This is a genomic window from uncultured Dysosmobacter sp. (genome assembly GCF_947631165.1).
Classification (GTDB): domain Bacteria; phylum Bacillota; class Clostridia; order Oscillospirales; family Oscillospiraceae; genus Oscillibacter.
Map to the genome: position 1 here is coordinate 1 of NZ_CANRKH010000018.1, position 56,520 is coordinate 56,520.

Consider the following 56,520-nt stretch of genomic DNA (forward strand, 5'->3'; position numbering starts at 1 on the left):
GAACTTCCAGCCGTCTGCTACAAGCGTCGCAATTACTATATGGTAGATCACGCCGATTGCCTGCTGGCCGTGTATGATAATGACCGATCCATCCGTAGCGGGACGGGAATGACGGTCAACTACGCCAAGAAAAAAGCCCGACCGATTATCTTGATCCACCTGGATACAGATGGAATTACTTTGGAAGGCGGAGCGAGTAACATCTTGTCACTGAAATAAAAGGACAGAGACATAAGATGCTATTAGGAGTATAAGATTACCTGTGTTTTGAAATATGCTGTGCAAGTTAGACAAAGAAGAGGAGGATATTTTAGAAAAACAAGAAAACCTATATTGAAACCGCACAAAACCCTTGACATTTAAAACGTTCCAAAATACAATACTTGTATCACAAGGAAAGTAGGCTCTAGAGTGGTAACAATCGTTGATGTTGCGCGTTATGCGTCTGTATCTAAAAGTACCGTTTCGCTTGTTATCAATAACAGTCCTCTGGTAAAAGAAGAGACGCGTCAAAAAGTGGAGGATGCCATAAAGACGCTTGGCTATGTTTGTAATAATAATGCTCGTGGCTTGCGCACAAAGGAAACCAAATGTCTTGGTTTAATTATTGCGATTGAGAATAATATCGTTCAGACCTATGATTACAATTATGAAACTGGACTATACTCCTACAACATTACAAATGGGATTCCGGTTGGCCTTGAAGGAACAGATTATGGCTTGATCACAGAGCGATATTGTCCAGCGGAGGCAAAAGGCGTGTTGCCTCAGGCCATTCATAATGGGCGTGTCGACGGCGTTTTCTTGGTCGGCAATCTTTTTGAGCAGTCCTTTATCTCTGAAATAAAAATGCGCGGGCTTCCTGTTGTAGTTCTTGGCACTGATTTTGCACAGGTAGATTCCGTCAATGCAGACGTTATTCAAGGAACATATGTTGAGACAAAGCATCTTCTTGAAACAGGACATAAACGAATTGCATATATTAATTGTCCTCAGATTTATAAATCCAGTGCAGACCGGTTGAAAGGTTTTCGAAAAGCGTGCGACGAATTTGCTGAAAGCGTAGAAAATCATTGGGAAGTATTCTGCCCGCAAAATACAGGGGAGGGCGGCTACGAGGCAGTGAAGCAGCTTTGGGAATCCGGCATTCGGCCTGATGGCATTGCCACAGCGAATGAACCTATTGCACTAGGAGTTATGCGATATCTGTACGGGGAGAATATTCATATCCCAGATGATATTTCGTTGGTAAGTTATGAAGCTTCCATTCTTGGAGGCTATACGTCCCCAGCATTGACCACGGTTAACATTCACAAGGAGCACATGGGCGAGATCGCAGCACAACTCCTGTTGAAACGGATTGAGAATCCAGAACGCCCGTATGAGACTAAGGTAGTTGCACCGGACTTGGTAGTTCGGGATAGTGTAAAGAAGAGATTGCCTTAAATTCCGCTTTTTATGCGGTGTAGAAAGCGGATTAAGGTATATCTTTTATAAATGATTTGGAACGTTCCAGCTCTTGCAGCAACAAATGCTGAAAGGCTGAAAAAATTTTTAAGCAAATTTGGAACGTTCTAAACAAGAAAAGAAAGGAGAATTTAATATGGTTTACACAAAAGCTGTTGAAAAAACTGCACATTATGATGTACTAGTAGTTGGTGGCGGACCTGCTGGAGTATGTGCAGCGGCCTCAGCGGCTAGAGAAAAAGCCAAAACGCTTTTGGTAGAACGGTTTGGAATGCTGGGAGGCATGATGACGAGCGGACACGTCAGTCCTATTCTTGGCTCGGTAGGGGCTGGCACCATGAGTGATGAGATTGTAGCACTTCTTGCCAAAGCCCATCCAGGAAGTGTAGCGCCAGTCACGAGAAATGGGCGAGAAGCACAAGTTGACGTTGAAGAAGCAAAAACTGTTTTGCAAAATTTTGTGCATGAAAGCGGCGCAGAGATTTTTTTCCAGACAACTGTGATAGATGTTCTGAAACAGGGGAATAAGGTGTGTGGCGTGATCCTTACCACACCAACAGGCTTAATGGCAGTAGAGGCCGACTGTGTGATTGACGCTACAGGCGATGGTTATGTTGCGATGATAGCTGGCGCCAAATATGAAGTAGGGCGTGACGGTGATGGTTATTGCCAGCCTACAACATTGGAGTTCGTTATCGACGGTGTGGATGAAACGCAGGCTATTACCTGTTTTGGTGGAAGTGACCCGGTGTGTCTGCCTGATGGTACAAAATATTCAGAATTCTGCAAGCAGGCCAATCAAAGGGGGGAGTTGCCAGAGAATGTTACGATTGTCCGTTTACATAGGACTCATTATAGCGGGGAACGCAGCGTTAACGCTACGCAGTCCAATAGGCACGATACGCTATCCCTCCAAGGCATCTCCGATGCCCTATTAGATTTGCGCAACCAGATTGACCAGGTAACTGCATTTTTACGAAAGAATATTCCAGGCTATGAAAATTGCAGAGTTAAATCTTCAGCAGATGTCCTTGGCCTGCGGGAAACCCGCAGAGTACTGGGATCTTATGTAATGAGTGACGCTGATGTGGAAAACGGCAATCACTTTGAAGATGTGGTTGTCCATAATGCATGGTTTCTCATTGATATTCATAATCCCACTGGCGGCGGCCAGGCAGAAAAGCACTCGAAAATGGCAAAGGCATATGATATCCCCTACGGCTGCTTCGTTCCTAATGGTGTAGAAAATCTTTTGGTGACAGGCCGCTGTATTTCCGGTACACATCGCGCTCATGCGTCCTATCGTGTAATGGCTATCTGTATGGCAATGGGCGAGGCGGTCGGTATTGCTGCCGCGCTATGTTCAAAAAGTGGCACCACGCCACGGCTCCTGCCAGTAAAGGAGATTCAGAAAGTTCTCCAGGATCGAGGCATTCAGTTGTTTGACGACTGAATAACATCGGGATTCTCCCCTATGGGGCAAAATAATAAATTAAGTGAATGAAAGGAAGGCACACACATGAAACGAGCAGTATCATTATTTTTATCCCTTGCAATGATTTTCAGTCTTGTCGCTTGTGGCAACAGCGATAAGGACAGCCAGCCCGTTACCCCTGACGAACAGTCCACCGGAGATCCTGTTCAGGCAGAAACTCCAACTGAACCCCGCTTTATCGAAGATGATACATCCATTTCAGGTACGGTTCGCTTCTGGGTCCCGTTTAAGGGCGAGCAGGGTATGGATGACCTAATTGCAGATTTCAACGATATCTATCCCAATATCACCGTTGAATTGACACCTTATAGCAACAATACAGACGGCAACATGGCGGTCAATACCTCTTTGATGGCAGGTGAGATCGATGTCCTCTGGAGTTTTGAACTGCATAATACCTTCAAGCGTTGGGAAAACGGGCTTTACATGGATCTGACTGACCTGTTGGCAGCGGACGGAATTGATGTAGCTGCCAACTGGGGCAGCGATGCATATAAATATGACGGAAAATACTACACCATTCCTGCCGGTGGCCGTTCCTTCTATGTGGCCATCAACAAAACTATGTGGGATGAGGCTGGTCTGGGTGAAATTCCAACCGCTTGGACTTGGGATGAGTATTTGGCTGCCTGTGAAGCTATGACCAAGAAAGATGCCGCAGGAAATACCGTGGTTTACGGCGGATCTGAGTATCAGGCTATTAACTCTGTTATGAATACCATGTATCAGGTCTATGGCAAAAATGCCATGTATCACGAGGATGGCACATCCAGCTTCGATGATCCCGTTATCCAGAAAGCACTTGCCCGTGAGATTCAGGCTGAGAATGTGGATAAGATCTGGTTCCCCCTGTCTACCTACCGCAGTGATAACCTCCAGGCACAGACCACATATCTAAACGGCCAGACAGCTTCAACCCTGAACACCAATCTTGTCCGTTTTATTCGAGACACGGAGACTTATCCTGTTGATTTTGTAACTACTTTTGCACCTTTCCCCACTGAAGAAGCAGGTCAGGACAATTATATGGAAGGTATTTCTATCTTCTCACATCTGGGTATTGCTACAAATCACGCCGCCGAAAACTTTGATGCAATTTATGCGTTCTTGAAATTTGCTGCCACAGATGGCGCCAAGTACCTTGCTATGGCTGGACATATGCCCACTTGGACCGGCACAGATGTCAACGATATCGTTGCTTTGATGTTTGGCAGCGCTGAAGAGGCGGCCAAGCTAATTGACGTAGACGCCTACAATCGCGTTGTCTGTAATTTTAGCGGTAAGTCCTATATTGATACTGAACTGACTGCTTACAGCGAAGTCAACAGCTTGATGCAGGAATATGTTATGTATGCCCACAATGGCGAAATGAGTGCTGAAGAAGCTCTTGCAGAATTAACCGAGGAAGCAGATGCTGCGATTGCGGCTGCCAAGTAATTGCTGGCACGCTATCCAATGACTTTGACCAGAATGGGATGCCGTCGATACGGAAGATACCGGCGGCATCCCCACGGGGTATCATTATGAAAAGAAAACATAGAGATGATATAACAGCTTATTCTTTCTTGGCTCCGACAATCATTATATTTGTAACACTCATGGTTGTCCCTATTCTCTTCTCTGCATTTCTCTCCTTTACAGAGTGGAATTTTCTTTCTGGAATCAGCGGAATAAAGTGGGTCGGATTTGGAAATTTCAAAAAAATGTTTGGGGACAGCACTTTTCGCTATGCAGTTAAGAACACTTTCATTTACACATTTACAACTGTTCCAGTTTCTATTGGCATTGCGCTGATTCTTGCATATCTCCTTAACGAGAAAGTATATGGTAAAAAAGTTTTGAGACTGTGCTTTTTCATCCCCTATATTTCTAATGCCGTTGCTTTGGCTGCAGTCTTCAAGGTAATTTTCCGCGAAAATGGCCCCATTAACATGTTTTGCCAAAATGTACTAAAGATGGAGGAACTGCCTCGCTGGTTTGCAGATTCAAATTTAAATAAAATTCCAATTATTGTATTTCTGATTTGGACATCTATTGGTTATGAATTGATTATTTACCTAGCGGCTATTCAGAATATTTCTCCATCTTTATATGAGGCTGCGGAGCTCGACGGTGCTACAGGCCTTACAAAGTTTGTAAAAATCACGATTCCACTGATTTCCCCCACTACCTTCTATCTTGTAATTGTTCGCCTGATTACTACCTTTAAGCTGTTTTCTGCTGTCAATGTAATGACATTTGGCACACCTGCAAGAGCAAATACAACCATTGTGACACGAATTTATGAAGAGGCTTTCAACAATTACAAATTTGGCTATGCCAGTGCGCAGGCATGGGTGTTAGTGGTCATCATCCTCATTATTACGCTGATCCAGTTCTGGGGCCAAAAAAAGTGGGTCCATTATTGATCAATGAGGGGAGGGCTATAAAATGAGACAGCGAAGAGCTCAAAAAATACTGACAACCATAATTGTTGCCTGTATTGGTTTTTTGTTTTTACTACCGTTGTTGTGGATGATTTCCGGCTCACTGAAAACACCACTGACAATTTTTGATTATCCTATTGAATGGATTCCGAATCCTATGCACTGGGAAAACTATGTGGAAGTTTGGACCAGTGAACTGCTGCCGTTTTGGCGCTTATATGGCAATTCAACTTTTATTGTGGTGTTCAGCCTTTTGGGACAACTTCTTTTCGCCTCGTTGGCAGCTTATGCGTTTGCCATTTTGGACTTCAAGGGAAAAAATATACTCTTTATGTTCTTTGTCGCGACAATGATGATTCCTACACAGGCTACGATTATTCCGCGCTTTATGTTCTTTAAAACGATTGGGCTTTACAACAATCTCTGGGCTATTATTTTGCCAACATGGTTCAACGCTACTGCGATTTTTATGCTTCGGCAATTCTACTTGGGCCTGCCCGGAAGCCTTGTGGAGTCGGCGCGGATTGACGGTGCGAGCCACTTCCGTATTTGGGCACAGATTACAATGCCACTGACCAAGCCGGCAATGGTATCACTTGCGATTCTCGGATTTATTTCTTCGTGGAATGAATATCTTTCTCCGCTGATTTTCCTGATTGACGAAAAACTCTACACGATCACTCAGGGAATTCGTTTTTACTTTGCTGATGAGGCACAGGAGTTCAATATCACAATGGCTGCGGCTACCAGCGCAGTTATTCCGATTTTGATTATTTTCTTCTTTTGCCAGAAGTATTTTATTCAGGGAATTGCTACGTCAGGAATGAAGGAGTAACTGCCATGTTCCGCTATAATCCCGACAACTTCATTATGGTGTTATTATCCAAGGCCGGATCTATTATGCTCACAGAATTGATGTGGGCTGTCTTATGTATGCCAGTCATTACGATTGGAGCGTCTACTACGGCTATGTGTACGATTATGTGGCGCATTAAGAGAAAGGAAGACGTTTGTATTATAAGGGAGTTTTGGGCTGTATTCCGGCGTGAGTGGCGTGATGCGACCCGGGCTTGGCTCATCTTCTTAGCACTTGGCATTGTTCTTTTGCTGGACATATTTGCATGCTTCCAAATGCATGGTTCTGCCTTTATCGTTACATTTATGAAATGGTCTACGATTCTGTTTGGTCTTTTGTACATCATGGTATTTCATTGGTTATTTGCAGGGATTGCCAAGTACAAGGCCACAACAAAGGAAGCAATATGCAACGCATTTTTTTGGGTGGCTGTAAACTGGAAGCAGACGCTGCTGATGACTTGCCTTACTATATCTAACGTGATCGCAATTGCCCTTTTGGAATGGATTGCTGTCCCACTAATCGGATTTAATTCATATCTACAAAATTCTATGATTGATAAGATTTACTGTGTTTCGAAAAAGGAGAAGGTTGTTGAGGGAATATAAGAGCCAATCTGATATGGAGGTTTGGATATGACAGAGATTATTAAAAGATACGCGAAAAGAATTGCAGGAATCTGTATAGCAGCAATCATGATTATGCAGATTGGAAATGTAGTTGTTATATCTGCAAGTGCAGAAGATAGCTCTGCCATTACATTGATGTCCATAGAGAAAAATGGTGCGAAAACCTATACGATTTCTGATGTAGATGAAACGCCGCTAACTCTGATGGCAAACAGTTCTTCCCACATAATTGGTGGTAAATCATACACGGCGACATCAATGCAGGGAATGAATGTCGGTACATCATATGTTTATGCTGCGAAGATCGAAACGACTACAAAGAGCAGCGGAGCAGGTACGGATGGCGATGAGGTCATGGCCTGTATCTGGCAGACCAATCTGAAAACAAAGGAAAAAAAGAACTGTGTTTTTAAAAACGAGGGAGAAACAACGTATGTTAACTACTCGACGGATATTGGTCATGTAAATGATCTTTTAATCAGAAAGTATACTGTTGGTGGTGATGCAGAAGCTACAAACAACTTGTTTGCTTGCACATTGAATGTTTCAAGAGGAGTAACCCGGCTGAAATATGTTGGAGAAGACAGTTCTGGCAAGGCAAAGTTTGACTTTGGCGGTTGCTACAGAATGGTGGATACGAGTGGACGTGCTTTCGCTCCTGGTGCTATGCGATACATTGGTGCTCAAACTGTAGACAATATTCCTTACAACTACTTTATTTGTAAGGAAAATATGGATTTTTATGTGTGCAGAATTGCCTACTCTGATCTTGGCGGCACAAAACAAGCGGCAAATCAAATTGTTTGTTATCATCTATTCACAATTGACACGATGAATGCCGTGTTCGCGGATACGGATGGTAAAGGCACAGAGGGAACAATAGCTCAATTGCAGAATTGGTCGAACCAAGGCTTTTATTATAATGGCACGGAAAAATCAATATATGTTCCACTATTTAACCCAGATAATGTTAACCAAAGTGTGATTTTAGTATATGATATTTCTCCCTATGTATCGGTAAATAATTTAAGTGCACAGATTGCTGATGGGGCAAATTACACAGCGTTGCTGTTTCCATCCATGCTGACATTCAATGTGATTGGACCGCAAAAGTTTGAGATTGAGTCGGTTGGATTTGCGACGGGATCAGCAGAATCAGAGTCTCCATTGTATTTTAATACCAACAGTGTTACCTCGAAAGAGGGCATTTGGAGCTTCAAATATAAATGTGACAGTGAGAGTGCCTACATTAAAAAATCTGTCCTTGTAAATGATGATCAAAGTACTAAGGTTTATTATTCCGTTCGCTATGAGCCAAATGGGGGGAGACAAGATACAAGTGTTTATTATAAGTGCTTTATGACACCCACAAATCATGTGAGAGGAATTTCTGCACAATTACGTAAAAATACATTCGTTAAAGAGGGATACACCTTTATTGGGTGGTATCTATCCCGGAAGTCTGACGGAAAGTGTCTCTATCAAATTACAGAGAATGGTAAGAGCACAGTGGCTTGGTATGTAAATGGCTCTCAGCCCAATGGAGCGCAGCTCGCTTTGTATAAGGACTGCAAGAAAGTTCAACAGTTGACATCAATGCAGGGAGATATCATTACATGTACAGCACAATGGCAACCGTCTAAATAGAAAATTTGAATATTTTAAACTTGTAGAAGATTTTGAACGAAACTAAATGGAGAAATACATATGGATACATCTTGGCTGAATTTAGAAGGGAAAACAATTGTTGTTACTGGCGGCGCATCCGGTATTGGGCGTGCTGTTGTGGAAGAGTTATTGCGCGATGGTGCAAATGTGGTGGTCTGCGATATAAGTCCCAATCCTCCGGCTTTTAAAGCAGAAGATGGACAATTCATGTACATTGTTACTGACGTTACTTCTGCGGACAGTGTCAATGCTATGGTTGAGCATGCTGCAAATACTTATGGCCGTATTGATGCAATTGTAAACAATGCCGGCATCAATATCCCCCGTTTGTTGGTAGATGAGGGACATCGGTATGAGTTGGATGAAGCGGTATGGGAAAAGGTGATGAATGTAAATCTGAAAGGTGTGTTTTTGTGTGCACAGGCGGCTGGACGTATAATGGTACGGCAGGGCGGCGGTGTAATCATCAACATGTCCTCAGAATCTGGTCTGGAAGGTAGTGAGGGGCAAAGTGTGTATGCCGCCACAAAAAATGCAGTTAACTCCCTGACAAGAAGCTGGGCTAAGGAATTGGGGAAAAAAGGCATACGTGTAATCGGCATAGCGCCGGGCATTTTGGAGGCCACAGGGCTGCGAACTTTAAGCTATGAAACCGCTCTTGCCTATACCAGAGGCATCACTGTTGAAGAACTGCGTGCTGGTTATGCCAAAAATTCCACTATACCGCTGGGGCGCAGCGGAAAATTGAGCGAGGTCGCAAATGTCGTGGCGTTCCTTTGTTCTGATCGTGCAAGTTACATTCACGGTATAACGATCAACGTAGCAGGAGGGAAAACAAGGGGTTAATTTATGAAGATGATTGATACGGTAAAAAGTCATCTCTATATGCGCATTTATCAGGGAGAACATTCTGTTCAGGGCATGGGCATTTGGGGGGATGCGGCCTTTGTGCTCCACGATACAGGGATTTGCTCGGTATACGATTTACTAACAAAGTGTGAAACACCTGTTGATACAATTCGCTTGGGTTCCTACAATGCAGGTACACCGAGTAGGGACTACCTGAATCATGCAAACTCCTGCATGTTTAGCGAGACTCATTATAAGAATAATCCGATTCCGCTGCTCTATGTGACGATAGGCACAGGAATTGGGGCAGATGAGGATGGCTACTTTTACCGCTGCGCTGTGGAGAATATTACCTGCAATATTGACGCGTTGGGCAAAGAGAAATATCGTGCGCAGACACTTCAAATTATTTCTTACAGGCCGGAAGGCATTGAGAAGACACCATTTATACAGCCCTGTTGGGGATGTCCTGCATTTTTGGTTGATCCACAGGAACAGTGCCTGTACATATTCTCTGCAAAGTATCGAACAAAACGTGACTGTATACCAACAGGACAGCATAATCAATATATTATTACAAAATTCGCGCTGCCTCACATCGAAGATGGAGATAAAATCATTTTGACGCCTCAAAAAATCATGGAGCAATTTTGTGTAACATCTGATGTGCAGTTTACACAAGGCGGCACGATATTTAACGGGAAGTTATACTACACCTTTGGTTGTCCGCACGCAGGATACCCGTTGAAAATATTGGTGTTTGATTTGCGCAAGAAGCGTATTTTTGCCGAGGTATCTATACCAGATGACGCTCTTAACTCTGAAGAGATAGAGTGCTGTGCGGCATACCGCGGAAAGCTGATGGTCAACACCAGCGGAATTGGCCATGGAAGCATTTTTGCCTTAAATGATGACGCTTTATTACCTTGAGTTATACCTATTATCAAATCAAGTATGGCTCTTTATGAATTGGGCACGTGAACTCAAATAATTCAAAAGGGCGGATTTCGCTCTCCAGCTTTAAGCGATTTCTGCCCCCAAAAAGGAGGACATATCCGTTTCGGTTTGCGGTGTGGCAGCGTTGGAGACCTGTCACAAAGCGGCACCGCCACTTGGCGAGCCGTGAGGCAGCATTGAGCGGAGGCTGTGCTGCTAAAGCCGGTGGAAAATGGCTGGACTGACTTTAAAAAATATTAAAAAAATTTATCCTCACAATACAGATCAGAAAAAAGAGAAAAAATCCAAGAAGGGCGACACTGCCGAGGAAAAGAAAGCTGCTCTGCAAGTGACGGAGAAAGGCGTGGTGGCCGTCCAGGAATTTAATCTGGAGATTGCCGATAAGGAGTTTATCGTACTGGTAGGCCCCTCTGGCTGTGGTAAGTCTACTACCTTGCGGATGGTAGCTGGACTGGAGGAAATCAGCGATGGAGAATTGTATATCGACGGCAAGTTGGTTAATGACATAGCTCCCAAGGACCGCGATATCGCTATGGTGTTCCAGAACTACGCCTTGTATCCTCATATGACTGTGTATGAAAACATGGCCTTCCCACTGAAGCTGCGCAAGATGCCCAAAGATCAAATCGACAAAGCGGTCAAGGAGGCTGCGGAGATCTTAGATATTACTCAGTACTTAAATCGAAAGCCGAAAGCCCTTTCAGGCGGTCAACGCCAGCGTGTAGCCATTGGCCGCGCCATTGTTCGGGAACCCAAGGTGCTATTGATGGACGAGCCGCTCAGTAATCTGGACGCCAAGCTCCGCAATCAAATGCGCGCAGAGATCATCAAGCTGCGCCAGAAAATTAATACAACTTTTCTCTATGTAACCCATGACCAAACAGAGGCCATGACACTGGGGGACCGGATCGTTATCATGAAGGATGGTTTTATTCAGCAGATCGGTACTCCACAGGAGGTGTTTGATCACCCTGCGAATCTGTTCGTGGCTGGTTTCATCGGTACTCCCCAGATGAACTTCTTTGATGCTAGGCTGGTGAAGGAGGATGGGAAATATTTCGTCACTAATGGCCCTGCCAAAGTAGAACTTAGTGAAGAGAAGAAAAGAAATCTTGCAGCCAAGGACGTGGGGGAGCAGGAAATCATTTTAGGTGTCCGTCCTCAGCACATTTCCCTCGGTGATAACGAGGGCACCATGGCAGCAACAGTAGATGTTATGGAAATGATGGGCAGTGAGGTACACCTCCATGTCAGCGCTGACGGCAAAGACGTGGTCATTATCGTTCCTACTATGAATCTGACTGGCAACCACACTGAGAACTTCAGCTATGGCACACCAGTACACTTTGCGTTTGGGGGCAACGTTTGCCATGTTTTCAGTAAAGACGGAAACAATCTGGAATTTTAATTCAACAATTTATCTCTTATCGCTGTACTTGTGACAAGTTAAGCGGCGTAATGACTTATCAGTTTATGGCAACCCTGTAAGCGTCAAATAGGAATTGCGGCCAGAACAATCTGGCCGCAATTTTTCTTGGACACCTGCGTGGAAAATATGCAATAAAGGAGAGTAGTTGTAAGGCACAATAGAATGATTAGCTCGAATTCTACGCAAACAAAACCATCTAGGGCTATGCTTGAAAAGATTTTGTTATTGGAATTTTCTCCCAAAATGAATATCATCGGCAAGGCGGCAAAAAGCGTATAATATAGCCGCCTGTGTGCTGGCCGCATGAGCGGACGAGGAATCGAGATGTGATTTGGATGATAGCATTGATCGCATTAAGCTGTTCCGCTGTCTGACCCAGCAGCGACACACCGTTTTCAAGACAACGAGAGGAAGGATAGCTCGCCATTCCCATGGCGAGCGGCATACTGTCAGCAAAGAGGACAAGCCTCCGCCTGCTCAACGGCCTCTCCGTGAACTCCTTAATGCAGAAGCCCAGAAAGCGGCCGGTCCTGCGCCTTGGCGCAAGACCGGCCGTTTCTTTTTTTCATTCATATGCTCGGTTGGGTGCCAGGATCCACCAGTTTAGATTTCAAGGCGATCATCATTAAAATTTAACTGGAAAGGATTGTAAGAATGAATACAGGCCTCAAAAAATATGTGACCGATTTGCTGAATGATTACCAGAAGCGTGCCCGAAAGATTGCGCTTCTGCACCATGAGCTTGCAGAGCCTTCCAAAATTACGGATCAAGAAATGATAGATGCAATGAACTTTGCCCACCATGACGGCATGGGCCGCGCAGCGGGGCACGTCTCCAACAAAACGCTTTACATTGCTTTAAACTACCATGAGAAGGCTGAGAAACTGAATGTTGAGGCATTCAGTGAGATTTCGGCCAGGCTTACAAAATTGGAGCGGGAACAGTCTACCTTAGAGTATTATTTTCCCTTCTGGAGTCCCGCCAGCGGCAGGTGATACAGAGAATCTACTTTGAAAGGGCTTCACAGGAACAGGTGGCTAAGGAGCTGAACTTATCTGTACGCAGGATCCAGGATATCAAGGCACAGGCCATTGACGAGTTAGTGGAGATGTATGCTTTCACTGCAAGCATATATTAAACACCTGCGGGATTTTTCCCTCAAAGCTACCTGAAATCTGTGCCGAAGCTGTGGGCATAGGTGTCTTGCAACTGTGGGCGGTCATGTGGTATCATTAAGCTGTCAAAAAGGAAATGCTCTTCGGAATTGCCCGAAGGGCATTTCCTTTTTGACTGACAGGGGGAAATAATCCATTTTAGTCTCAAGGAGGAAAAGCGGGTGGAACGCGATACAGGAACATCAAACTTTCAAAGCAGCTTTGTTGTTTGGGAAGATGGAACGATCGCACTGCGTTTTGATTATGACTATGCGGTGCGGCGTTTGAATGCTTATGAGAACTCCGGCGTGCAGCCGGAGGATGCCAGAACAGGACGCTGCCGAAAAGAGTGGGAGCGGTATACTATGAGGGTGAGCAACGGGGAAATTTTCCCCCGGCGTGGCTGGGAATGTGTACTGGGGCGGTTACGAAGCTACGAACGATTCAGGCTAACTCCCGAACAATGGATGGAGAAGTATGGAACAGGTGACTAAAATATAAATTAGACTTCCGATTGCCCGAAAGCATAAATCGCTTCTTATAGAACGGACAAGTTAAAATGCCAGAATGTGTAGTTTGTTTGAAAAGGGGGATGTGAAATGGTGGCTCGACAAAAGAAAGGCATGTTTGCAAATTATCCGGATGTAGTTGGAGTCGAGCAGATGTGTACAATGCTTGGCGGGATCGGAAAGAAAACCGCCTATGATCTCCTTAAAAACGGTGACATTCGCTATGTCAAAATTGGGAAATCTTATAAAATTCCTAAGCTATGCGTCATTGAATATTTGATTGGTGGTGACGAAAAAGTTTCGCCGTAGGGAATTCAAAATAAACATCCGAACCGCATTGGAGGAGAGAACTGGTCATGGTATAATTGTCTTGCCATTGGCAGGAATACCGTGCCGCTACGACAAGGAGGTATAGTATGGTAGCGGGACATCTGCAAACCAAGAAGGGTTATTACTACATGGTACTCAATCTAAAGGATGAAAAGGGCAAGCGGACGCCCAAATGGCTTCCCACTGGGATTCAAACTGGCGGAAAGCGCAATTTGAAGCAAGCAGAGGACATGCTCTTAGAGACCAGGATCCATTACAAACCAACAACTATCCATAAAACCGGTACGAGGTTATCCGTATGACCAGCGATATGCTTTTTACAGACTATATGGAGGGATGGTTAGGTATTATCCGCAATTCTGTGGAGGAGGCAACGTATGCGGCCCGCCACGATTTGATCCAATCAAATCCAATGGATAAGGTGGATCGTCCCAAAGCAGAGGACTTTGTAGGGGCGTTTTATTCCATGGAGGAGGTCGAACAGCTCTTTGAGGCGGCAAAGGGAGATCCTGCTGAATTTCCCATTTTGATGGCTGCCTTCTACGGCCTGCGCCGCAGTGAGGTCATGGGCCTGCGCTGGCAATCCATCGATTTTGAAAGCAACACCATCCGGATCGATCACAAGACCGTTCAGTTCAGCTGTGAGGGCAAGGAGCAGATCATCTCCAAGGACAGCATGAAAAACAAATCAAGCCGCCGCTCCTTACCGTTGGTCCCGCAGTTTCGCGATTTGCTGCTTCGCATGAAGGCGCGGCAGGCGAACAGCCGGGAATTGTGTGGGAACTGTTATGTTGAAAGCGACTACATCTACGTGAATGACCTGGGCCAGCGGTACAAGCCCAACTATGTCACACAACACTTTAAAATATTGCTGCGGAAGCATGGCTTGCGGAATATTCGTTACCATGACCTCCGGCATACCTGTGCGTCGCTGCTCCTGAAAAACGGTGTGCCCATGAAGGATATTCAGGCGTGGCTGGGACATAGCGACTACTCGACGACTGCTAATACCTATACACATTTGGAGACGTCTTCCAAGCAGAATTCGGCAGCAAGAATGGCCAGCGTGATGCCCATTGATCCGGGGATCCAGGCAGCAATTTGATGGTGTAGGAGAGAACGCAGGGAAGAACTGGCACGAAAACAAAGAAATACCCGGTTTCCTGAAAACCAGAAAACTGAGTATTTGCATGTGTGCCAAAAAGAGAAAGATATTTTTTCATACGCCGCCTCTCCTCGGCTGCGAGCCCAGCGTAGCGGGTCGCAGCCGAAAGCGAAGAAATTCCCTGTCCGGCTAAGAAGCCTCGCCGTAGGCGGGGATTCGTGCCAAACAGGGAATTTCAGAGCTGGTGCCGGTGGTGGGACTCGAACCCACACGGTGTCGCCACCGGCGGATTTTGAATCCGCTACGTCTACCAATTCCATCACACCGGCATTTTTGCGTTCAGGTCCGGCCCCCGCAGGGTCTCCGAAGAGCAGGGGAGAAGCGGCCTGTTCCGTTGTTAAACTACCTTGCGCGCCAGAAGCGGAGCTGGGGAAATGGCGGGGCCGCACAGGGGACGGTCGTACTTGCTGAACCTGCCGCACTGGTGAATTCCCGCTTATTATACAGGATGCGAACGGAAATTTCAAGTGTAGATTTTTCATTATGGGAACAAATCGTGAACAGACTGAAAAAACAGCGGAAAATCGGAAGAAAGTCTACACAAACCACAAAAAAGATGGTATGATAATATCTATTGAATTCTGCGCCGGGAAAGAGCGGGAAAGAGGGAGCGTGAGACTATGAGACGGGACCGACTGGGGCTGCTGGCGGTGCTGCTACTGGCAATGCTGACGCTTTCCGGCTGTAACGGGGTTCCAAAGCTGATCTTCGACCCGCAGGACCTGTACAGCCTGCCCACGCTGCCTGCCCAATACACCGAGCTGAACAAGCAGCTCACCGCCGTTCTGGACAGCGGTGCGGAGTTTTCCGCGCCCACCTCCGGTACGAATATCCAAACAGTGCAGCTGGTGGATCTGGATGGCGACGGCCAATCCGAGGCGGTGGCATTTTTTCGGGATCCCACAGCGGAAAAACCGCTGAAGATCTATGTTTTCACTGCCCGAGACGGCAGCTATGAGCAGACGGATCTGATCGAAGGCAGCGGGTCCTCCATATACAGCATCCACTATGAGGACCTGGACGGCGACGGCCGCAAAGAGCTGGCGGTGGGCTGGAAGGCTACCGAGGGCCAGCAGGTGCTGGAGGTCTACACCCTGCGGCCAACCGGGGCGGAGGTGCTGGTGCGGACCAACTATGTGAAATACATTACCGCCGACCTGGATCAGGACCAGCGGCAGGAGCTGGTGGTCCTCCGGGCGGACGACGAGGGCGAAGGCATCGCCGACTATTACAGCTGGCAGGAGGACGGCAGCTTCACCAGCCAGTCCTCTGCCCGGATCTCCGTCACTATGGCGGAGGTGAGCCAGCAGGGGCGGGTCACCGAGGGGACACTGCGGGAGAATGCTCCGGCGATCTTTGTCACCGGCGTTACCGACGTGCCTCGGACCGTGACCGATATCCTGGCGGTGCGGAATGGAAAGCTGAGCAATATCGTGCTGTCCGAGCTTACCGGCGTGTCCAGTGAGATCGCGCTGTACTGCCCCCTGTATCCTGCCGATATCAACGGAGACGGCCTGACGGAGGTGCCCTGGCCCACACAGCTGTTCTCGCCCTTTGACGATGGGACCGTGTACCAGCAGATCGACTGGCGGACCTATGACAGCAGCGGTGCCGCCGAGACTGCGGACCGGACCTACCACGCGCTGGAGGACGGCTGGTATTTCCGGCTGCCGGAGGCCTGGAACGGCCAGCTCTACGTGGGGCGCACCGTGCTGGGAGACGAGGCCACCGTGACCTTCTACATCCGGCGGGAGGAACGGGAGCCGGAGGCATTTTTGAAAATCACCGCCATCACCGGCGCCAGCCGGGAGGTGAAGGCCGCCCGGGGCGGACGCTTTGTTCTTGGCCGCCGCCAGCCGGGGACCATCTACACGGCGGAGCTGCTGGAGACCGGCAGCGGCTGGGACTGCGGCCTGACGGCGGACCAGGTCCGGGCGGCCTTCAGCCTCATCCCCACGGAGTGGATCGCCGGAGATACCTGAGGGGCCGGCGGGATAGGTCTTTGAAAGTTTTTTGAAAGAGGATACACATCATGAGAAAAGTACTGGTTTTGGAGGACGAATCCAGTATCCGCAGCTTTATCGTTATCAATCTGCGCCAGGGCGGCTATGACGTGATCGAGGCCGAGACCGGCGAGGAGGCTCTGGAGCGGCTGAAGGAGCACCCAGACACCAAGGTGGCGCTGCTGGATATCATGCTGCCCGGCATCGACGGCTTCGAGGTTTGCCGCCGCATTCGGGCCACCAACACCCGCATCGGCATCATCATGCTCACCGCCCGCTCTCAGGAGATGGACAAGGTGACGGGCCTGATGACCGGCGCGGACGACTATGTGACCAAGCCCTTCTCTCCGGCAGAGCTGACCGCCAGGGTCGACGCCCTGTTTCGCCGGGCCGGCGGAGAAGAGCCGGTGCTGAGCGGCGAGATCCGCCGCCCGCCCTTCCTGCTGAACACCCGGAACCGGACCCTGGAGAAAAACGGCCAGCGGATCAAGCTGACCCAGGTGGAGTACTCCATCATGCGGGTATTCATGGAGAATCCCGGCAAGGCGCTGGCCCGGGAGGAGATCCTGGACCGGGTGTGGGGCCGGGACTATTTCGGCGAGCTGAAGATCGTGGATGTAAATGTCCGCCGTCTGCGGCTGAAGATCGAGGATAATGTGCAGAACCCGGCCTATATCACCACCGTGTGGGGATTTGGCTACAAGTGGGGGAAATAACGATGAAGCGCTTGACGCCGTGGCAGCGGGCATATCGGACCCTGTGGCTCCAGGAACAGTGGTTCCTGCGGCAGTACGCCGTGGACAAGGAGTCCCTGTTGGACCGAAGGCTGCAGGAGCTGGCGCCGGACAAGGCGCTGGAGGCTCTCCACGCCGCTTTTGAAAAAGCCTTCGTGACGGTGTTTGAAAAAGGCGAGGGACTGATCGGCCGCACGACCCGGCGGGAGGAGCGGCAGGCGGCCTTCCAGGTGCGGCAGTACGCTTTGGACCTGCGGGAGGACCGCAAAAATCTGGGAGCCGTGGCTAAAGCTGCCCGGGCCGCCGGACGGGGCAGCGCTGCCATCTCCGCCGCGGCGGGGGTCGGCATGGGACTGCTGGGCATGGGACTGCCGGATGTGCCGCTGTTCACTGCCCTGCTGCTGCGAAGCGTCTATGAGATCGGGGAGAGCTGCGGCTTTTCCCATGAGAGTGACCCGGAGCGGCGGTTCATCCTGTGCCTGATCGAGGCGGCCCTCTCCTCCGGGCAGGCGCTGGAGGAGAGAAATCAGGCGTTGGACCAGTGGATTCAGACTGGCCAGTGGACAGACCCGCTGCCCATGAGGGGCCAGATGCAGGCTGCCGCCCGGCGGCTTTCGGAGACGGTGCTGTGCGGCAAGCTCCTTCAGGGCGTCCCCCTGGTGGGCGCCGTAGGCGGCGCGGAGGACATGGTGTGCCTGAACCGGGTGCGGCGGTATGCCGCCCTAAAGTACCGCCGCCGCTTTTTGCTGGAGCGGGCGGCCCGCTGACCGCTGAGACTTGACAGAGAGGAGGCCCCGCTGTGTTGGGAGGGAAAAACACAAGATGGGAAGCTCTGCGGCTGCGGGGCCTGCGGCAGCGGTGGATCTTCAACACCGTGATGCCGGTGTTCGTGGTGCTGGCGCTGATCGTGGTGCTGTTTTCAGCGGGCGTGTCCAACTACTATTACGGCTCCATGGAAAAGGGACTGGAGAGCCGGGCGCAGGCCCTGGCCAACTCCTTCAACGAGTATTTCATGGACAACGGCTACAACAGCTATTACCAGCGGGCGGTCCGGTCAGCCGAGGGCTTTGAGGACAAAAACACCATTGAACTGCAATTTATCAATGGCCAGGGGAATATCGAGGTTTCCACCTCCGGCCTGACTGCAGGCACATCCCCTGGCACACCGGATATCCGCACCGCCATCGACCAGAACCAGATGGAGCCATTCCACGGCCGGGACCCGGAGACAGGGGAGTCCATCATGGCGGTATCTCATCCCCTGGTGTTCAACGGCCGGGTCGTGGGGGTCATGCGGTTCGTTTCCTCCATGCGGCTGGTGGACCGTCAGGTGCTGCTGGCGGTGCTGGCCATCTGCGCGGTGGCGCTGGTGTGCATGCTGCTGGTCATTATTTCCAACCTGCTGTTCATCAACAATGTGGTAGAGCCGGTGGCGGTGGTGACAGAGGCCGCCAAGCGCATCTCTGCGGGCGGCTACGGCTTTCGCATCGAGAAGCGCTATCCCGATGAATTAGGGGAACTGGTGGACAACATCAATGATATGTCCATGAAGATCGGACAGAATGAAAAGCTGAAGAGCGAGTTCATTTCCTCCGTTTCCCACGAGCTGCGTACGCCCCTCACCGCCATCAACGGATGGGGCGAGACGATCTTGGAAGATCCTACCGGCGATCCGGTTCAGGTGCGGCGGGGGATCCGGATCATCCTCAACGAGACCCGCCGTCTCTCCACCATGGTGGAGGAGCTGCTGGAATTCTCCAAAATGGAGGACGGCCATTTCACCCTCCGCATTGAGCAGGTGGACCTGCAGGCGGAGTTCGAGGACGCTATTTTCACCTACCAGGAGCTGTTCCGTCAGGAGGATATCCTGCTGGAATATGAGATGGGCGACGAACTGCTGCCGCCGGTGTCCGGCGATCCGGAGAGGCTGAAGCAGGTGTTCTGCAACGTGCTGGACAACGCTGCCAAGCACGGCGGTGCGGGAAAGCGCATCACCGCCTCCATAACCCGAGAGGACGGCCAGCAGGTGATCCGGGTCCGGGACTACGGTCCCGGCATCCCAGAGGAGGAACTGCCCTTCGTGAAGCAGAAATTCTATAAAGGATCCTCCAAGGCTCGAGGCAGCGGCATCGGTCTGGCGGTGTGCGACGAGATCGTCCGCCTCCACGGCGGCGTCTTTGAGATCGGCAACGCCGAGGGCGGCGGCGCCGTGGTGACCATCCGCCTGCCGGAAGCTTAGAACTCGTATTCACAAGCGTTAAACGCCGTCTGTGGGGGCCTTTTCCCACCATACTGCGTTGCTTTTCCTTGAAATACACAAACTACCTGCGTCAAAGCGCCTTGCCTGCCGGGAAGATCCTTGCCCATCCGGCATTTCTCGCTTATGAATACAGGTCCATAGTAGAACAAATGTTTGCTTTTCGCAAATCGATGTGATATAATATACAGAAAGGAAATCCCATGGCAGAGAATAGATCCTGCGCCTTCCGCACCAGCATCGGCGGACAGGCGCTCATTGAAGGCATTTTGATGCGCGGCCCGGAGAAGCAGGCCATCGTGGTCCGGGACCAGGGGGGAAACCTGGTGGAAAAGGTGGAGGACCTGAAGTTCATCAAGGACCGCTATCCCATCCTGGGCGTGCCTCTGATCCGGGGGACAGTGAACTTTCTGGACTCCATGGTCAACGGCGTGAAGGCGCTGATGTACTCCGCCGACTTTTACCCGGAGGAGGAAGCGGCCCAGCCCTCCAAATTTGAGATGTGGCTGGAAAAGCATCTTTCCAGCAAAAAGCTGGAGAGCGCCGTCGTGGCCCTGGCGGTGGTGCTGGGTGTGGGAATGAGCGTGTTTTTGTTCATGGTGCTGCCCACGCTGGTCACCGGCGGGATTCTCCACTTTTTCCCGGGCTTTCCCATGTGGGGGCGGAACCTGGTGGAGGGAATCTTGAAGATATTGATCTTCCTGCTGTACCTGATCTTCTGCTCAAGGCAGAAGGACATCTACCGGGTGTTCCAGTACCACGGGGCGGAGCACAAGACCATCTTCTGCTATGAGGCGGGCCTGCCGCTGACGGTGGAGAACGTCCGTGTCCAGCCCCGGCACCATCCCCGGTGCGGCACCAGCTTTTTGTTCGTGGTGATTTTCGTGTCCATCCTGTTCTCCAGCGTGGTGTTCGGCATCTGGCCCATTACAAACGCTTGGCTGCGGACGCTGATCCATCTGCTCCTGCTGCCCCTGGTGGTGGGCGTCACCTATGAGTTCAACCGCTGGGTGGGCCGCCATGTTCAAGACAGCGGTCTGGCCAAGGTCCTGACGGCTCCCGGCATGTGGATGCAGAACTTCACCACCAACGAGCCGGACGACAGCATGATCGAATGTGCCATCCGGTCCTTGGAGCTGGTACTGCCCTCGGAAAAGGGAAAAGACGAGTGGTAATGGACCGTTGTTCGTGCAAGATTCCTAAATTTTCTATACGGAGCGACATATGGCGACAACATATAACAATCTGTATTTGGATATCCGCCAGCAATTGAAGCGGTCCGGCATTGACGCCGCGACCCTGGAGGCCCGGGAGCTGGTGTGTTTCGGCACCGGCAAGAGCCGGGAAGAGCTGAGCCGGGATGGCGGGCTGTACGCCTCGCCAGAGCTGGAGCAGAAGGTCCGGGAGCTGGTGGCCCGCCATCTGGCGGGGGAGCCGGTGGCCTATCTCATCGGCGAGTGGGAGTTTTACGGCCTGCCCCTGGACATCTCTCCGGATGTGCTGATCCCCCGGCCGGACACGGAGGTCCTGGCGGAGCAGGCCATCGGCTATGTCAAGACCCTGGGGGACTGCCGGGTCCTGGACCTCTGCGCCGGCAGCGGCTGCATCGGTCTGGCGGTAGCTGCTCAGGCGCCGCAGGCCCGAGCTGTGCTGGGGGAGTGGTCCGACGCGGCGCTGAAGATCTGCCGTCAGAACATCCGCCGCAACGGCCTCACCGGCCGGGTAGTGCCCATGCAGGCGGATGCCCGGGAGCGGCCGGAGCGGTCCCTGGGGGAATTTGACTGCATCGTCTCCAATCCCCCCTACATTCCCCGGGCGGATATCGAGGCGCTGGACCCCTCTGTGCGGGATTATGAGCCCCGTCTGGCCCTGGACGGCGGCGAGGACGGTCTGGACTTCTACCGTTCCATTTCCGAAAAGTGGAAGGCGGCCCTGGTCCCCGGCGGACGGCTGTACTTTGAAGTGGGCATCGGCCAGGCCGACAGCGTGCTCCGCATCATGCGCTCCCAGGGCTTTGGCGATATCCAGATCGTGAAGGACCTCCGCGGCATCCCCCGGGTGGTGTTCGGCACGCTGTGCACGGAGATCTGACGGACAATGAATGATGGACACATTGTCAATTATCAATTGTCCATTACAGTTACAGTTTAGGAGGAAACACATATGGCAAAAGATAAAGGGCCGCTGCCCACCGCGGCGCCGGCTTCCGACAAGAAGCGGGCTATCGATACCGCTATGGCCCAGATCGAGAAGATGTATGGCAAGGGTTCCATCATGCGCTTCGGCGACAAAGCGGACCTGAATGTGGACTTCATCCCCACTGGCTCCCTGGCCCTGGACGTGGCCCTGGGCATCGGCGGCCTGCCCAAGGGCCGCATCGTGGAGATCTACGGACCGGAGTCCTCCGGCAAGACGACCCTGGCCCTTCATGTGGTGGCCGAGGCCCAGAAGCGGGGAGGCGAGGTGGCCTTCGTGGACGCGGAGCACGCTCTGGACCCCACCTACGCCCGTGCCCTGGGGGTCAACGTGGAGGAGATGCTCATCTCCCAGCCAGACACCGGCGAGCAGGCCCTGGAGATCACCGAGGCCCTGGTCCGCTCCGGCGCCATCGACGTGATCGTGGTGGACTCTGTGGCGGCGCTGGTGCCCCGGGCGGAGATCGAGGGCGAGATGGGCGACAGCTATGTGGGCCTCCAGGCCCGGCTGATGAGCCAGGCCCTGCGGAAGCTAACCGGCGCCATCGGCAAGACCAACACCATCGTCATTTTTATCAACCAGCTCCGTGAGAAGGTGGGCGTCATGTACGGCAACCCGGAGGTCACCACCGGCGGCCGGGCGCTGAAGTTCTATTCCTCCGTCCGCATCGAGGTGCGCCGCATCGAGGCGCTGAAAAACGGCAGCGAGATCGTGGGCAACCGCACCCGGGCCAAGGTGGTGAAGAACAAGATGGCGCCCCCCTTCCGGGAGGCGGAGTTCGACATCATGTACGGCGAAGGCATCGCCCGCATCGGCGAGCTGGTGGACCTGGGCGTGAAGCTGGACCTGGTGCAGAAATCCGGCTCCTGGTTCTCCATGGGGGAGACCCGCATTGGCCAGGGCCGGGATGCCGCCAAGAAGTACTTGGAGGATAACCCGGAGATCGCCGCCCAGCTGGAAGCGGATATCCGCAAGAACTTCGATAAGCTGATGAGCAATCAGGCCCGGATCGCCGCCAAGGCGGCGGGCCGCGCCGTGGACGTGAGCGCCGACGATTTCAAGGATGAGGATTGACCGGATCGAATCGTCCAGGCATAAGCGGGGACGGGTCCTGGTCTTTCTGGAGGACGGCGCCTGCCTGAAGATCACAGAGCAGGAGCTGCTGGATTTCGGCCTCCGGACCGGAGATGAGCTGGACGGCGGAACGCTGGCCCGTCTGAAGGAGGCCGCCGGAGTTTCCAACGTGAAGGCCGCGGCGGCGGACCTCATCGGCAAGCGGGCCATGAGCCGCGCCAGTCTGGAAAAGAAGCTGCGGGAAAAAGGGGCCTCCCAGGCGGAGGCCCGGTACGCCGCCGAGTGGCTGGAGGCCATCGGCGCCATCGACGACGCGGACTACGCTGCCCTGCTGGCCCGGCACTGCGCTGACCTGGGCTACGGCCCTGCCCGCATCCGGGACAAGCTCTATGAAAAGGGCGTTCCCCGGGAGCTGTGGGACGACGCCTTGGACCGGCTTCCGGACCCGGCGGAGCAGATCGACCGGTTTCTGGAGAGCAAGCTCCGGGGGCAGCTGCCGGACCAGCGGGAGAAGAAGCGGCTCAGCGACGCGCTGATCCGCCGGGGCTATTCCTGGGGTGATGTGAAGGCGGCCTGGAACCGGCTGGGGTCTGAGACCTGGGAGGACTGACCCCACTCAGTCGTCGCCTGCGGGAATGTCCTCTGCCAGCTCCGCCGCCAGACGGACGCCGAAGAGGATGCCGGAGCGGAAGGCCTCGGCATGGCGTTCCTGCGTCAGGATCTGGATGGCGTCCTGCAAACACCAGGCGGTCTGCCGGTCCAGTGTGTTCAGGATATCCAGGATCCGGTTTTCCTCGTGGGAGCAGGGCGGCTCCAGAGCCGCTTTTCCCAAAAGGCGCATGTTTTCACCGTAGATCATGGCGGTCAATATATTAGACATAAAAGTGTCCCTCCCCATTGAAAATGTTCCTTTAAGTGGAGTATACTCCACTTAAAGGAACAAGTCAAGAGGTAATCATGAAAACAACCGTTTTATTAAAGGATAGAGTGCGTAAACTGCGGAAGCAGGCAGGATTGAGCCAGCAGCAGCTTGGAGAAGTCCTTGGATTAACTCATAAATCCATCAGTATGTTGGAAAGCGGAGACCGCAGCACGACTATCGAAAAGCTGGTCGTTTTGGCGGAGTATTTCCATGTCTCCACAGACTATCTGCTGGGCATCACCGACGACCCCGCTTGGCGGGGCGGACCACTTGAGTAAACCGGAGGAAACCATTTTGGGTTACAACATATCATTTATCTCCCTGGGCTGCGCCAAGAACCAGGTGAACTGCGAACAGATGATGGCCGCCGTCCAGGCGGCGGGCCACGCCATCCAGGCCGCCCCGGAGGGGGCCGACGTGGTGGTGGTGAACACCTGCGGTTTTCTGGCCTCTGCCTGCGAGGAGGCTATCGACAACATCCTGGAGATGGCGGAGCTGAAAAAGGCGGGCCGGGTTAAGAAGATCCTGGTCACCGGCTGCATGGCCCAGCGATACAAGCAGGACGTGCTCAGCGAGCTGCCGGAGGTGGACGGCGTCCTGGGCACCGGCAGCTACGGCGACATCGCCCAGGCCATCGACGAGGTGATGGCAAAGGGCCTGCGGCCCTGCCACCTGGGCAACATCCACACCGCCAACCAGAGCGGGGAGCGCATTTTGTCCACGCCTCCCTGGTACGCCTATCTCCGCATCGCCGAGGGCTGCGACAACCACTGCGCCTACTGTGTGATTCCGTCCCTCCGGGGCAAGTACCGCAGCCGCCCCATGGGGGAGCTGCTGGACGAGGCGGCGGAGCTGGCCTCCGCCGGGGTGAAGGAGCTGCTGGTGATTGCCCAGGATATAACCCGCTACGGCACGGACCTGAATGGGGAGCATCAGCTGGCACAGCTCCTGCGGGAGCTGTGCAAATTGGACTTCCACTGGATCCGCTTGCATTACCTTTATCCCGACGAAATCACCGGCGAGCTGATCGACACCATCGCGGAGGAATCGAAGATCGTCAAATATCTGGACATTCCCATCCAGCACTGCAATGACGGCATTTTGAAGGCCATGAACCGCCGGGACACCAAGGTGTCCCTGACGGAGATGCTGGGCAGGCTCCGGGACCGCATTCCCGGCCTGGTGCTGCGCACCAGCCTCATCACCGGCCTCCCCGGTGAGGGGGAGGCGGAGTTCGAGGAGCTGTGTGCTTTCCTGCGGGACGTGAAGATCGAGCGGGCCGGGGTGTTCCCCTTCTCCCCGGAGGAGGGCACCAAAGCCGCCCTGATGGATCATGTGGACACCGAGGAGGCCCAGCGCCGGGCAGAGCTGGCGGTGGACGTCCAGTCCGATGTCATCGACGCATACAACGAATCCCTTTTGGGTGAGGAGCGGGAGGTCCTGTGCGAGGGCTTTGACGGCCAGATGTTCTTCGGCCGCAGCTACGCCGAGTCCCCGGACATCGACGGCCGCATCTGGTTCGCCGCTGACGAAGAAATTCAACCCGGTACTTTTGTGACTGTCCGCCTCACCGGCACTATGGACGGCGAGCTGACAGGGGAACTGGCATGAGCTCGCCGCTGGAGGTCATCCCCGGCGTGGGGCCCCGCATCGCCAAGGTCATGGAGGCCATGGGCATCCGGCAGGTGTTCGACCTGGCGGGCCGGGACCCGGAAGAGCTGTATCGTCGGGAGTGTTTGATGAAGGGCTATCGGGAGGACCGCTGCGCCCTGTATGTCTGGCGGACGGCAGTATACTACGCCGAACACCCGCAGCCGGACCCGGAAAAATTGAAGTGGTGGTACTGGAAGGACAAGCCGTACCCAGAGGAGGAAAAGCCATGAATTTGCCCAATAAGCTGACGATGCTGCGCATCCTGCTGATCCCTGTGTTTATGGTAGTATTGTACTGGGACTTTCCCGGCGCGGCTTATGTGGCGCTGGTCATCTTCATCGCGGCCAGCCTGACGGACCTGCTGGACGGCAAGATCGCCCGGGCCAGGAACCTGGTGACGGACTTCGGCAAGTTCGCCGACCCTCTGGCGGACAAGATGCTGGTCACCGCCGCCATGCTGTGGTTCGTGGAGTGCGGGCGGATGCCCGCCTGGATGCTGCTGATCGTCATCTGCCGGGAATTTGCTGTCAGCGGCCTGCGGATGATCGCCAGCGACAAGGGCCGGGTCATCGCCGCCGGGTGGTCCGGCAAGGTCAAGACCGCCTCCACCATGGTCTGCATCGTGGTGATGCTGCTGCTTGGCCCCGAGATCGCCTGGGCCGCTTCCGATCCCCTTACCGCCATGCCCATCGGGTGGCTCTCCTGGATCGACCCCGTATGCGGCTGGATCATCACCCTGACCACCCTGTACTCCGGCGTGGAGTATTTCATGAAAAACAAGGACATCATCGCGTCCTTTTGAAAAAACCGCCGCCCCGGCCGGGCGGCGGTTTTTCTATGCTTGGAAACGGCGGAGCCAGAGCAGCATCGCCATGCCGCCCAGCCATACCGACAGGATATCCCAGGGGTCCGACACGGACCTGGCCAGATACAGAGGTGTCACAACCTCCCAGAAAGCCCCACATCCCAGCAGAAACAGGGAGGCGGGCAGGACCCGCCGCACCGGCGGACGGCGAGCCGCCGCCAGCAGGGCGTTCAGAATGCACAGCATCAGCCCGCCCGCCAGAAAATCTGCCCCATACCAGGCCAGCAGGCGGCTGCCGGTGAGGGGAACCAGCAGAAAGCGGTTCAGGGCGTAAGCGGCGGCGGGGGCCGCCATAGGCGGCAGATATCGCTTCACCATCTTCAGAAGATAGAGAGGATCAGCAGCGCCAGAATGACGGCCCCTACCACGCCCCAGAAGCCGATGCCGCCCTCCTTGGGCAGCTCCGGCAGGTCCATGGCCTGGGGCTTTTGGAGCAGCGCGTCCTCCTCCTCACCGCAGTCCTCCACGATCCGCAGGTCGAAAATGCCCCGGTCCAGATGGGAAGTGATGTACTGGGCGGCACTGTCCGTCAGGCCCCGCCGCAGCACGGCGCGGTAATAGCCGCTGCCGTTGGCTTCGGGAATGAGGGCCAGCGATTCCTCCGGGGAGAGGCCGCAGTATTTGTTTAGCTCCTGGGTGTATTGTTCCTTGCGGCTGACGGACCAGAGGGAAGTGGTGACGGCGTACCGCGGTCCCCGGGGCGGGGTGTCCGGCAGATGGTAGCCGCAGACAGGACAGATGGTGCCCTTCACCTCTCGCCCGCAGCAGGAGCAGGTATCCGGCATCTGGTAGGCGGGAGCGCCGCCCTCCTTGGGCTCCTTGCCCAGCAGCACATAATCGGCGGAGACGTGGAGCGCCTCGCACAGCCTGGCGACGGTCACGGCGTCGGGGATGGTCTGTCCGCTCTCCCATTTGCTGACGGCCTGGCGGGTGACGCCCGCCAGCTCGCCCAGCTGCTCCTGGGTCAGCCCGGCGGCCTTCCGCACGGCGGCGATCCGGTCTTGTAATTCCATGGGCCTCTTCTCCTTTGTCCATTGAGGATATTAAAGATATTATATGACATTGGCCTCCCGGTTGACAAGCGACAGGACATGGAAATCTGTCAACTCCCTGTTGACAGGCCCATGAAAGCTCCTGTATCATACAGGATTTGCCCAGTTTTGGGCTTTTTTTGCGGCTTTCGCTCTTCCAAAGCTATTGACAAGGCGAAAGGACGGTGATAAGATACCACTTGATATGAAAAGGCATGGAAAAGGACGCTGTCCGGGAATGACCGCAGAGAGGGGCCGCCGCTGGCTGTAAGCGGCTCTGGCCGGAACCGGAACCAGTCACCGCCTTGGAGCCGCCCACCGATATGTAGGCTGGGACGGGACCTCCCGTTACAGAGGACACGAGCGGCGCCGCGAGGCGCAAGCAGGGTGGAACCGTGGAGTATGATGCTTCACCCCTGAACGGCAGGGGTGGAGCATTTTTTGCTGATACGCCCCAATAGGATCGAAAGGAGCACTTTACAAATGTCTGAAGAAAATCTGTATACCTTTGAAAACGAGCAGTACCGCCGGACTTACTGGCATACCTGCTCTCACGTCCTGGCCCAGGCCGTCAAGCGCCTGTACCCGGAGGTGAAGCTGGCCATCGGCCCCTCCATCGACGAGGGCTTCTATTACGACATGGACTCTCCCTTCCCCTTCACCCCCGAGATCATGGAGAATATCGAGGCGGAGATGCGGAAGATCTGCAAGGAGAAGCTGAAGCTGGAGCGGTTCGAGCTGCCCCGGGAAGAGGCCATCAAGTTCATGGAGGAAAAGGGCGAGCCTTACAAGGTGGAACTCATCAACGACCTGCCGGAGGACGCCGTTATCAGCTTCTACAAGCAGGGCGAGTTCACCGACCTGTGCGCAGGCCCCCACGTGGACTCTACCGGCCGCATCAAGGGCAACGCCATCAAGCTGACCGCCTGCAATGCCGCCTACTGGCGGGGGGATTCCAGCCGCAAGCAGCTCCAGCGCATTTATGGCGTGGCCTTCCCCAAGAAGGAGGAGCTGGACGCGTATCTGAAAAACCAGGAGGAGGCCCTGAAGCGGGACCACAACAAGCTGGGCCGCGAGCTGGAGTATTTCACTACCGTGGACTGCATCGGTCAGGGCCTGCCGGTCCTGCTGCCCAAGGGCGCCCGGGTCATCCAGCTTCTGCAGCGCTGGGTGGAGGACACCGAGCAGAAGCGGGGCTATCTGCTGACGAAGACTCCTCTGATGGCCAAGAGCGACCTCTATAAGATCTCCGGCCACTGGGATCACTATCTGGACGGCATGTTCGTCCTGGGCGACCCCCACGACGAGACCAAGGAGTGCTTTGCCCTCCGGCCCATGACCTGTCCCTTCCAGTATCAGGTGTTTTTGAACCGGGGCCGCAGCTACCGGGATTTGCCCATGCGCCTGGGCGAGACCAGCACTCTGTTCCGCAATGAGGACTCCGGCGAGATGCACGGCCTCATCCGCGTCCGCCAGTTCACCATTTCCGAAGGTCATCTGATCCTCCGCCCCGAGCAGCTGGAGGAGGAGTTCAAGGACTGCCTGGATCTTGCCAAGTACTGCCTGGGCACCGTGGGTCTGCTGGATAAGTGTACCTTCCGGTTCTCCCAGTGGGACCCCGCCAATCCCAACAACAAGTACGAGGGCACCGCGGAGCAGTGGGAAGAGGCCCAGCGGGTCATGGCCCAGATCCTGGACGATCTGGATGTGCAGTACACCGTGGGCGTTGACGAGGCTGCCTTCTACGGCCCCAAGCTGGACATTCAGTATAAGAACGTCTACGGCAAGGAGGACACCCTGGTTACCATCCAGATCGACATGCTGCTGGCCGAGCGGTTCGGCATGTACTATATCGACGAGAGCGGCGAAAAGAAGCTGCCCTATATCATTCACCGCACCTCCCTGGGCTGCTATGAGCGGACCCTCGCCTATCTGATCGAGGAGTACGCCGGTGCCCTGCCCACCTGGATGGCGCCGGAGCAGGTCCGTTTCCTGCCCGTCACCGACCGGGCTGTCGATTACTGCGCTGATCAGGCCAAGAAGCTGGAGGCCATGGGCTACCGCGTCACGGTGGACTACCGCAACGAGAAGATCGGCAGGAAGATCCGGGACGCCCAGATGGAGAAGATCCCCTATATGCTGGTGGTGGGCGACCGGGATATGGAAGCCGGCACCGTCTCTCCCCGCCACCGCGCTGACGGCGATCTGGGCGCTATGAGCTTTGACGAGTTCGCAGCGCTGCTGAAAGAAGTTGTGGACACCAAGGCGAAAAAGTGAGAATCTTTCCAGGCCCCTGCCGAAATATCCGGCGGGGGCCTTTCCTTATTATTAGGAGCCTGGAAATCCCTTTTGTGTTGTGGACCTGGGCACTGGCAATTTCACTGATTACGGCTTGCAACGAAAAAGCGGCCGTGGTAGAATCAACTCGTCAAACCGGAAAATCGAATCTGCAGAGGGGGCAGTATGGAAATCAAAATACTTGAGTATGATTTTTCAATATGTAAAGTGGCCAACTATTCATTCGTTGATTTTGAAAGCAAATATTGTTTTACTGGCAAAACGGATGAAGAAAATTCACTGGTATGCATGACTGATGATGTTCCAGTGAATACAACGGAACGCGATGATGGCTGGAAAGCTTTTAGAATACAAGGGATCCTTGATTTTTCGCTGATAGGGATATTGTCTGAAATATCAACTTTGTTAGCAGAAAATGAAATTGGAATTTTTGCTGTTTCAACTTACAATACGGACTATATTTTAACAAAAAAAGAGAACTATGATAAAGCGATAGAGGTATTACTTGAAGCGGGATATCATATCGTTTAACATGACTTCCAATTTGCCGGGCAGTTACCTATTATGTTATGGGTTACTGCCCGTCTGGTCACTTCCATGAAAATTTTGAAGGCCGACTTCCATCAACAAAGGTAGAGGAAGTCCTGACGTTGATGGCAATTTAGCCAATGGGACGACGGCGGCGAGCAGGGGACTTGTGCACAATGACGTCCTGTGCAGAGTAGACCTCTCAAAAATGCAAAAGAATTGCCAAAATGCAGGATGGAGACCGTCAAATTGCAAAAAATTAGAACAAAAATGAAAACAGGGCTTGAAAAATGAAAGAGATTGCGATATGATATGCAAGTACCTGCAAGACCCCTGGATCAAACATGAAAAGAGGATTTTAAGATGAAAAAGTTTCTGTCTTTGCTGATGGCCGTTATGATGATGGCCACCGTGCTGGCCGGCTGCGGCGGTGAGAAGAAGACCGACGCCCCTGCCGCCGCTCCTGTGGACACGGATACCGTGGCCGTGGGCGCTGTGGTCATCGCCCGGGACGACGTGCCTGAGGAGGATGTCTACACCTTCGTCTCCACCATTTTTGAGAACCTTGACAGCATCACCGAGCAGCACGCCAAGGGCGGTGAGCTGAGCTTGGAGTTCGCCTCCTCTGTGACTTCCGTGCCTTATCACCCCGGCGCGGCCAAGTATTTTGAGGAGAAGGGCATCACTGTGGCCTCCGTCAAGGAAGGCGCGGGCACCGGCGAATCCAAGGCCCTGACCTTCGGCACCGGCGGCGAGTCCGGTACTTACTACGCTTTCGGCGGCGTGCTGTCCAGCTATGTCTCCAACAACAGCGGCGTCTCCGTCACCGCCGTTACCTCCGACGGCTCCAAGGCCAATATCGAGGACATTGCCTCCGGCAACGTGCAGCTGGCCTTCGTCCAGTCTGACGTGATGAGCTACGCCTACAACGGCGAGCGCCTGTTCGACACCGCCGTGGAGGGCTTTTCTGTGGTGGCCAACCTGTACATGGAGCAGGTCCAGATCGTTACCACCAATCCTGACATCAAGTCCGTGGCCGACCTGGCCGGTAAGAAGGTCTCCATCGGCGCTGCCGGTTCCGGTGTGTACTTCAACGCCATCGACGTGCTGGGCGCCTATGACCTGACCGAGGATGACATCAAGCCCGTGTTCCAGAGCTTCGGCGACAGCGCCGACAGCCTGAAGGACGGCAAGATCGACGCCGCCTTCATCGTGGCCGGCGCGCCCACCACCGCCATCGTGGACCTGGCCACCGCCGGTGACGTCTATCTGGTGAGCCTGGACAAGGAGCACAGCGACAGCCTGATCGACTCCTCCCCCTATTACAGCGCCTATACCATCCCTGCCGGGACCTATTGATTTCCCCGGCGGCAAGCGGAATGTAACCGGCAAGGGTCACACCTGATCGATGTGGCCCTTGCCGCTTTGAAAGGGCCGCGGCCCGCGGCCTTTTCAAAACGGCAGGACGCCGGTGTGTGTCTGGCTTCAGCACGGGCAATGCCCGTCCGGCGGGTCTATGGTCCGCCGCTCCGCAAACTGCGGATATTCAAGTGTATTGTCTATAACAATCATCCTGAACGGAGGTCACTGATATGAATGAGAAAGACAAGACCGGTCTGCCCCCGGAGGGGACGGAGACCGGCACCGCCGCGGAGATGGAAGCGGTCATGCGGAAGTATGATCGGGAATCCGCGACCCGCATCTGGGAGGGGAAGCCCAAGCTGATCGTGCGCTGCGTGATGGCGCTGTTTTCCATCTACTGCATCTGGTCGACCCTGTACAGCACGGCGGACCTGCCGGTCCGGCTGACGGCTTTCTTGGGCCTCATTACCGTGATGGGCTACCTGACCTATCCCGCCAAGACCCATCATGTCAAGCCCAACTCCATGCCTTGGTATGACGTGGTGCTGATGGTGCTGGGCGCGGGGTCCTTCTTCTATTACTGCTTCAACTATATGACCATCGTCAAGACGGTCACCAGCGCCTCCAAGATGACGGCGTTTTACGCCATCATCGGCATCGTGGGCATCGCGGTGCTGGCGGAGCTGTGCCGCCGGTGTGTGGGCATCCCCATCCTCTGCGTGGTGGGCGTGCTGCTGGTGTATACCTTCGTCAACGGCTTCCAGGCCCAGGGCATCGCCAACTGGCAGCAGGTGCTGTACCGCATCGTGTACACGCTGTTCTACGGCACCTCCGGCGTGTTGGCCACGCCGGTGCAGGTGTGCGCCAAGTTCATCGCGGTGTTCATCATCTTCGGCGCATTCCTGGAGCGCACCGGTATCTCCAACTTCTTCATCGACCTGGCTAACTCCGTGGCGGGCAGCTCCTCCGGCGGTCCCGCGAAGGTGGCGGTCATCTCCTCCGCCCTGTGCGGCATGGTGTCCGGCTCCTCCGTGGGCAACACCGTCACCACCGGCTCCGTTACCATCCCCATGATGAAAAAGACCGGCTACAAGGGCGAGTTCGCCGGCGCGGTGGAGGCCGCCGCTTCCACCGGCGGACAGATCATGCCGCCCATCATGGGCGCTGCCGCCTTTTTGATGGCAGAATATATGGATGTGACCTACGGCGAGGTGGCCCTGCGGGCCATCCTGCCAGCCGTGCTGTATTTCACCGGTATTTTCATCTCCGTCCATCTGGAGGCTAAGCGCCTGGGCCTGAAGGGCATTCCCCGCGACCAGCTGCCTAAGATGAAGATATTGATCCGCAGCATCTATCTGCTGGCGCCCTTGGTGCTGCTGGTGTGGATGGTCTCCACCAATATCCGTTCTCTGCAGTTCTCCGCCTCCGTGGCCATCGTGGTGGCCATCCTGGTGAGCCTGCCCGGCACCATTCTGGAGAGCCGGGACCAGTCCGGCGCTGCCAAGCGGGCCGTGGCCAAGACCTTTTCCACCATCGTCAGCGCCCTGGAGGCCGGTGGCCGTGGCTGCATCACCGTGGCCGTGGCCTGCTCCATGGCGGGCATGGTGGCTGGCTGCATTACGGTCACCGGTCTGGCCTCCCGTCTGGTCAGCGCGGTGGTGAACATCAGCAACCTGATCCCCATCCCCTGGCTGTCCCTGTTCATTGCGCTGTTCCTCACCATGCTGTGCTGTATCGTGCTGGGCATGGGAGTGCCGACCACCGCCAATTACTGCATCATGGCCTCCACCTGCGCGCCTATCCTCATTGAACTGGGCATCAGCCGCATGGCCGCCCATTTCTTTGTGTTCTACTTTGGCATCGTGGCGGACATCACGCCTCCCGTGGCCCTGGCGGCTTACGCCGGCAGTGCCATTGCCAAATCCGACCCCATGAAGACCGGCATCAACGCCACCAAGCTGGCTATCGCCGCCTTCATCGTGCCCTATATCTTTGCCATGAACCCCGCCATGCTGTTCATCGATACCAACGCCCTTCAGGTGGTGCAGATCGTGGTCACCTCCCTGGGCGGCCTGTTCGGCATCGCGGCGGCGCTGAACGGCTACCTGTATCAGAAGATCAACGGCCTGTTCCGCTTCCTGCTGGTGGCAGGCGGCCTGTCCATGATGATCCCTGGGACCCTGACCGATGTGGCGGGCTTGGTGGTCGTCATCGCCATCGTCCTCTATCAGCGGGCGGCGGCCAAGCGGGCCAAGGCATAACGACCTAACGAATCACCGCTCCGGCCAACCGCCGGAGCGGTTCCGCGTATCAGGCGTTTCTGTGGGGCAGGAGGGGGAGGCGTGGCTGGCGCGGAAAATTTTTCAGGATCGGGAACCCACGGCCCATCTTTTCCGTCTAAAAAAAGGAGACTGTTTAGGACTCGTATTCACAATCGTTGGACACCGCCTGGGCGGATCTTTTTCCGCCGGGACTGCGTCGATTTTCCATCCATACGACAGTATGTCTGCAGAAATCTCCTTGTCTGACGAAAAAATCCCTCGCTCATCCGGCATTCCCCGGGCATGAATACGGGTTCTTACAAAACTGTTACCGTTTTGTTGTTGTTTTCTCAAGAAAACTGTACTAGCATAAGTGATACAGTTGTATCGAAAAAGGAGTAGAGCCTATGTCGGAAATCATGGAGAGAGACCAGGCGGAGCTGGCGGAGAACGCCGCTCCTGAGACCTCCGCGCCCCCGGAGACCGCCGGGACGGAAAAGAAACCGTCTCTCAAGGAAAAATGGAAGGGCATCCCCAAGAAAAAACGGCGGCGGATCGTCCGCTGGATCGTGGTGCTGCTGGTGCTGGCGGCAGTGGGCCTGGCAGCTTGGAAGCTGCTGGGCGGCAAGGGGGAAGAGGAATCCCAGGTCATCACTGACATGGTGCGGTATGGTTCGATCACCTCCATGGTGGAGGGCAGCGGCCTGACCCGCGCCAAGAGCAGCGAGACCATCAATCTCTCCACTGCCGGTACGGTGGTGGATGTGATGGTAAGCGAGGGCCAGCAGGTGACCGCCGGCACGCCGCTGTTCACCATCGATTCTCCCGCGGCTCAGACCGCCGTGGAGAAGGCCCGCAGCAATGTGGAGGGCTTTGAAAAACAGCTCTCCCAGGCCCAGAAGGACATTGCGGGACTGAACCTGTCGGCGGGCTATCCCGGCAAGCTGATGGAGACCGTGACCCTGAACCCCGGCGACACCATTTCCAAGGGCGAGAAGGTGGCCGTCCTGGCGGACGACACCCGGATGCGCCTGACCCAGTATTACAGCTATGCCTACGCCGGAGACCTGAAGGCCGGACAGACGGTGGACGTGTCCATTCCGGCCCTGATGAGCACCATCCCCGGCACGGTGGAGGCGGTACATATGGTCAGCCGCATCACGCCGGAAGGCTCCAAGCTCTTCTCCGCCGAGATCATTTTGCAGAACGAGGGCGCCCTCTCCGCCGAGATGACGGCCTCCGCCACCGCCGTGGTGAACGGCGAGACGGTCTATCCCTATGAGCCGGGCAAGCTGGAGTATTACCGCGTGGGCGACCTGTGCTCCACCGTCAGCGGCACCGTGATCTCCAGCGGCCTAGTGGATTACCTCCAGGTCTCCGCTGGTCAGGTGCTGGTCCGCATCGACGGCGAGGAGAGCGAGAGCGAGATTTTCACCATCCAGCAGAGCCTGGAGAGCGCCCAGGAGGAGTTAAAAACCGCCGAGGAGAACCTGGCCAACTGCAATGCCGTGGCTCCCATCGACGGCACGGTCATCGGCCTGACCATCCAACCCGGCGACGAGGTGGCGGCCAATACCGCTATCGTCACCATCTCCGATACCTCCACTATCACTGTCAGCGCTGATGTGGACGAGCGCCATATCAGCTATATCAAGCCCGGCATGAGCGTGGATCTGGATCAGTGGGGCACTATGGGCTTCGGCATGGTGGAGACCGTCAGCCTTTCCTCCACCGTCAACAACGGCGTGGCCAAGTATCCCATTACCATTTCCGCTGACAACACGGAGGGCACCATCCAGGTCAACAGCTACATCAACTACTCGCTGGTGGCCAGCGAGAACGACAACTGCCTGGTAGTTCCCATCCAGGCGGTGAAAATGGTCTCTCTGGAGGACGGCTCCACCGCCAACGTAGTGTATGTAGGCGGCGAGCGGCCGGAGAACGCCGTGGAGGTCCCCATGATCGACGAGGAGATCCCGGAGGGCTACTGGCCGGTGCCGGTGGAGATCGGCATCCAGGACAACTATAACGTGGAGATCAAGTCCGGCGTGGAAGCGGACACGGAGATCTTTGTGCAGATCCAGCGGATGGGCATGTACTACTGAGGGCGGCGCCATGGCACATTTGATTGAATTGCGCGGCGTTTTCAAGATCTACGGCGAGGGCCTGGAGAGCGAGGTACGGGCGCTGGACGGCGTGTCCCTGACCGTAGATCCCGGCGAGTTCGTGGCCATCGTGGGCCAGTCCGGCTCCGGCAAGTCCACCATGATGAACGTGCTGGGCTGCCTGGACATCCCGACCCGGGGCGACTATTTTCTGGACGGCACCGACGTGCGGGAGCTGACGGACAAGGAGCTGAGCCACATCCGCAACAAGCAGATCGGCTTCATCTTTCAGCAGTACAATCTAATCCAGAGCCTGACGGTGCTGGAAAATGTGGAGCTGCCTCTGATCTATCAGGGTATCAACGCCGACGACCGTTACGACCTGGCCATGGAGGCGCTGGAGCGAGTTGGGCTGGCGGGCCGGGTGAAGCATAAGCCCACGGAGATGTCCGGCGGACAGCAGCAGCGGGTCGCTATTGCCCGGGCCATCGCCACCAAGCCTCCCATCATCATGGCCGACGAGCCTACCGGTGCTTTGGATTCCCGCACCGGCCACGAGGTGCTGCAATTTTTGCAGCAATTGAATAAAGAGGGCAGCACCGTCATCCTGATAACCCACGACAACGGCATTGCCGCCACCGCCCGCCGCTGCGTGCGGCTCCAGGACGGAAAGATCGTGGAGGACAGACAACAGGAGGTGGATTGGCTTTGAATATCCGGCAGGCCATCAAAATGGCGTGGAAATCCATCCTGGGCAAAAAAGGCCGGTCCATGCTGACCATGCTGGGCATCATCATTGGCATCGGCGCGGTGATGACCATCGTCTCCGCTATGAACGGCTACAAGGAAAAGACCATGGAGCAGTACAAGGCCATGGGCAGTGACCAGCTGCAGGTGTCGATCTATTCCTGGATGTACGACGAGGATGGCAACAGTCTGGCTCCGGACTACTTCCCGGATCTGTACGACTACTGCGTGGGTCTGGAGGGCGTGGTAGGCGTGACACCCAACAGCCGCTCCTGGGATCTGACGGTAAGCTACGGCACCAAGAACAGCTCCAATATGCAGGATTATCAGGTCGATGAAAAGGGTAACGTTGTGGGCGACATGCCGCCCAACGTCTATCTGGTCAGCGACCAATACAGCATGTGCAGAAATCTGACCATTGCCAGGGGCCGGGACCTGTCGGTGCTGGATACCCGGAACTATAATCAGGTCTGTGTACTGGGCGCCAGGGCGGCCAAGACCTTCTTCGGCTCCGCGGACCCGGTGGGCAAAACCATGCAGGTCAATGGCTGCAAGTTCGATGTAGTGGGCGTTTACGCTTCCCGCATCGAGGGCGAGGACTACCAGAGCGTGCGGGTCGATAATTTCATCATCCTGCCCTATACCGCCCGACGGGTCCTGGGCGGGGAGCAGCCCACGGACTTTATCGTCAAGTGCAGCAACAGCGATGTGATGATGGAAGTCAAGAGCAAGATCGAGGGCTTCCTCAAGGGCCTGGTGGACCGCAATACCGGCGACGCCTATGTGGACATGGAGAACTCCTGGCAGCAGTACGAGGCGGAGCAGATGGGCATGATCTCCCTGGTGCTGGGCGGCATCGCCGCCATCAGCTTGCTGGTGGGCGGCATCGGCATTATGAACATCATGCTGGTCACGGTGACGGAGCGGACCCGGGAGATCGGCATCCGCCGGGCCATCGGTGCCCAGCGCAGCAGCATCGTGACCCAGTTCCTGATGGAGGCCGCCATGCTCTGCGGCATCGGCGGCATCCTGGGCATCGGCCTGGGAACGGCGGGCAGTGTGATCGCCGGCAGGCTGATGTTCCAAATGACCATCTACCCGGCGGTCTGGATCACCGTCTGCGCGTTCTCGCTGTCGGTGGCTCTGGGCATCATCTTCGGCATTTATCCGGCGGTCAAGGCCGCCAATCTCCAGCCTGTGGAAGCGCTGCGGGCGGAATAAGGGAGAGAGGAACTATGAAAAAACGTATTTTGAGCTTTCTTCTGGCGGTGTGTGCTGCCGCGTCGCTGCTGGTCCTTCCGGCTCAGGGAGCGGCGGTCACCAGATTTTCCGATGTATCGGACCAGACCACCAGTACCGCCGTGGAGGTGCTGCGGCTGATGGGCGTGCTGGACGGCTACAAGGACGGCACATTCCGTCCCGACACCCAGCTGACCCGGGCGCAGTTCTGCAAAATGGCGGTCTACGCCATGAACGGCAGCAGCGAGCTGGGGATGCACCGCACCGTTACCGTGTTCCCGGACGTGAAGCCCTCCCACTGGGCGGCGGGCTATATCAACATGGCGGCCAAGGGGAAGAACATCATCGCCGGATATCCTGACGGCAAATTCTATCCCGAGCGCAAGGTCACGGTGGGCCAGGCGGTGACCATCCTGCTGCGCATGCTGGCCTATAAAGACGAGAACGTGGGCGGCGTGTGGCCGGACAGCTATATGGCCATGGCCCAGACCATCGGCCTCACCGAGGGCATCCGGGCCGGCGGCAACGATGTGCTGACCCGCGCTCAAGCGGCCCGCCTGTTCGTGAACCTGCTGTCCGTGGACAAGCAGGAGGGCGGCAAGCTGTATACCCTCAGCGAGGAGACGGACCTGATCTCCCTGGATGGCGGCAGCGGCACCATGAAGACCTCCACCGAGAGCTACACCATGGTCCATCCCACCGATTCCAGCAGTCTGACGGGCAGCCGGGGCAGAGTGGTCCTGGCCGACGGCAAGGCCCTGACCTTCCTGCCCAATTCCACCGGCACCGGCATCGGCAGCGCCAGTGCGGCGGTCATCATCTATGCCGACGGCTCCGGCGCGGGTCTGGAGGCTCTGGCTGGCACCACCGGCTATACCATCTACAAAAACGGGACACCCGCCACAGTGAAGGACCTGCGGAAGAACGACGTGGCGACCTACTATCCAGCCACCAACTCCATTCTGGTGTGCGACGCCCGCCTCAGCGTCTACTATGAGGACTGCACACCCAATCCTACCAATCCCACCAAGATCACCGCGCTGGGGCATGAGTTTCAGGTGCTGCCCACTGCCCAGGACAGCCTGGCCCAGTTCAAGCCCGGCCAACAGATGACGCTGCTGCTGACGGCGGACGGGCAGGTAGCTGGCGCGGCCAAGCCGGAAGGCACCGTCCGCAGCAATGTGGTGGGCGTTGTAGAGGATGGCGTGGTGCAGCTGTTGTGCGGCACCACCATGATCCCCATCCAGACGGAAGCCGCCAAGGATTTCGAGAGCCAGGTGGTCCGGGTCTCCTCTATCCAGAAGGACCGGGTGAATCTGAGCCGCGCCACCGGCAACGCCACCGGCGACCTGAAGGTGGCAGAGCGGAAGCTGGGCGGCAAGAAGCTGACGGACAACGTGACCATCTATCGGGACGGCAAGCTGATCACGCTGAATCAGCTGTCGGCCAGCGTGGTGCCCAATGGGCAGATCCTCTACGCCCGTACCAACTGGGCCGGCCAGGTGGACTTGATCGTGCTGCGGGGCGCTCTGGACGACACCACCATCTATGGCCGGGCCTTCTGGACCTCCAGCCGTGAGGAGATCTACGTCAAGGATGAGAACGGAAAGGGTCCCAACGACGAGGGCTATATCGAAACCACGGAAACGCTGTACACTGAGGCGCTGGGCGTGGAGACGCCCACGCGGAAGGTGGGCCCCTTCAAGATGAAGTACAATGTCCAGACCGGCGACTATGTGGCGGCGAAGCTCAACCGGAATGAGAGCGGCTTCTCCAGTATGGTGAAGCTGACGGAGCTGAAGGACGTCTCCAACAACGCTTGGATCGGCGACACGGCGGTGACCTTCGGCAGCCGGACCTACATCGTAGACCCGGACACCGTGCTGTGCTACAACCGGGATACCAAAGATTGGGTGTCTTTGGAGAAGGCCCGGGACTACGCAGATCAGGCAAACCTCTACGTCCAGGACGGCGTGGTACGTGTGATCGAGGTAAAGGCCGCTTCCAAGTAAGAGTCAGGCAAGAACTTTTTGGGAAGGCAGAACTTGATTTTTGTAAGACGGCCGGAAGCACCGCTTCCGGCCGTCTTCTTAAATATCCAGGAATATAACGCTGGCAATTTTATCGACTGCAAATTGAAATTCAAAATTGGCTGTGATATGGTGTAAATGAAAAATTTTGATTTGCGCCAGCGGAGAAATAAGATAGGATGCTGCATATGGATAAAACGGAACTTCTGGAGCTGATCACAAAATTCAATACAAAAGATGAACAGTTTACCGTAAGCACTGAAACGACCAGCTGGAAAGCACATCGGGAGGCAGAAACCCTGACTGACCCAGCCCTTTTCCCGCTTCTCCAGGAAATTATTGAAGAACATGGCGGCAAGAAAAAAGACCAGCGCGAGATACGAGATGCTGCTTATTTCATCTTTGGGCGTCTGATGCAGGCGGCTTTTGATGAGCGTTCATGCGCCTTTTTTCTGCAGCGGCTGGGTGTGGAAACCGATCAATATGTGCTCTGCTCCATGTTAGACCGCGTGTATGATTGGTGGAGACCAGCAGGAAAAACAATTCCTGTCAGTCTGGATATTTCGAACATTCTCACATTGGCAAAAGATGATCGCAATACAGTACGATACAGTGCTATCCGTGCTTTAGGAGCCTGTCCAAGGGAAGAAAGCAGAAATCTGTTGCTTTATTATCTCCGCCAAGAGGATGAGAAAGCGTATCAATATGAGATTTACTATGCGAGTATTGCTATGCAGGGTATCGGTGAGCCAGCGGACATTCCTTTCCTGAAACGATTTCTCAAAAGCCGCCGTCCGGACATAAAAATGACAGCCCAATATGCCATCCAGTTTATTCAAGAGCGAAATTGCCGCTAAAAAGCAGGTTCCAGTTTTAAGCCTGCTCTCCATAAAGGGTGCCCGCTCGGTCGTTTCGGCAAAAAATCTGAAAAGTGGAGAAGTAACAAAACCAAGGGAAAAAGGGAGATATCATCTCCCTCCTTGACAAAATTCGACAAACCGTTTACTATAAAAAGGCAAACAAACAGTATAGTAAACTTTCTGCCGAAGGAGACCCACCTTATGGAGTTGAATCGCGCGGTAGCTGACAATATCAAACGCATCCGCAAAAGCAAAAAGCTCAGCATGGAGCGGCTGGCGGAGCAGTCCGGCGTGTCCCGCAGCATGCTGGGCCAGATCGAACGGGGAGAGGCCAACCCCTCGGTGGCCATTCTTGGCAAGCTGGCGGCGGCGCTGAAGGTCCCGGCTCAGGTGCTGATGGAAAACGACGATTTTGAGGCTCTGACCCTTTACCGGGAGGTAGACACCAAGCCCCAGCAGCTGGACGCTGGAAAAGTGGTCCTGCGGCCCAATTTCTTCTACGACGATGTGACCCGGCTGGAGAGTTTTTTCTTAGACCTGTACATCAGCGCCCACTACGCGCCGGAGCCAAGCGTACCTGGCTGTGTGTGCTATGCCACTGTGCTCTCCGGTTCCGTCAGCCTGCAGACGGAGGGAAAGACCTTCCGTCTCATTGAGCGGGACGCTCTGCGGCTGGCGGCGGACCTGCCCTACCAGTTTGAGAACATGACCAACTCTACGGCACGGCTGCTGCTGGTCTACCAATACCTGAAGTGAGGAAGCGTTGATATGATAGTGATCCGTACCGCCTCGCTGTCTGATCTGGCTGCCGTTGCGGCTGTGGAAGCCGCCTGCTTCCCTGCCGCAGAGGCCGCCTCGGAGAGAGATTTTGCCCGGCGGCTGGCAGTCTATCCCAACCACTTCTGGCTGCTGGAGAAGGACGGTGTGCTGGTCAGCTTCATCAACGGCTTGGTCACTGACGAGCCGCTGCTGCGGGATGAGATGTACAGTGACGCAGACCTGCACGACGAGAACGGCGCATGGCAGATGATCTTCGGCGTCAATACCTTGCCCCAGTACCGCCGCCGGGGCTATGCCGCCCAGGTGATGCGGCGAGTCCTTGCCGACGCCTGGGCACAGGGTCGGAAGGGCTGTGTCCTCACCTGCAAGGACAAGCTGATCCACTATTACGAGACCTTTGGATTTCACAGCGAGGGCGTATCCCAGTCGGTCCACGGCGGCGTAGTCTGGTATGATATGCGGCTGACATTTTAAATCCGCCTGAAGGTGGGGAGAGGTGCGATCATGGCGAAAAATGGAGATCGAAAAGATCTGGCGGGAGGCTTGGGGATTTTGGCTGCGGCCATGTACCTGTGTCTCAAGGGACTGAAAAAGGTAGACGAACATCTCCGTCAAAAGAAAAAATGACTGAAAAGAAGCGTCCGGCATTTGCCGGACGCTTCTTTTCAGTCATTTCAAAAACCGCTTGACCCGCCGGGACAGTACCGCCGCCAACGCCAGCTTGCACAGGTCCGGGAGGATGAAGGGCGTCACACATAGGCCCAGGGCCTTGGACAGGTCCATTGGGCCGGAGGTGTACACCTTCAAAAACCAGACGGTGCCAAAGGCGTAGCACACCGCCAGCCCCAGCACACAGGCGGCGATGGCCACCGGCAGGGAGCTGCCCAGCTTGGCCGTCAGCAGCCAGAAGAGCAGGGCGGTGCCTATGAAGCCGAGGATGTAGCCGCCGGAGGCTGCCAGCAGCGCGGCGGGGCCGCCCCTGAAACCGGAAAAGACCGGCAGCCCCACCATGCCCAGCAGCAGATATACGATGACCGCATAGGTGCCGCGCCGTCCGCCCAAAGTCAGCAGGGCGGTGAAGATGGCGAAGGTTTGTAGCGTGAAGGCAACCGGTGTGATCGGCGTGACGGGAATGGAGATCCAGGCGCACACTGCCATCAAAACGGCGAACAGCGCGATATAGGCCATGTCCAGTGTCCGGAACCGGGACGCGGTTTTGGATTCAGCGGTCATAAAACATTCCTCCTATGTGGTACTTTTCAAAGCTTACCACATAAGGATATAATTGTCAACCTTTAAAAAATATTTAGTTAACAACTATTTCAGCGCGCTGAGACCTGAAAAAGAAGGAGGGATTTTACCCCTCCTTCCATATGCACATGTCAGCTTTGTTTCCGCAGCTCCCGGATCTTAGCCTGGATGGACTTCAGGTCCTCAAAGGTCTCCGGCCGCTTGTTCACGTCCCGCAGCAGGGCGGCGGGATGGTAGATGGCGGTTATCTGCACGCCGCCCCGCTCAAACCACTGTCCGTGCTCGGCGGTGATCTTGAAGTCTTCCTTAATGATGACCTTGGCGGCGATGCGGCCCAGGCATACGATGATCTTGGGCCGCAGCAGGGCCGTCTGCCGCCGGAGCCAGCCGATGCAGGCCTCCTGCTCCGTGTTCAGGGGGTCCCGGTTCTGGGGCGGGCGGCATTTCACGATGTTGGCGATATAGACCTGTGTGCGGTCCAGGCCGATCATCTCCAGCATGTCGTCCAGCAATTGCCCGGCCCTGCCCACGAAGGGGATGCCCTGCTCGTCCTCGTGCTGCCCAGGGCCTTCGCCGATCATCAGAATGTCTGCCGTTTCCGCACCGTCGCCGAATACCACATGCGTCCTGGTCTCCGCCAGCCCGCAGCCCCGGCAGGACAAGCATTCCCGCTTTAACGCTTCCCAAGTATCGCTCATAGCGCGCCTCCTCTGTTTATGAATGGCCGCTGGCAAAAGGTCACGCCTCTGGCGCTGCTTCTGCCCTGAAAAGCCGTATTGCTCCTTGTGTAGTATACCATGAAAAAACTTCCTGCGCAATGGAGGGATAGATGCCCAGGCCCTGGAACATACTGCCGTATGGAAGGAAGGTGGGGACCATGGCCGGCTGGCTCTGGTATTTCTGGATATACAGCTTTCTGGGCTGCGGCCTGGAGAAGGCCTTCGCCTTGGCGACTCATGCGGAGCATCAGGTGCGGAGATGCTTTCTGATGCTGCCCCTGTGTCCAGTGTACGGCCTGGGGATGGTGGCGGTGCTGGCTCTGCCGGAGGCGGTCCAGCGGAGCGGCTGGCTGCTCCTGTGGGGCGGTCTGGCGGCAACAGCGGTGGAATACGCCGTCCACTGGGCCTATGAAGCCGTTCTGGGCGTGCGGTTTTGGGATTATTCCCATGTCCCCGGCAACCTGCGGGGGCGGGTGTGTCTGCCCTTTACCCTGGTCTGGGGTCTGCTGACGGCCCTGGCGGTATGGCTGGTGCAGCCGCCGCTGGCTGCGCTGGCGGCCCGCATCCCGCCGGGCGTCACCTATGCCGCGCTGCTGGTGTTTACGGCGGACGCACTATGCTCCGCGAAAGCGTTAGCGGCGCTAGGGACCATAGACAAGAGACAGACGATATAGCCGGCGGCTATATCGCCTGTTTTCCTGTTAAACCACTTGAAAGAGATAAAATTTCAAATAATTGGTCTCATCCACGCCCCAGAGGATGGATAACCAAGGGGTGCGCCTTGCGGCGCAGGTTCCTACAGGAAGGCCCGTGTCGCCCTCCTTTTCATTATCTGCAGAGGATACCACGGCAGTCAAGGACAGCGCCCAGGCGGCAACGGGATAGCCGCCAGGGCTTGCCACCTGCAGGTGGCGCTTCGCGTCCTTGACAAGCCGTAGTGCGCAGGAAGCATCTTTGAAAAGGAGGACAACACGATGCTAAGCGCAAACGTCAGCAAAGAGACCAGAAAGGCCGTATACAAGCGGGACCATTACCGGTGCGCCCTGTGCGATTCCCCCCGGGCAATCCAGATACACCACGTCATAAAGCGGTCCCAGGGGGGGAACAACGAGCCGGAAAACCTCATCACGCTATGCATGTACTGCCACGGGGTCATACACGGAACCAGGTGGCCGGATATGCCGGAATGGATGGACCAAGAAGAGCTGAACCAGGCGGCGGTGGAGTACGTCGCGGACTATTACGCGGGGTCCTGGTGGCCCTGGACAAAGGACTTTATGGAAATGAAAGCCAGGGCCGCGGGGGAAGAAAGGGAAGAGGGGCACTAAGCCCCTCACCCTGGCAAAAATGGAGAAAGTGGAAAAACGATAGTAAAATGACACAAAATATGGTAGATAGATAGTATGGGCACCACCAAATGTAGGGCGGAAGTAGAACAAACGTTCTATAAGTAGATACCCCCCGGGGGTATCGGGAAGGAGAAGAAGATGGACACGAGATGGTCAGATGCAGCGTACAAAGTAGCCGTAGAGGCGGGGCAGGATGAATACCTCAAGCGGCGGCGGTGGGCAAGCGGGCATGAGTGGGACGCGGAGAACATGCGCACGGAATCCACACGCTTTACAAAAAGACAGGACGAAGAACTTCGACAGTGCTGCAAAGAGGCACGCGTCACCAGATACACCCTCATCAACTACATGCTGCGTACGTGGATGGCCGCGTGGAAAAACCACCAGGGCGGCGGCGGTCACTGATACGGGCGGCCGCTCGGGGGGCCGCGGCTGTGGGCCCGCCGCCCGAAAGGCGGCGGCTCCCTCCGCCCTGGCCCCCGTCGCTGGGCCGCTTGCCCTGTGCTCGCCCCCACTGCGGGGGCTCCGCCAGGGCTAAAAAGGTATGGCCCTAATCAATTTTGGGCCCATCCGCCGCCCCTAGCGTCCGCCACTGCCTTGCGGGGGACGGCGCGGCGGCCGCGTTTCGGCGGCGGTCCCAAAATGGATTGTCGGGCCACCCCAAACCGGTTAGGGGCACCCCCCCCGCCATGTACCACACCGGCAGGGGCCGCGGCAAGGCTGAAATGCACGGCCGCAAGCGGCCGGCCTTGCCCCGTCCACGCCGGTGCGGCCATAACACCCCGCGGGCCGTGGTCGGCCCGCTGTGGTGGCGGGGCCCCCCCGCCCCATAAGAGCCGGTTTGGGGCCCCCTTTTGGGGGGGCCGCGGCCCTTTGGCCGCGGAGGGACCAAAGCCCCCCAAAAGATACCGCTGCGGCGGGCTTTCCCCCCTTCCCCCTGGCCCCCTCCCCCTCCGGGGGCGGGGGAAAAACGACGGAGTTAAACCACCTGAAAGAGATAAAATTTCAAATAATTGGTCTCATCCACGCCCCAGAGGATGGGGTGGTCGCAGCTCTGCTGGCGGGCTTCGATCTGGCGGAGCTGAACGCCGGCGTCTCTGGCGGCGTCGTGGAGCATGGCTGTGAATTTCTCCTCCGTGGCGAAGTGGGAGCAGGAGCAGGTGGCCAGGTATCCGCCCCGGGGCAGCAGGCGCATGGCCCGGTAGTTGATCTCCTTGTAGCCAGTGATGGCGTTGGCCACCGTTTTTCGGGATTTTGTGAAAGCAGGTGGGTCCAGGATGATGAAGTCATATATTTGGGGTTGCCTTTCCAGTTCCGGCAGAAGGTCGAACACATTGGCCGCCACGCACTCCACCACGTCTTCCAGGCCGTTCCGGGCGGCGTTGGCCCGGGCCATCTCCACAGCGGATTCCGAAATGTCCACGGCGGTGACGTGTTTGGCCCCGCCCATGGCCGCGTTCAGGGCGAAGGAGCCGGTATGGGTAAAGCAGTCCAGCACCGTTTTGCCCCGGGCCAGCCGGGCCACCGCCTGACGGTTGTACTTCTGATCCAGGAAAAAGCCGGTCTTTTGCCCATTCTCCACATCCACCAGATAGCGCACGCCGTTCTCCACGATCTCCGTGATGGGGCTGTCCGGCGTCTCCTCGCCGGGCAGGGGGAACCAGCTCCTGTACTGGGACAGGCCCTCCTTTTCCCGCAGGGCCGCGTCGTTCCGCTCAAACACGCCCCGGATGGTTTGGCCGTCCTCCCGCAGAAGGCGGACCAGAGCGGGCAGCAGCCGGCCCTTGATACGCTCCATGCCCACGGACAGCACCTGGACGCTGAGCAGGTCGTGGAACTTGTCCACCGTCAGGCCGGGGAAGGCGTCTGCCTCTCCGAAGATGATCCGGCAGCAGTCCAGATCAGCGGGGGACATCACGCTCTTCCGGTACTCCCAGGCCCATCGCAGCTTCCGCTCCCAAAAGACGTCGTCAAACCGGTCGTTGGCGTTTCGGGAGATAAGCCGCACTCGGATCTTGGAGTGCTCTGACAGAAATCCGGTGCCAAGATATCGTTCCTTTTTACTTATGATATCTACCAATTCACCGTTTTCCGCCGTGCCCTCCACGGCCAGGATCTCTGCGTCATAGACCCAGGGATGGCCCCGCAGGATGGCGGCCTCCGCCTTTGGAGTCACGGTGAACCGGGGATAGCCACGCTCCGCTTTCATATCATGCTTCCTCCTGTGAGCTCCGGACGGCTGAGACGCGGCCATCCGGGGCCTCCTGTATTTTTCCAGAGTCTATGAAAAGGATCAGTCGGATCCTTTTCGATTTCAACTGCGATGACTATATCACACTTTCACGGGAAATGCCATAGGATAAACAAAAGGAGGGATTGCGTATGCCTATCATTTATCTCAGCCCCAGCACTCAAGACTGGAACCAATATGTCACTGGAAGCGGGTCGGAAGAATACAATATGAATCTGCTGGCGGACGCTTTGATACCCTATCTGGTGTCCAACGGCATCCGATATAAGCGCAACCGGCCGGATATGACCGCCGCTTCCTCCATTCGGGAGGCCAACGCCGGCGACTATGACTTTTACCTGGCCCTGCATTCCAACGCCGCCCCGGAGGGCCGGTATGGTGAAGAGCGGGGCATCATTGCCTTTTACTATCCCGGCAGCGCCCAGGGTCAGCGGGCGGCGGAGCTGATCGCGGAGGAGCTGCGAAAGATATACCCCCTGCCGGATAAGGTCACCACCCGCTCCACTACTACGCTGGGGGAGGTACGCCGCTCTCGGGCGCCGGCGGTGCTGGTGGAGATCGGCTATCACGACAACTATGCCGACGCCGTCTGGCTGGAGGGCCACTGGGATGCCATCGCCCAGCAGCTGGCCCGCGCCCTGACCAGCCTTTTCGGCCTGCCCTTCATCTATCCTATGGACCCAGTCCCCGGTGTCGTGCGCCTCAATTACGGCACGCTGAACCTCCGGGCCGCCCCGTCTTCCGCCGGTGTGGTGCTGGCTCACATGCCCAACGGCGCCGCCGTGACCATCCTGGGCGAGTGGCAGGGCTGGTATGTGATCCGATACGGAGAGGAAGTGGGCTACGCGGCGGCGGCGTATGTGGACGAGGCGTGAAAAGCGGCGGCTGGGGCGGGGAACGGATAGGCAGTCTTCCCGCTCTGGTGTTTTTTCATAAAAGCGCCGGTATTTTTTACGCACTTTGACTTGACACCCGTCCAGTAAACGATTAAACTAAATAAGGATTACTATCGGCTCGCAGCAGGGGTGCCGGCCGGTCGTCCGATATCAAGCTACTTTGATATAACAGCGAACCAATACCGAAATGTTTAGGAGGAAAAATCGTGATACAGGCTGTCATCACCGGCGTCGTGGCGCTGGTCGTGGGCTTGGCGGTTGGCTTCCCACTCGGTATTCGCTATCGGAAAAATGTCTCCGAGAAGGAAATCTCAAGCGCTGAGGAAGAAGGAAAGCGCATTGTCAACGAGGCCATCAAGAGTGCCGAGAGCAAGAAAAAAGAAGCCCTTTTGGAAGCCAAAGAAGAGATTTTGAAAAACCGCAGCGAATACGAGAGGGAGGAAAAATCCCGCAGAGCCGACCTGCAGCGGCAGGAAAACCGCTTGCAGCAAAAAGAGGAAAATCTGGACCGCAAGACCGAGGCCATCGAGAAAAAAGAAGAATCTCTGGCCCAGAAACACGCGGCTATCGACAAGGAAACGGAAGAGATCAAGGTCATCAAGCGCAGCCAGACCGAGATGCTGGAGCGCATTTCCGGATTTACCGCCGAGGAGGCGAAGCAGTACCTCATCGACCAGGTGGAGTCCGAGGTGACCCACGAGACCGCCCTCAAGATCAAAGAGGTCGAGTCCCGCATGAAAGAGGAGTGCGAAGCCCGGGCGCGGGAAGTGGTGGCGCAGGCCATCCAGCGCTGTGCAGCCGACTCCGTGGCCGAACTGACCGTCAGTGTGGTTCCCCTGCCCAATGACGAGATGAAGGGCCGCATCATTGGCCGTGAGGGCCGTAACATCCGCACCATCGAGACGCTGACCGGTGTGGACCTGATCATCGACGATACGCCGGAGGCCATCACCGTCTCCTGCTTTGAGCCGGTGCGGCGGGAGATCGCCCGGCTGGCTCTGGAAAAGCTGATCGCCGATGGCCGCATCCATCCGACCCACATCGAAGAAATGGTGGAAAAGGCCCGCCGGGAGGTGGAGGCCACCATCAAGGCCGAGGGAGAGCGGGTGGTGTTCGAGTGCGGCATCCGCAACCTGCACCCCGAGCTGGTGAAGATGCTGGGACGCCTGCACTACCGCACCAGTTACGGCCAGAATGTTTTGCAGCACTCCGTGGAGGTGTCCCACATCGCCGGCATGATGGCCGCTGAGCTGGGAGCCGACGTCATGGCCGCAAAGCGGGCCGGCCTGCTCCACGATCTGGGCAAATCCATCGACCATGAGATGGAGGGGACCCATGTGGCGCTGGGCGTGGAATTCGCCCGGAAGTACAAGGAGCGGGAGGACATCATCCACGCCATCGAGGCCCACCACAATGATGTGGAGCCCCGTACCATCGTCGCCTGCCTGGTCCAGGCCGCGGACGCTATTTCCGCTGCCCGTCCCGGTGCTCGCCGTGAGAATCTGGAGAACTACATCAAACGTCTGGAGCAGCTGGAGACCATCACCGGCACCTATCCCGGCGTGGATAAGGCCTATGCCATCCAGGCCGGCCGCGAGGTCCGGGTCATGGTGAGGCCCGAGCAGGTCAGCGAGGACCAGATGGTCATTCTGGCCCGGGACCTGGCCAAGAAGATCGAGGAAGAGATGGAGTATCCCGGCCAGATCAAGGTCCATGTCCTGCGCGAGACCAAGGTCGTGGAATACGCAAAATAAGCGAGCATCCCCCGGAGGAATCCGGGGGACGTTTTTCTTGCTGTGATTTTGTTACCCGCAGTGGACAGCGAACTCAAAAACAGTATAGCAGATCTTAATTGATCGGACAGTTTCATTTGGGGCGGTCGTGTCCCGCTGCCAGAGGGACAAAAAGCCCCGCAGGCTGTGCCTACGGGGCTTTTATGTATCCCTTTTAGATTAGTCCTCGGGGACGATGGCGCCATTGGGGCAGGTGTCGCTGCAGGAACCGCAGTCCAGGCAGGCGGCAGCATCGATGACGTACTGGTCATCACCCTGGCTGATAGCACCGGCGGGGCAAGCGTCCGCGCAGGAGCCGCAGCTCACGCAGGCAGAAGTGATCTTGTAGGCCATGGGAAGCACCTCCATAAGATTTGTGATTCCTATTTTAGCATACAATTCCGAAAATGCAAGAGGAAGCTGGTTAAAAACCTAACATATTTTTGGGGAAAACTCGTAAAAACCGTGTGGAAAAGTGGTTTGCAGCAACTAACTCCATGCGATTTGTTCTGTTCATAATTTGTTTTCAAATTGGTCAAAGAAAGTCAAAAATAACCTATTGACATTTGCGTGGAGAGTGGTATACTAACGCCAGAAAGTCAAAGAAAGTCAAAGTCAAACAAAAAACTTTGCGGGAAAGGAATGATCGCCAAGTGGGTATTTCTGATCTGATCGCAAGCTTCCTGCAGGACAGCCTGGAGACGGCGGAAAACGGTGTGTTGGAGGTCCAGCGCAGCGATCTGGCCCAGCGCTTCAACTGCGTGCCCAGCCAGATTAACTATGTGATGAGCACCCGGTTTTCTCCAGAACATGGATACATCGTGGAGAGCCGTCGGGGCGGCAACGGATACATCCGCATCACCCGAGTCCATATGGACCGGCAGACGCTGATGATGCACGTCATCAACTCCTTGGGCGGCGAGGTGGACCTGCCGTCGGCCAGGGCTATCCTCAGCAATCTGGTGCAGTCCGGGGCGCTGGAGGAGGCCGTGGGCCAGGCGCTGCTGACTGCCGTGGGCGACAAGGCTCTGGGGGCCGTGCCGCGGGAGCTGCGGGACAGCGTCCGGGCGGATATCATGAAGCAGGTTTTGATCCTTCGGGCTTGAGGGATACCTGTGCGAGATTTGTCAACAAATAAAATATACAGTCATATAGGAGGAATCAATTATGAAGTGCGAACATTGTGGTAAGAATGAAGTGACCTTTGTTTATCAAAGCAATATCAACGGCAAGGTGGAGGAAAAGCATCTTTGCAGCGAGTGTGCCGAAAAGCTGGGCTACACCCAGCGCCTCGCGGCCCAGAACCAGCGGATGATGCAGAACTTCTTCGGCGGCAGCCTCTTCGGCAGCAGCTTTTTCGACGATTTCTTCACGCCCATGCCCAGTTTGATGGGCCGGATGCTGGAGGACCCCTTTGATGATTTCTTCGCCGATATGCCCGCCCTGAGCGCGGCGCCTGCCCAGAAGGAGGAACAGGAGCCCCAGAAGCAGGACACGCTGGTGGGGCAGGAGGAGCAGAGCTGGTTCGCCTATCAGCGGCAGATGAACGCGCTGAAGCTGGAGATGAAGAAGGCCGTCCACCAGGAGAATTTCGAGCGGGCCGCTGAGCTGCGGGATCAGATCAGGTCCCTGGAGGCCCAGCACAAGGAAAGCAAGTAAATCAGGGATTTCCCAAGAAAGGGAGGCAAAAGAATATGAATGAAAACAAATTTACCCCCAGGGCGGAAGAGGCCCTGCGGCTGAGCCAGGAGGCGGCGGGAGATCTGGGCCACGGCTACGTGGGCACCGAGCACCTGCTGCTGGGCCTGGTCCGGGAGGAAGAGGGGCTGGCCCATGAGGTCCTCACCGAGGCGGGCCTTACCGACGAGCTGATCGTGTCTATCATCAAAAAGAGTGTGGGCGTGGGTCTGCCCGGCAGCAACCCCGCCCAGGGCCTGACCCCACGAGCCAAGCGGGTCGTGGAGATCGCCATGGAGGACTCCATCCGGGGCGGCTATAACTATGTAGGCACCGAGCACCTGCTGGCGGGATTATTGCGAGAGGGCAACAATATGGCGGTCCGCATCCTGCGGACCGCCGGCGTGGACGCCCGGCACCTGTATACCGCCCTGATGCAGAAGCTGAGTGATACGCCTCGGGGCAAGGCCAGCCAGGCCAGGACCGCGGCGGCAGCCGCCCGGGAGGACAGCGGCAAGAACAAGACTCTGAAGGAATTCACCCGGGACCTGACCGCCGACGCCCGGGCAGGCAAGCTGGACCCGGTCATCGGCCGGGACGGGGAGATCCAGCGGGTCATCCAGATCCTGTCCCGCCGCACCAAGAACAATCCCTGCCTCATCGGCGAGCCGGGCGTGGGCAAAACCGCCATCGCCGAGGGCCTGGCCCGAAAGATCGTCATGGGCGATGTGCCGGACGAGCTGCTGGACAAGAAGATCCTGTCTTTGGACCTCAGCGGCATGGTGGCCGGAACCAAGTACCGGGGCGAGTTTGAAGAGCGCATCAAGAAAGCCCTGGAAGAGGTCAAGAAGTCCGGCGACGTCATCCTTTTCATCGACGAGCTGCATACCATCGTAGGCGCCGGCTCCGCCGAGGGCGCTGTGGACGCCGCCAATATCATCAAGCCTGCCCTGGGCCGGGGTGAGATCCGTGTTGTGGGCGCCACCACGCTGAACGAGTACCGGAAATATATCGAAAAGGACGCCGCCTTGGAGCGCCGGTTCCAGCCGGTGCAGGTAGGCGAGCCCAGCCAGGAGGCCAGCCTGGAGATCCTGCGGGGGCTGCGGGAGAAGTATGAGCAGCACCATAAGCTGCAGATCACCGACGAGGCGCTGGAGGCCGCCGTCAGCCTGTCCGCCCGGTATATCAACGACCGCTTCCTGCCGGACAAGGCCATCGACCTGATGGATGAGGCGGCCTCCCGTGTCCGCATGGAGACGGAGGAGCTGTCCCCGGAGCTGAAGAGCTTGGAGGAGAAGATCGCCGCCCTGACTCATGACAAGGAGGCGGCCATTGCCAAGCAGGACTATGAGACCGCGGCCCAGCTGCGGGACATTGAGAAGAATTACCAGGATCAGGTGGAGATCGAGCGTGACAAGCGCCGGAAGAACAATGCCCAGCACCGGCCGGTGAACGCCGAGGACATCGCCGCCGTGGTGTCCGGTTGGACAGGCATCCCCGTGACCCGCCTGACGGAGGACGAAGGCCAGCGGCTGCTGCACATGGAGGACAGCCTGCACGAGCGGGTCGTGGGCCAGGATGAGGCTGTGAAGGCTGTGGCCCGGGCCATCCGCCGGGGCCGTGTGGGACTGAAGGACCCCAAGCGGCCCATTGGCTCCTTCCTGTTCCTGGGTCCCACTGGCGTGGGCAAGACCGAGCTTTGCAAATCCCTGGCGGAGGCCATGTTCGGCGATGAGAATGCTATGGTCCGCATCGACATGTCTGAATACATGGAGCGGCACACGGTATCCCGTCTCATTGGTTCCCCTCCGGGCTATGTGGGCCACGACGAGGGCGGACAGCTGACGGAGAAAGTCCGCCGCAAGCCCTATTCCGTGGTGCTGTTCGACGAGATCGAGAAGGCCCACGAGGACGTGTGGAACGTGCTGCTGCAGATCCTGGACGACGGCCGCATCACCGATTCCCAAGGCCGTACCGTGGACTTCAAGAACACGGTCATCGTCATGACCAGCAACATCGGCGCCAAGAGCCTGACTGCCGCTGGGGCCAAGCTGGGCTTCTCTGCCCAGGCGCGGGACGCGGACCCCGACGCGGAGCAGAAGTTCCAGCAGGCCAAGGAGACCGTGATGGCGGAGCTGCGCCAGACTTTCCGTCCCGAGTTCCTGAACCGCATCGACGATATCATCGTTTTCCGCGCCCTGACGGAGGCGGATATCCAGGAAGTGGCCCGCCGGATGCTGAAGACCGTTTCCGCCCGGATGGAGACCATGGGCATCCACCTGGACGCCAGCGACGAGGCTGTGGCGGAGCTGGCCAAGGAGGGCTTCGACCCCAAATACGGCGCCCGTCCCCTGCGCCGGGCCATCCAGAGCAAGGTGGAGGACGCCGTGGCGGAGAAGATGCTGGACGGCACTCTGACCGCGGGAGACACCGCCAGGCTGACGGTGGAGGATCACAGACTCTGCGTGACGAAATAAACGAAACGCCCCTGCCGGAACTTCCGGCAGGGGCGCTTGCTGTCATGAGGACTGTAGTTCGCTGCCAAGGCGCACATAGACCCAATATTCCGCCTCTCCGCCGTTGGCATACCAGCGGACCAGCAGGAGGTCCGGCTGGTCCGGGTCGGCCAGCACCAGCTCCCTGCATTGGCGGGTATTGCTGCCAAGCTCGGAGGTGGGGACCGCATCATGACCGTCGAACACGGCGTTTCCCACCGGGACGAAGCCTGACGGGAGCCGGTCGGTGACGGCGCTGTATGGAACGCTGTCATACCGGGCCTGGTCCTCCGGCGCGACCTCCGCGGTGTAGTGGAGATAGGCGGCGTCGTTCAAGAAAATGTAGAGCCGGTCCTGATACCGCAGCAGATCGGTTCCCCGGAGCGGCTCCGTCACATAGCGAACATAGGCTTGATAGTATTCCCGGGTCCGTTGGTCATAGCACCATTGGTAGACATAGACCCATTCCGGATGGTCCGGACTGGTGTAGTAGGGGCAGGGATCGGAATAGCCCTCCAGCTTCACATCCCCGGCCAGGGTGAAGCCCTCCGGGCATTCCAGGGAGTGCTCAAAATAGCCGGACTCAAGATAGGTCACGCCGTCCACCACCACGCTGGGGGCACCATCGCAGCCGGGAGCGGCGCTGCCGGGACCCTTAGGCCAGACCGCGATCAGCGCCAGTGCCAGGCAGGCCGCCAGTCCCGCTGCCCAGCGGCGGATATGGCGGTGTTTCACCGGGGCGGCGGGAGACGCTTCACGGATGAAGTCATCCCGGATGCCGCTTACCGCATATAAAAGCTGTTCTCCGTTCATATGGCGAAGCCCTCCTTTTCCAGGCGGTCCCGGAGCTGCCGGCGCAGGCGGAACAGCACTGAGGCCACGGCGCTCTCTCCCATGCTGTGCCGGGCGGCGATGTCTTTGACGGAGCAGAGATACCAGTACCGCTGGACGAAGAGGACCCGCTTTTGCCGGGGAAGCTCCGCCAGAAAGCGGTCCAGGCACTCCGTCAGGGCCTTGGCGTCCAGTGTTCCCTCTACGGTGGACGATGACGGGACGCAGCCCTCCAGCTCCGCCAGGGCCAGCGCTGTCTGGCCCTGGCCCCGCTTTTGGGCGTTGGAGCGCTTCCAGCGGTCCAGGGACAGGTTGCGGGCGATCTTGCCCAAAAAGGTATCCAGCCGTTCAGGGCGGTGGGGCGGCATGGCGTCCCACGCCCGGAGCCAGGTGTCGTTGACGCACTCCTCCGCGTCCTCCCGGGCGGCGAGGATGCGGAGGGCGATCTCCAAACAGTAGCCGCCGTATTTGGCGGCGCTTTCCGTGATGGCCAGTTCCTCCCTGGCCCAGTAGAGAGCGACGATCTGATGGTCCTCCATGGCGCTCACCTCCTTCTGCCTGTATACACGAAAAAAATCACGGGATATTGCAGATATGATATCACACTTCCCGAAAATTGGGAAAGCTTGATTTGTTCATATTTTTGCGGTATCATAAAATAGACAGGAAATAGACAGAAAGGAGCATTTTGATATGCCGTTTGAATTTCACTTCGGCAACGGCGCTGGCTTTGGCGGCTTCGGTCCCGGAGGAGGCGCCGAGGGGGGAAACTTTACGCCGCCCCAGAGGCCAAAGCGGGCCAGAAAACCCCGCAAGGCCATCGGCAACGCCTTCACCCGCACTCTCATCAACCTGGCAGTGACGCTGGCGGTGGGCCTGGTGTATTTTTACCTGGAGCTGCCGGCACTGAACTTCCATGCCGAGGAATTCTATGTGTTCGCTTTCTTATTGTGCGTGGTGTACTGCATATGCGCTATGGTGACCTCCGGTTTCCAGGGAGAGGGCGTCAGGGGCTATGTAGGCTTTGTGAAAAAGCAGTGCGCCATTCCCGGACTGGTGCTGGTGGGGCTGCTGGCTGCCATCGCTCTTGGCTCCATCAGTTCCTGGGTCGTGCTGCGGGCGGGGGCGTACAGCAAGCTGCTGACCATCCAGAGCGGGGATTTCACGGCGGAGATCCAGGAGGTCAACTATGGCCAGATCCCCATGCTGGATGCCGACTCCGCCGCCCAGCTGGGCAGCCGGAAACTGGGTGAGCTCAGCGATATGGTATCCCAGTTTGAGATCCTGCCCAGCTATACCCAGATCAATTACCAGGGGCGCCCTGTCCGGGTGACCTCCCTGGCCTACGGCGACATCATCAAGTGGTTCACCAACCGTTCCAAGGGCCTGCCGGCTTACC

57 protein-coding genes, 1 tRNA gene and 1 pseudogene (1 of these 59 only partly in view) are annotated in these 56,520 nt (G+C 56.2%); 49 read left to right on the plus strand and 10 right to left on the minus strand.

The annotated features are described in order from the left end of the window. The 17 genes and pseudogenes from Q0Z69_RS09880 to Q0Z69_RS09955 form a co-directional block, all read left to right on the plus strand. Window positions 1-219: pseudogene (locus tag Q0Z69_RS09880) on the plus strand (hypothetical protein); the annotation flags it as partial. A 192-nt stretch (window positions 220-411) separates the two neighbouring features. Further along, a complete protein-coding gene (locus Q0Z69_RS09885) occupies window positions 412-1,446 on the plus strand; it encodes a LacI family DNA-binding transcriptional regulator (protein WP_298032792.1) in 1,035 nt (344 codons plus the stop codon). 157 nt (window positions 1,447-1,603) lie between these two features. Further along, window positions 1,604-2,920: an FAD-dependent oxidoreductase gene (locus Q0Z69_RS09890; RefSeq protein ID WP_298032794.1), complete on the plus strand. Its 1,317-nt coding sequence runs from the start codon at window positions 1,604-1,606 to the stop codon at window positions 2,918-2,920. Window positions 2,921-2,986: 66 nt separating this feature from the next. Next, a complete protein-coding gene (locus tag Q0Z69_RS09895) occupies window positions 2,987-4,399 on the plus strand; it encodes an ABC transporter substrate-binding protein (RefSeq protein ID WP_298032796.1) in 1,413 nt (470 codons plus the stop codon). 86 nt (window positions 4,400-4,485) lie between these two features. Then, window positions 4,486-5,370, plus strand: a complete 885-nt coding sequence (locus Q0Z69_RS09900) for a carbohydrate ABC transporter permease (protein WP_298032798.1) — start codon at window positions 4,486-4,488, stop codon at window positions 5,368-5,370. A gap of 22 nt (window positions 5,371-5,392) precedes the next feature. Then, the gene (locus tag Q0Z69_RS09905) at window positions 5,393-6,223 is read left to right on the plus strand and encodes a carbohydrate ABC transporter permease (RefSeq protein ID WP_298032800.1); all 831 of its coding nucleotides are present in this window, start codon (window positions 5,393-5,395) and stop codon (window positions 6,221-6,223) included. A 5-nt stretch (window positions 6,224-6,228) separates the two neighbouring features. Next, on the plus strand, window positions 6,229-6,852 hold the full coding sequence (locus Q0Z69_RS09910) for a YesL family protein (RefSeq protein ID WP_298032802.1): 624 nt from the start codon (window positions 6,229-6,231) through the stop codon (window positions 6,850-6,852). Between the two features lie 27 nt (window positions 6,853-6,879). Continuing rightward, complete coding sequence (locus Q0Z69_RS09915; protein ID WP_298032804.1) at window positions 6,880-8,520, plus strand: InlB B-repeat-containing protein; 1,641 nt, start codon at window positions 6,880-6,882, stop codon at window positions 8,518-8,520. 60 nt (window positions 8,521-8,580) lie between these two features. Beyond that, window positions 8,581-9,387 (plus strand): SDR family oxidoreductase, encoded by an 807-nt coding sequence (locus tag Q0Z69_RS09920; protein ID WP_298032806.1) that lies wholly within the window; start codon window positions 8,581-8,583, stop codon window positions 9,385-9,387. A gap of 3 nt (window positions 9,388-9,390) precedes the next feature. Beyond that, on the plus strand, window positions 9,391-10,320 hold the full coding sequence (locus Q0Z69_RS09925) for a hypothetical protein (protein WP_298032808.1): 930 nt from the start codon (window positions 9,391-9,393) through the stop codon (window positions 10,318-10,320). Between the two features lie 238 nt (window positions 10,321-10,558). Further along, window positions 10,559-11,755 carry an ABC transporter ATP-binding protein gene (locus Q0Z69_RS09930; protein ID WP_298032810.1) on the plus strand — a complete coding sequence of 399 codons (1,197 nt, stop codon included), beginning with the start codon at window positions 10,559-10,561 and terminating at the stop codon, window positions 11,753-11,755. 675 nt (window positions 11,756-12,430) lie between these two features. Beyond that, on the plus strand, window positions 12,431-12,772 hold the full coding sequence (locus tag Q0Z69_RS09935) for a hypothetical protein (RefSeq protein ID WP_298032811.1): 342 nt from the start codon (window positions 12,431-12,433) through the stop codon (window positions 12,770-12,772). Beyond that, complete coding sequence (locus tag Q0Z69_RS16895; RefSeq protein WP_367272286.1) at window positions 12,769-12,915, plus strand: sigma factor-like helix-turn-helix DNA-binding protein; 147 nt, start codon at window positions 12,769-12,771, stop codon at window positions 12,913-12,915. The genes Q0Z69_RS09935 and Q0Z69_RS16895 overlap by 4 nt, the downstream gene beginning before the upstream one ends. Window positions 12,916-13,113: 198 nt before the next feature. Next, a complete protein-coding gene (locus Q0Z69_RS09940) occupies window positions 13,114-13,425 on the plus strand; it encodes a hypothetical protein (protein ID WP_298032813.1) in 312 nt (103 codons plus the stop codon). Between the two features lie 105 nt (window positions 13,426-13,530). Next, window positions 13,531-13,749, plus strand: a complete 219-nt coding sequence (locus tag Q0Z69_RS09945; protein WP_298032815.1) for a helix-turn-helix domain-containing protein — start codon at window positions 13,531-13,533, stop codon at window positions 13,747-13,749. Window positions 13,750-13,856: 107 nt separating this feature from the next. Beyond that, window positions 13,857-14,072: a hypothetical protein gene (locus Q0Z69_RS09950; RefSeq protein WP_298032819.1), complete on the plus strand. Its 216-nt coding sequence runs from the start codon at window positions 13,857-13,859 to the stop codon at window positions 14,070-14,072. Then, window positions 14,069-14,875, plus strand: coding sequence for a site-specific integrase (locus Q0Z69_RS09955; protein ID WP_298032823.1), 807 nt, complete (start codon window positions 14,069-14,071; stop codon window positions 14,873-14,875). The genes Q0Z69_RS09950 and Q0Z69_RS09955 overlap by 4 nt, the downstream gene beginning before the upstream one ends. A gap of 242 nt (window positions 14,876-15,117) precedes the next feature. Here the strand turns inward: Q0Z69_RS09955 and Q0Z69_RS09960 are convergent. Beyond that, window positions 15,118-15,204: transfer RNA gene (locus Q0Z69_RS09960), tRNA-Leu, on the minus strand. A gap of 351 nt (window positions 15,205-15,555) precedes the next feature. On the opposite strand from Q0Z69_RS09960, the gene Q0Z69_RS09965 reads away from it, so the two are divergent. The 8 genes from Q0Z69_RS09965 to Q0Z69_RS10000 all read left to right on the plus strand — a co-directional run bounded on the left by Q0Z69_RS09965 (window position 15,556) and on the right by Q0Z69_RS10000 (window position 23,809). Further along, on the plus strand, window positions 15,556-16,917 hold the full coding sequence (locus Q0Z69_RS09965; protein WP_298032825.1) for a VCBS repeat-containing protein: 1,362 nt from the start codon (window positions 15,556-15,558) through the stop codon (window positions 16,915-16,917). Between the two features lie 50 nt (window positions 16,918-16,967). Then, on the plus strand, window positions 16,968-17,654 hold the full coding sequence (locus tag Q0Z69_RS09970) for a response regulator transcription factor (protein WP_298032828.1): 687 nt from the start codon (window positions 16,968-16,970) through the stop codon (window positions 17,652-17,654). Window positions 17,655-17,656: 2 nt separating this feature from the next. Beyond that, window positions 17,657-18,439, plus strand: coding sequence for an EcsC family protein (locus Q0Z69_RS09975; RefSeq protein WP_298032831.1), 783 nt, complete (start codon window positions 17,657-17,659; stop codon window positions 18,437-18,439). Between the two features lie 32 nt (window positions 18,440-18,471). After that, entirely contained in the window at window positions 18,472-19,911 is a 1,440-nt protein-coding gene (locus tag Q0Z69_RS09980; RefSeq protein WP_367272287.1) for a sensor histidine kinase, read from the plus strand. A gap of 221 nt (window positions 19,912-20,132) precedes the next feature. Next, a complete protein-coding gene (locus Q0Z69_RS09985; protein ID WP_298032834.1) occupies window positions 20,133-21,104 on the plus strand; it encodes a DUF1385 domain-containing protein in 972 nt (323 codons plus the stop codon). 49 nt (window positions 21,105-21,153) lie between these two features. Next, window positions 21,154-22,020, plus strand: a complete 867-nt coding sequence (gene prmC, locus Q0Z69_RS09990) for a peptide chain release factor N(5)-glutamine methyltransferase (protein ID WP_298032836.1) — start codon at window positions 21,154-21,156, stop codon at window positions 22,018-22,020. A 72-nt stretch (window positions 22,021-22,092) separates the two neighbouring features. Then, window positions 22,093-23,199 (plus strand): recombinase RecA, encoded by a 1,107-nt coding sequence (gene recA, locus Q0Z69_RS09995; protein WP_298032839.1) that lies wholly within the window; start codon window positions 22,093-22,095, stop codon window positions 23,197-23,199. Further along, entirely contained in the window at window positions 23,189-23,809 is a 621-nt protein-coding gene (locus Q0Z69_RS10000) for a regulatory protein RecX (protein WP_298032842.1), read from the plus strand. The genes recA and Q0Z69_RS10000 overlap by 11 nt, the downstream gene beginning before the upstream one ends. 6 nt (window positions 23,810-23,815) lie before the next feature. Here Q0Z69_RS10000 and Q0Z69_RS10005 read toward each other — a convergent pair whose 3' ends face one another. Continuing rightward, window positions 23,816-24,079, minus strand: coding sequence for a hypothetical protein (locus Q0Z69_RS10005; RefSeq protein WP_298032845.1), 264 nt, complete (start codon window positions 24,077-24,079; stop codon window positions 23,816-23,818). A gap of 77 nt (window positions 24,080-24,156) precedes the next feature. Here Q0Z69_RS10005 and Q0Z69_RS10010 point away from each other — a divergent pair, with 77 nt between their 5' ends. Genes Q0Z69_RS10010 through pgsA form a run of 4 tightly spaced genes read left to right on the plus strand, consistent with a single transcriptional unit; the run spans window position 24,157 to window position 26,576 of the window. Beyond that, entirely contained in the window at window positions 24,157-24,399 is a 243-nt protein-coding gene (locus Q0Z69_RS10010; RefSeq protein WP_298032847.1) for a helix-turn-helix domain-containing protein, read from the plus strand. Between the two features lie 16 nt (window positions 24,400-24,415). Continuing rightward, window positions 24,416-25,732, plus strand: coding sequence for a 30S ribosomal protein S12 methylthiotransferase RimO (rimO, locus tag Q0Z69_RS10015; RefSeq protein ID WP_298032849.1), 1,317 nt, complete (start codon window positions 24,416-24,418; stop codon window positions 25,730-25,732). Then, window positions 25,729-26,004, plus strand: a complete 276-nt coding sequence (locus Q0Z69_RS10020) for a helix-hairpin-helix domain-containing protein (protein WP_298032851.1) — start codon at window positions 25,729-25,731, stop codon at window positions 26,002-26,004. Before rimO ends, Q0Z69_RS10020 begins: the two co-directional genes overlap by 4 nt. After that, on the plus strand, window positions 26,001-26,576 hold the full coding sequence (pgsA, locus tag Q0Z69_RS10025) for a CDP-diacylglycerol--glycerol-3-phosphate 3-phosphatidyltransferase (RefSeq protein WP_298032854.1): 576 nt from the start codon (window positions 26,001-26,003) through the stop codon (window positions 26,574-26,576). Before Q0Z69_RS10020 ends, pgsA begins: the two co-directional genes overlap by 4 nt. Window positions 26,577-26,609: 33 nt before the next feature. Here pgsA and Q0Z69_RS10030 read toward each other — a convergent pair whose 3' ends face one another. Together Q0Z69_RS10030 and Q0Z69_RS10035 are read right to left on the minus strand one after the other, a co-directional pair. After that, window positions 26,610-26,957: a hypothetical protein gene (locus Q0Z69_RS10030; RefSeq protein WP_298032857.1), complete on the minus strand. Its 348-nt coding sequence runs from the start codon at window positions 26,955-26,957 to the stop codon at window positions 26,610-26,612. 2 nt (window positions 26,958-26,959) lie between these two features. Next, window positions 26,960-27,652 (minus strand): helix-turn-helix domain-containing protein, encoded by a 693-nt coding sequence (locus tag Q0Z69_RS10035; protein ID WP_298032859.1) that lies wholly within the window; start codon window positions 27,650-27,652, stop codon window positions 26,960-26,962. 501 nt (window positions 27,653-28,153) lie between these two features. Here Q0Z69_RS10035 and thrS point away from each other — a divergent pair. The 11 genes from thrS (at window position 28,154) to Q0Z69_RS10090 (ending at window position 42,354) form a co-directional block, all read left to right on the plus strand. Next, complete coding sequence (gene thrS, locus Q0Z69_RS10040; RefSeq protein ID WP_298032862.1) at window positions 28,154-29,947, plus strand: threonine--tRNA ligase; 1,794 nt, start codon at window positions 28,154-28,156, stop codon at window positions 29,945-29,947. A 186-nt stretch (window positions 29,948-30,133) separates the two neighbouring features. After that, complete coding sequence (locus tag Q0Z69_RS10045; RefSeq protein ID WP_298032864.1) at window positions 30,134-30,499, plus strand: ACT domain-containing protein; 366 nt, start codon at window positions 30,134-30,136, stop codon at window positions 30,497-30,499. 360 nt (window positions 30,500-30,859) lie between these two features. After that, complete coding sequence (locus Q0Z69_RS10050) at window positions 30,860-31,855, plus strand: TAXI family TRAP transporter solute-binding subunit (RefSeq protein WP_298032866.1); 996 nt, start codon at window positions 30,860-30,862, stop codon at window positions 31,853-31,855. A 233-nt stretch (window positions 31,856-32,088) separates the two neighbouring features. Further along, window positions 32,089-34,119 (plus strand): TRAP transporter permease, encoded by a 2,031-nt coding sequence (locus Q0Z69_RS10055; RefSeq protein ID WP_298032868.1) that lies wholly within the window; start codon window positions 32,089-32,091, stop codon window positions 34,117-34,119. Between the two features lie 407 nt (window positions 34,120-34,526). Then, the gene (locus Q0Z69_RS10060) at window positions 34,527-36,224 is read left to right on the plus strand and encodes an HlyD family efflux transporter periplasmic adaptor subunit (protein ID WP_298032870.1); all 1,698 of its coding nucleotides are present in this window, start codon (window positions 34,527-34,529) and stop codon (window positions 36,222-36,224) included. A 10-nt stretch (window positions 36,225-36,234) separates the two neighbouring features. Beyond that, window positions 36,235-36,936, plus strand: coding sequence for an ABC transporter ATP-binding protein (locus tag Q0Z69_RS10065; protein WP_298032873.1), 702 nt, complete (start codon window positions 36,235-36,237; stop codon window positions 36,934-36,936). After that, window positions 36,933-38,192, plus strand: coding sequence for an ABC transporter permease (locus Q0Z69_RS10070; protein ID WP_298032874.1), 1,260 nt, complete (start codon window positions 36,933-36,935; stop codon window positions 38,190-38,192). The genes Q0Z69_RS10065 and Q0Z69_RS10070 overlap by 4 nt, the downstream gene beginning before the upstream one ends. 14 nt (window positions 38,193-38,206) lie before the next feature. Continuing rightward, a complete protein-coding gene (locus Q0Z69_RS10075; protein WP_298032876.1) occupies window positions 38,207-40,222 on the plus strand; it encodes an S-layer homology domain-containing protein in 2,016 nt (671 codons plus the stop codon). A gap of 206 nt (window positions 40,223-40,428) precedes the next feature. After that, window positions 40,429-41,097 carry a HEAT repeat domain-containing protein gene (locus tag Q0Z69_RS10080; RefSeq protein WP_298032879.1) on the plus strand — a complete coding sequence of 223 codons (669 nt, stop codon included), beginning with the start codon at window positions 40,429-40,431 and terminating at the stop codon, window positions 41,095-41,097. A 204-nt stretch (window positions 41,098-41,301) separates the two neighbouring features. Then, window positions 41,302-41,856, plus strand: a complete 555-nt coding sequence (locus tag Q0Z69_RS10085; RefSeq protein WP_298032882.1) for a helix-turn-helix transcriptional regulator — start codon at window positions 41,302-41,304, stop codon at window positions 41,854-41,856. A gap of 15 nt (window positions 41,857-41,871) precedes the next feature. Beyond that, complete coding sequence (locus Q0Z69_RS10090; RefSeq protein ID WP_298032942.1) at window positions 41,872-42,354, plus strand: GNAT family N-acetyltransferase; 483 nt, start codon at window positions 41,872-41,874, stop codon at window positions 42,352-42,354. 195 nt (window positions 42,355-42,549) lie between these two features. On the opposite strand, the gene Q0Z69_RS10095 is transcribed toward Q0Z69_RS10090, so the two are convergent. Both Q0Z69_RS10095 and Q0Z69_RS10100 read right to left on the minus strand, forming a co-directional pair. Next, window positions 42,550-43,113 carry a biotin transporter BioY gene (locus Q0Z69_RS10095; RefSeq protein WP_298032885.1) on the minus strand — a complete coding sequence of 188 codons (564 nt, stop codon included), beginning with the start codon at window positions 43,111-43,113 and terminating at the stop codon, window positions 42,550-42,552. A 149-nt stretch (window positions 43,114-43,262) separates the two neighbouring features. Further along, window positions 43,263-43,829 carry a uracil-DNA glycosylase family protein gene (locus Q0Z69_RS10100; RefSeq protein ID WP_298032887.1) on the minus strand — a complete coding sequence of 189 codons (567 nt, stop codon included), beginning with the start codon at window positions 43,827-43,829 and terminating at the stop codon, window positions 43,263-43,265. A gap of 179 nt (window positions 43,830-44,008) precedes the next feature. Here Q0Z69_RS10100 and Q0Z69_RS10105 point away from each other — a divergent pair, with 179 nt between their 5' ends. The 3 genes from Q0Z69_RS10105 (at window position 44,009) to Q0Z69_RS10115 (ending at window position 45,604) form a co-directional block, all read left to right on the plus strand. Beyond that, the gene (locus Q0Z69_RS10105) at window positions 44,009-44,524 is read left to right on the plus strand and encodes a putative ABC transporter permease (RefSeq protein ID WP_298032890.1); all 516 of its coding nucleotides are present in this window, start codon (window positions 44,009-44,011) and stop codon (window positions 44,522-44,524) included. Between the two features lie 300 nt (window positions 44,525-44,824). Beyond that, complete coding sequence (locus tag Q0Z69_RS10110) at window positions 44,825-45,178, plus strand: HNH endonuclease (RefSeq protein ID WP_298032893.1); 354 nt, start codon at window positions 44,825-44,827, stop codon at window positions 45,176-45,178. Window positions 45,179-45,337: 159 nt separating this feature from the next. Further along, a complete protein-coding gene (locus Q0Z69_RS10115; protein ID WP_298032896.1) occupies window positions 45,338-45,604 on the plus strand; it encodes a hypothetical protein in 267 nt (88 codons plus the stop codon). Window positions 45,605-46,178: 574 nt separating this feature from the next. On the opposite strand, the gene Q0Z69_RS10120 is transcribed toward Q0Z69_RS10115, so the two are convergent. Continuing rightward, complete coding sequence (locus Q0Z69_RS10120; RefSeq protein ID WP_298032899.1) at window positions 46,179-47,408, minus strand: class I SAM-dependent rRNA methyltransferase; 1,230 nt, start codon at window positions 47,406-47,408, stop codon at window positions 46,179-46,181. 173 nt (window positions 47,409-47,581) lie between these two features. Here Q0Z69_RS10120 and Q0Z69_RS10125 point away from each other — a divergent pair, with 173 nt between their 5' ends. Then, entirely contained in the window at window positions 47,582-48,325 is a 744-nt protein-coding gene (locus Q0Z69_RS10125; RefSeq protein ID WP_298032902.1) for an N-acetylmuramoyl-L-alanine amidase, read from the plus strand. Window positions 48,326-48,552: 227 nt separating this feature from the next. Then, window positions 48,553-50,100, plus strand: coding sequence for a ribonuclease Y (rny, locus tag Q0Z69_RS10130; RefSeq protein ID WP_298032904.1), 1,548 nt, complete (start codon window positions 48,553-48,555; stop codon window positions 50,098-50,100). Window positions 50,101-50,298: 198 nt separating this feature from the next. Here the strand turns inward: rny and Q0Z69_RS10135 are convergent, their stop codons facing one another. Further along, complete coding sequence (locus tag Q0Z69_RS10135) at window positions 50,299-50,472, minus strand: DUF362 domain-containing protein (RefSeq protein WP_235228717.1); 174 nt, start codon at window positions 50,470-50,472, stop codon at window positions 50,299-50,301. Window positions 50,473-50,771: 299 nt separating this feature from the next. Here Q0Z69_RS10135 and Q0Z69_RS10140 point away from each other — a divergent pair, with 299 nt between their 5' ends. The 3 genes from Q0Z69_RS10140 to Q0Z69_RS10150 all read left to right on the plus strand — a co-directional run bounded on the left by Q0Z69_RS10140 (window position 50,772) and on the right by Q0Z69_RS10150 (window position 54,272). Then, complete coding sequence (locus Q0Z69_RS10140; protein WP_298032909.1) at window positions 50,772-51,224, plus strand: CtsR family transcriptional regulator; 453 nt, start codon at window positions 50,772-50,774, stop codon at window positions 51,222-51,224. A 61-nt stretch (window positions 51,225-51,285) separates the two neighbouring features. Further along, window positions 51,286-51,777: a UvrB/UvrC motif-containing protein gene (locus Q0Z69_RS10145; RefSeq protein WP_298032910.1), complete on the plus strand. Its 492-nt coding sequence runs from the start codon at window positions 51,286-51,288 to the stop codon at window positions 51,775-51,777. 35 nt (window positions 51,778-51,812) lie between these two features. Further along, entirely contained in the window at window positions 51,813-54,272 is a 2,460-nt protein-coding gene (locus Q0Z69_RS10150) for an ATP-dependent Clp protease ATP-binding subunit (protein ID WP_298032912.1), read from the plus strand. Window positions 54,273-54,314: 42 nt separating this feature from the next. Here the strand turns inward: Q0Z69_RS10150 and Q0Z69_RS10155 are convergent, their stop codons facing one another. Together Q0Z69_RS10155 and Q0Z69_RS10160 are read right to left on the minus strand one after the other, a co-directional pair. Next, a complete protein-coding gene (locus Q0Z69_RS10155) occupies window positions 54,315-55,103 on the minus strand; it encodes a hypothetical protein (RefSeq protein WP_298032915.1) in 789 nt (262 codons plus the stop codon). Next, a complete protein-coding gene (locus Q0Z69_RS10160) occupies window positions 55,100-55,660 on the minus strand; it encodes an RNA polymerase sigma factor (RefSeq protein ID WP_298032917.1) in 561 nt (186 codons plus the stop codon). Before Q0Z69_RS10160 ends, Q0Z69_RS10155 begins: the two co-directional genes overlap by 4 nt. Before the next feature lie 154 nt (window positions 55,661-55,814). On the opposite strand from Q0Z69_RS10160, the gene Q0Z69_RS10165 reads away from it, so the two are divergent. After that, window positions 55,815-56,520, plus strand: the beginning of a protein-coding gene (locus Q0Z69_RS10165; RefSeq protein WP_298032920.1) for a CvpA family protein. Its footprint extends 1,106 nt past the window's final position; 706 of the gene's 1,812 nt are visible here — the first part of the coding sequence; it begins with the start codon at window positions 55,815-55,817; the stop codon falls past the right edge of the window.

Excerpts from the sequence above, each read along its gene's own strand:
- Q0Z69_RS10120 (WP_298032899.1), bottom strand. The coding sequence starts at position 47,408 with ATGAAAGCGGAGCGTGGCTATCCCCGGTTCACCGTGACTCCAAAGGCG.
- Q0Z69_RS09930 (WP_298032810.1), top strand. The coding sequence starts at position 10,559 with ATGGCTGGACTGACTTTAAAAAATATTAAAAAAATTTATCCTCACAAT.
- Q0Z69_RS10010 (WP_298032847.1), top strand. The coding sequence starts at position 24,157 with ATGAAAACAACCGTTTTATTAAAGGATAGAGTGCGTAAACTGCGGAAG.
- pgsA (WP_298032854.1), top strand. The coding sequence starts at position 26,001 with ATGAATTTGCCCAATAAGCTGACGATGCTGCGCATCCTGCTGATCCCT.
- Q0Z69_RS09920 (WP_298032806.1), top strand. The coding sequence starts at position 8,581 with ATGGATACATCTTGGCTGAATTTAGAAGGGAAAACAATTGTTGTTACT.
- Q0Z69_RS10035 (WP_298032859.1), bottom strand. The coding sequence starts at position 27,652 with ATGGAATTACAAGACCGGATCGCCGCCGTGCGGAAGGCCGCCGGGCTG.
- Q0Z69_RS09945 (WP_298032815.1), top strand. The coding sequence starts at position 13,531 with ATGGTGGCTCGACAAAAGAAAGGCATGTTTGCAAATTATCCGGATGTA.
- Q0Z69_RS10020 (WP_298032851.1), top strand. The coding sequence starts at position 25,729 with ATGAGCTCGCCGCTGGAGGTCATCCCCGGCGTGGGGCCCCGCATCGCC.
- Q0Z69_RS10065 (WP_298032873.1), top strand. The coding sequence starts at position 36,235 with ATGGCACATTTGATTGAATTGCGCGGCGTTTTCAAGATCTACGGCGAG.
- Q0Z69_RS09910 (WP_298032802.1), top strand. The coding sequence starts at position 6,229 with ATGTTCCGCTATAATCCCGACAACTTCATTATGGTGTTATTATCCAAG.
- Q0Z69_RS10125 (WP_298032902.1), top strand. The coding sequence starts at position 47,582 with ATGCCTATCATTTATCTCAGCCCCAGCACTCAAGACTGGAACCAATAT.
- Q0Z69_RS09895 (WP_298032796.1), top strand. The coding sequence starts at position 2,987 with ATGAAACGAGCAGTATCATTATTTTTATCCCTTGCAATGATTTTCAGT.
- Q0Z69_RS10105 (WP_298032890.1), top strand. The coding sequence starts at position 44,009 with ATGGCCGGCTGGCTCTGGTATTTCTGGATATACAGCTTTCTGGGCTGC.
- Q0Z69_RS09915 (WP_298032804.1), top strand. The coding sequence starts at position 6,880 with ATGACAGAGATTATTAAAAGATACGCGAAAAGAATTGCAGGAATCTGT.
- Q0Z69_RS10000 (WP_298032842.1), top strand. The coding sequence starts at position 23,189 with ATGAGGATTGACCGGATCGAATCGTCCAGGCATAAGCGGGGACGGGTC.
- Q0Z69_RS10030 (WP_298032857.1), bottom strand. The coding sequence starts at position 26,957 with ATGGTGAAGCGATATCTGCCGCCTATGGCGGCCCCCGCCGCCGCTTAC.
- Q0Z69_RS10055 (WP_298032868.1), top strand. The coding sequence starts at position 32,089 with ATGAATGAGAAAGACAAGACCGGTCTGCCCCCGGAGGGGACGGAGACC.
- Q0Z69_RS10155 (WP_298032915.1), bottom strand. The coding sequence starts at position 55,103 with ATGAACGGAGAACAGCTTTTATATGCGGTAAGCGGCATCCGGGATGAC.
- Q0Z69_RS09925 (WP_298032808.1), top strand. The coding sequence starts at position 9,391 with ATGAAGATGATTGATACGGTAAAAAGTCATCTCTATATGCGCATTTAT.
- Q0Z69_RS10110 (WP_298032893.1), top strand. The coding sequence starts at position 44,825 with ATGCTAAGCGCAAACGTCAGCAAAGAGACCAGAAAGGCCGTATACAAG.
- Q0Z69_RS10145 (WP_298032910.1), top strand. The coding sequence starts at position 51,286 with ATGAAGTGCGAACATTGTGGTAAGAATGAAGTGACCTTTGTTTATCAA.
- Q0Z69_RS09955 (WP_298032823.1), top strand. The coding sequence starts at position 14,069 with ATGACCAGCGATATGCTTTTTACAGACTATATGGAGGGATGGTTAGGT.
- Q0Z69_RS10150 (WP_298032912.1), top strand. The coding sequence starts at position 51,813 with ATGAATGAAAACAAATTTACCCCCAGGGCGGAAGAGGCCCTGCGGCTG.
- Q0Z69_RS10050 (WP_298032866.1), top strand. The coding sequence starts at position 30,860 with ATGAAAAAGTTTCTGTCTTTGCTGATGGCCGTTATGATGATGGCCACC.
- Q0Z69_RS10160 (WP_298032917.1), bottom strand. The coding sequence starts at position 55,660 with ATGGAGGACCATCAGATCGTCGCTCTCTACTGGGCCAGGGAGGAACTG.
- Q0Z69_RS10100 (WP_298032887.1), bottom strand. The coding sequence starts at position 43,829 with ATGAGCGATACTTGGGAAGCGTTAAAGCGGGAATGCTTGTCCTGCCGG.
- Q0Z69_RS09900 (WP_298032798.1), top strand. The coding sequence starts at position 4,486 with ATGAAAAGAAAACATAGAGATGATATAACAGCTTATTCTTTCTTGGCT.
- Q0Z69_RS10095 (WP_298032885.1), bottom strand. The coding sequence starts at position 43,113 with ATGACCGCTGAATCCAAAACCGCGTCCCGGTTCCGGACACTGGACATG.
- Q0Z69_RS09970 (WP_298032828.1), top strand. The coding sequence starts at position 16,968 with ATGAGAAAAGTACTGGTTTTGGAGGACGAATCCAGTATCCGCAGCTTT.
- Q0Z69_RS09950 (WP_298032819.1), top strand. The coding sequence starts at position 13,857 with ATGGTAGCGGGACATCTGCAAACCAAGAAGGGTTATTACTACATGGTA.
- Q0Z69_RS10060 (WP_298032870.1), top strand. The coding sequence starts at position 34,527 with ATGTCGGAAATCATGGAGAGAGACCAGGCGGAGCTGGCGGAGAACGCC.
- Q0Z69_RS10075 (WP_298032876.1), top strand. The coding sequence starts at position 38,207 with ATGAAAAAACGTATTTTGAGCTTTCTTCTGGCGGTGTGTGCTGCCGCG.
- Q0Z69_RS09935 (WP_298032811.1), top strand. The coding sequence starts at position 12,431 with ATGAATACAGGCCTCAAAAAATATGTGACCGATTTGCTGAATGATTAC.
- Q0Z69_RS10085 (WP_298032882.1), top strand. The coding sequence starts at position 41,302 with ATGGAGTTGAATCGCGCGGTAGCTGACAATATCAAACGCATCCGCAAA.
- Q0Z69_RS09965 (WP_298032825.1), top strand. The coding sequence starts at position 15,556 with ATGAGACGGGACCGACTGGGGCTGCTGGCGGTGCTGCTACTGGCAATG.
- Q0Z69_RS09985 (WP_298032834.1), top strand. The coding sequence starts at position 20,133 with ATGGCAGAGAATAGATCCTGCGCCTTCCGCACCAGCATCGGCGGACAG.
- Q0Z69_RS09905 (WP_298032800.1), top strand. The coding sequence starts at position 5,393 with ATGAGACAGCGAAGAGCTCAAAAAATACTGACAACCATAATTGTTGCC.
- Q0Z69_RS09890 (WP_298032794.1), top strand. The coding sequence starts at position 1,604 with ATGGTTTACACAAAAGCTGTTGAAAAAACTGCACATTATGATGTACTA.
- Q0Z69_RS10045 (WP_298032864.1), top strand. The coding sequence starts at position 30,134 with ATGGAAATCAAAATACTTGAGTATGATTTTTCAATATGTAAAGTGGCC.
- Q0Z69_RS10115 (WP_298032896.1), top strand. The coding sequence starts at position 45,338 with ATGGACACGAGATGGTCAGATGCAGCGTACAAAGTAGCCGTAGAGGCG.
- Q0Z69_RS10080 (WP_298032879.1), top strand. The coding sequence starts at position 40,429 with ATGGATAAAACGGAACTTCTGGAGCTGATCACAAAATTCAATACAAAA.
- Q0Z69_RS10005 (WP_298032845.1), bottom strand. The coding sequence starts at position 24,079 with ATGTCTAATATATTGACCGCCATGATCTACGGTGAAAACATGCGCCTT.
- thrS (WP_298032862.1), top strand. The coding sequence starts at position 28,154 with ATGTCTGAAGAAAATCTGTATACCTTTGAAAACGAGCAGTACCGCCGG.
- recA (WP_298032839.1), top strand. The coding sequence starts at position 22,093 with ATGGCAAAAGATAAAGGGCCGCTGCCCACCGCGGCGCCGGCTTCCGAC.
- Q0Z69_RS09975 (WP_298032831.1), top strand. The coding sequence starts at position 17,657 with ATGAAGCGCTTGACGCCGTGGCAGCGGGCATATCGGACCCTGTGGCTC.
- prmC (WP_298032836.1), top strand. The coding sequence starts at position 21,154 with ATGGCGACAACATATAACAATCTGTATTTGGATATCCGCCAGCAATTG.
- Q0Z69_RS10135 (WP_235228717.1), bottom strand. The coding sequence starts at position 50,472 with ATGGCCTACAAGATCACTTCTGCCTGCGTGAGCTGCGGCTCCTGCGCG.